This is a genomic window from Massilia cellulosiltytica, from assembly GCF_047325105.1.
In the GTDB taxonomy this organism is placed as follows: Bacteria; Pseudomonadota; Gammaproteobacteria; order Burkholderiales; family Burkholderiaceae_D; genus Telluria; species Telluria orientalis.
Genome location: NZ_CP168562.1, coordinates 5,659,487 through 5,717,157, shown reverse-complemented (window position 1 = coordinate 5,717,157; position 57,671 = coordinate 5,659,487). Strand labels below are relative to the sequence as shown.

Sequence of the window (57,671 nt, the reverse complement as noted above, 5' to 3'; positions counted from 1 at the left end):
CGAGGACGGCACACTGCAGGGCGCGCTGGAACTGCTGGGCATCCCGTACACGGGCAGCGGCGTGATGGCATCGAGCGTCGGCATGGACAAGGTCACGACCAAGATCGTGTGGCTGGCGGCCGGCGTGCCGACGCCGCGTTACGTCACCATCGCGGCCGGTGCGAACGTCGACACCGACGCCATCGTCGCCGAACTGGGCCTGCCGCTGATCGTCAAGCCGCCGCTGGAAGGTTCCACCATCGGCATCACCAAGGTGCTTGATGCGGCCGGCCTGCAGGCCGCCGTCGACCTGGCGCGCCAGTACGACAAGGTGGTGCTGGTCGAGCAGTTCATCCAGGGCCGCGAATTTTCCGTGCCGGTGCTGGGCGGCGGCCCGACCGCGCGCGCGCTGCCGATCGTGGAGATCGTCGCGCCCGAGGGCAATTACGACTACCAGAACAAGTACTTCACGGACGACACCAAGTACCACTGCCCGGCGCCGCTCGACGCGGCGACGACGGCCGCGATCCAGGCGCATGTGGTGAACGCGTACCGCGCGCTCGGCTGCGAAGGCTGGAGCCGCATCGACGTGCTGCTGCGCGCGTCGGACAATGCGCCGTTCCTGCTGGAGGTGAACACGTCGCCGGGCATGACGACGCACTCGCTCGTGCCGATGGCGGCGCGCGCCGAGGGCACGAGCTACGAAGACCTGTGCGTGGACATCCTGCGCTCCGCCAGCTTGAAAGCTGGTCAGGTGAAGAAGGGATAAGGAAGCAAAATGTGGCATGACGTGCGAGCTCTGAATGCAACCGCCAGCGCGCTCACCGCGCTGGTGGCGCTCGCGTGCGTGGCGTCGGGATTGTGGTGGCTGTCGCAGCGCCCGATGTTCACCTTGCGCGCGGTGCGGGTCGAGAGCATGTACGGGCTGGACCTGCAGCACGTGAACGAGCTGACGGTGCGTAACGGGGTGCTCGGGAAGATCAGCGGTAACTTCTTCACGACCGACCTCGAACAGGTACGCACCACCTTCGAGGCCGTGCCGTGGGTGCGCAAGGCCAGCGTACGCCGCGAGTGGCCGAACCAGTTGATCGTGCAGGTGGAAGAGCACGAGGCGCTCGGCACCTGGGGCGAGGACGGCAAGCTGTTGTCGGTGAAGGGCGATGTGTTCACGGCCAACCTGGGCGAGGCCGAGACCGACGAGGACCACGCACTGCCTGCGTTCGATGGTCCTCCCGGCAGCGAGAAGGAAGTGCTCACGCGCTTCGCGGAACTGCGCCGCTGGTTCGCGCCGATCCGCCTGGTGCCGGAGTCGATCAACCTGTCGAACCGTTACGCCTGGACCGTGAAGCTGAACAACGGCATGAGCGTGGAGCTGGGACGCGAGAAGGACAAGGACACGCTGCACGGGCGCGTGCAGCGGCTGGTGAGCATTTACCCCCAGCTGGTGGCTAGACTGCAGGAGGGGCGCATCGATACGATCGACATGCGTTATCCGAACGGTCTGGCGCTGTCCTCGGCGGCATTGACCGTGCCGGCGGATGCGACCAAGCCCGTGAAGGCGGCAGTGAAGAAAAAAACAAATACCAAAACTACAAAGCAGATCTAATTTAAGCAGGCGACAGCAAACATGACAAAAGACGCGAAGAACCTGATCGTCGGCCTCGACATCGGTACCTCGAAGGTAGTGGCGGTGGTGGCCGAGGTGATGGCCGACGGGCGCCACGAGGTGATCGGACTGGGCCAGCACGAGTCCAAGGGTTTGAAGAAGGGCGTTGTCGTCAACATCGAAGCGACCGTCGAATCCATCCAGCGCGCGCTCGAGGAAGCCGAGCTGATGGCCGACTGCAAGATCCGCAACGTGTATGCGGGGATCGCCGGCAGCCATATCCGCTCGTTCAACTCGAGCGGGATGGTCGCCATCAAGGACAAGGAAGTGACGGCCACGGACGTGGCGCGCGTGATCGAGACGGCGAAGGCCGTGAACATCCCGACCGACCAGCAGCTGCTGCACACGGTGCCGCAGGAATTCATCGTCGACAACCAGGAAGACGTGCGCGAGCCGATCGGCATGAGCGGCATCCGCCTCGAGGTGCGCGTGCACATCGTCACCGGTGCGGTGTCCGCGGTCCAGAATATTGTAAAGTGCGTGCGCCGCTGCGGCCTCGAGGTCTCGGACCTGATCCTGCAGCCGATGGCGTCGGCCGACTCCGTGCTGACGAACGACGAGAAGGAACTGGGCGTCGTGCTGATCGACATCGGCGGCGGCACCACCGACATCGCGGTGTTCAGCGACGGCGCGATCCGCCACACGGCCGTGCTGCCGATCGCCGGCGACCAGATCACGAGCGACATCGCGATGGCGCTGCGCACGCCGACGGGCGAGGCGGAAGAGATCAAGATCCGCTACGGCGTGGCCAAGCAGGTGCTGGCCGATCCGGGCGAGTCGCTGGAAGTGCCGGGCCTCGGCGACCGCGGTCCGCGTTCGCTGTCGCGCCAGGCGCTGGCTGCCGTGATCGAGCCGCGCGTGGAAGAACTGTTCGCGATGGTGCACCAGGTCGTGCGCGAGTCCGGCTACGAAGGCGTGCTCTCGTCGGGCATCGTGCTGACGGGCGGTTCGTCGATCATGCCGGGCATGATCGAAATGGCGGAAGACATCTTCCTGAAGCCGGCGCGCCTCGGCACGCCGGAATACCGCGGCCAACTGGCGGACGTCGTGCGCAGCCCGCGCTACGCGACTGTCCTCGGTCTGCTGCTGGAAGCGAAAAAACAGTACCTGCGCGGTCATATCGTCACCCGTCAGGACGGGTCGGTGAAGGCAGTGTGGCAACGAATGAAAGAGTGGTTCCTCGGGAATTTCTGAGGCGGCGGAGGACCGCAGCGCGCGTGAGCCAGGATGGGAACAACGTAAACGCAACGGGTGGCGGGTTTTTCGGAGTTGTTGTAACAGCTAGTAGCAGATTTGCTTGGTAACGGACACGAAACATTTTTAAAATAGTGGCGCGTTTCCAATCTCGAGCCCTGGCTTCTTGTGCGAGGATTCGGGCTTGGAAACGGCTCATCGAGATTAGGAGTTCATCATGGAGTTCGATATGGTCGATAACGCAGCATTGGGCACGGTCATCAAGGTCGTCGGCGTTGGCGGCGCGGGTGGCAATGCGGTCCAGCATATGATCAACAAGGGCGTCGCCGGCGTGGAGTTCATCGCGGCGAATACCGACGCCCAGGCGCTGGCCGCATCCAGCGCCCACAACATCATCCAGATCGGCGAGTCCGGCCTGGGTGCGGGCATGCGTCCGGAAATCGGCCGCCAGCTGGCCGAGCAATCGCGCATGCGCATCGAAGACGCGCTGCGCGGTGCGCACATGGTCTTCATCGCCGCCGGCATGGGCGGCGGCACGGGCACCGGCGCCGCGCCGATCGTCGCGGAAGTCGCCAAGAGCCTGGGCGCGCTGACCGTGGCCGTCGTCTCGAAGCCGTTCTCGTACGAAGGCCAGAAGTGCATGGACGTCGCGGAAAACGGCCTGAACGAACTGACCAAGCACGTCGACTCCCTGATCGTCATCCTGAACGAGAAGCTGGAAGACATCTATGAAGACGAATCGATGCTGGACTGGATGAAGCATGCGGACGATGTGCTGAACAACGCCGTCGCCGGTATCGCCGAGATCATCAACGTCCCGGGCCACATCAACGTCGACTTCAACGACGTGAAGACCATCATGAGCGAGCAGGGCAAGGCCATGATGGGCACCGCGACCGCGTCGGGCGTCGACCGCGCACGCATCGCCGCCGAACAGGCCGTCGCTTCGCCGCTGCTGGACGGTATCGACCTGTCGGGCGCGAAGGGCGTGCTGGTGAACGTCACCGCATCGCGCGGCCTGAAAGGCAAGGAGATCAAGGAAGTCATGGCCGCCGTGCGCGCCTTCGCTGCACCGGACGCCGCGATCGCACAAGGCATCGCCTACGACGACGAGATGGGCGACGAACTGCGCGTGACCGTCGTCGCGACGGGCCTGGGCAAGAACAAGGCCAACATCTCGCTGGTGCAGCCGCAGCAGGTGCTGCGCACCGGCACGTACGGCGCGCCGATGATGTCGGGCACCCCGGGCGTGACGGCCGGCGTGACCATGGGTACGGCGACCGCCGGCGCGATGGACGGCATGAAGCAGCCGGCCGTGTGGCGCCGCGAGCAGGCCTCCGAGCAGGTGCGCGCGATGCAGAACAACGGTGTCGAGACCTACGACATCCCGGCGTTCCTGCGCAAGCAGGCCGACTGAGTAGCAGACTCCAACGCCGGCTGACCACCGGCGCTCCATGATGCGGGGCCAGGCTGTTCCAAGCAGCCTGGCCTTTCGTTTTTGAGAACCGGGGTCAGAGCCCGATTTTTGGAAACAGCTCTCAGGCAGTTTCCAAAATAAGGGCTCTGACCCCGGTTTGGTCTGGATCAGGCATACTTGCGGGTTCTTGAAACTTGAAAGGAATACCACCATGACGATCCAGATCGGCGACCGCCTGCCGGAAGGCGCCCTGCAAGAATTCATCGACATCGAAACCGAAGGCTGCGCGCTCGGTCCGAACACGTTCAACGTGGCCGACCTGGTGAAGGGCAAGACCATCGCCATCTTCGGCCTGCCGGGCGCCTTCACCCCGACCTGCTCCGCGCAGCACCTGCCCGGCTACATCCAGCTGGCCGACCAGCTGAAAGCCAAGGGCGTCGACGAGATCTGGTGCATCTCGGTGAACGACGCGTTCGTGATGGGCGCCTGGGGCCGCGACCAGAAGGCCACCGGCATCGTCCGCATGATGGCCGACGGCAGCGCCACGTTCACCAAGGCGCTGGGCCTGGAATTCGACCTCGTCGCCAAGGGCTTCGGCGTGCGCTCCAAGCGCTACTCGATGCTGGTGCAGGACGGCGTCGTCAAGCAGCTGAACATCGAGAACGGCGGCTTCGATGTGTCGTCGGCCGAGACGCTCCTGAAGCAACTGGGCTGACCTTGATCGTCAACGCCGAAACGCCGGACCAGCCCGAGGTGCGCGACATGCTCGCGCGTCTCGACGCGTACTGCGCCGCGCTGTATCCGGCCGAGAGCAACCACCTGATGGACATCGCGTCGCTGATGCAGGGCGACGTGCTGTTCCTCGTCGCGCGCGACGTCGACGGCGCGGCGGTCGGGTGCGCGGCCCTCGTCAACAAGCAGGAGTATGGTGAGGTCAAGCGCATGTTCGTGGACGAGCGCAAGCGCGGCCTCGGGACGGGCCGCAAGCTGCTCGAGCACCTCGTGATGTTCGCGCGGATGTCCGGCCTCTCGGTGTTGCGCCTGGAGACGGGCATTCACCAGCCGGAAGCCATCGGTTTGTACGAGCGTCTCGGCTTCGAGCGCCGTGCGCCGTTCGGCGATTACCGGGAGGATCCGCTGTCGCTGTTCATGGAGATGCGCCTTTGAGTCGCCTCGCCGGCAATATGCGGAGCATCCGCGCGATGCTGGTCTGCGTCGCCATGTTCTCCATCATGGACATGACGATGAAGCTGCTGTCCGCGCACTTCCCGGCGCTGCAGGTGGCGGCGATCCGCGCGCTGTCCGCGCTGCCGCTCGTCGGTGCGTACCTGTTCTGGCGCGGCGGGCAGCGGTCGCTGCTGCGCATCCGCTGGCCGCTGCACCTGCTGCGCGGCGCCATCGGCATCGCGATGCTGGCGCTGTTCACGTACGGCCTCAAGACGCTGTCGCTGGCCGAGGCGTATTCCATCTTCTTCATCGGCCCGATCCTGATCACCGTGCTGTCCGTGTTCGTGCTGGGCGAGCGCGTGAACGGCGCGCGCTGGATCGCGATCGGCGTCGGCATGGCGGGCGTGCTCGTCGTGCTGCGGCCGACCGGCGCCGGCTTTTTCTCGATGGGCGGACTCGCCGTGCTGACCGCGGCCGTGTGCTATGCCGTGTCGGCCGTCGCCGGACGCGTGCTCGCGCGCACGGACCGGGGCGAGCACATGATGTTCTGGCTGATGGTGCTGATGGCCATCGGTGCAACGCCCATGGCCGCGCCCGCGTGGGTGCCCGTGCAGGCCGAGCACTGGCTGCTGATCCTGATGCTGGCCGTGAGCGGCTTTTTCGGCCAGCTGGCGCTGACGGAGGCGTTCAGCCACGGCGAGGCGTCGGTGGTGGCGCCGTTCGAGTACACGGCGCTGGCCTGGGGCGTGGCCATCGACTGGCTCATGTGGAAAACCTTGCCAGATGAATACACTTTATTGGGCGCCGCCATCATCGTCGGCAGTGGCCTGTACCTGATCCGCCACGAAACCATCCACGCGGAAGCCGAGCATCCTTGAAAACGTGGTGTTCCTGCCACCGGGGGCGGCGGTCCCCGGCAAGGCTGTAAACGCTACGATATAATCGAACGATGCTCAAACAACGAACCATCAAACAACTGGTGCGCACGACAGGTGTCGGTTTGCACTCCGGCACCAAGGTCGAGCTGACCCTGCGTCCGGCGGCCGCCGATACGGGTATCGTGTTCCGCCGCGTAGATCTCGAGCCCATCGTCGAGTTCCCGTCGAATGCCGATATCGTGGGCGATACCCGCATGGCGTCGGTGCTCACGCAGGGCGATGCGCGCGTCTCGACCGTCGAGCACCTGATGTCGGCCTGCGCCGGCCTCGGCATCGACAACCTGTACGTCGATGTCACGGCCGAAGAGATCCCGATCATGGACGGTTCCGCGTCGTCGTTCGTTTTCCTGCTGCAGCAGGCGGGCGTGCAGGAGCAGGCCGTACCCAAGAAATTCATCCGCGTGCTGAAACCCGTGGAAGTCCGCCAGGGCAGCGGTGCCAACGAGAAATGGGCGCGCCTGAGCCCGTACGACGGCTTCAAGCTCGACTTCTTCATCGAATTCAACCACCCGGCCGTGGACGGCACGACGCAGCGCGCGATCGTCGACTTCGGCAAGGTCTCGTACGTGCACGATGTGGCGCGCGCCCGCACGTTCGGCTTCATGCAGGACGTCGAAAGCCTGCGCGGCATGGGCTTGGCGCGCGGCGGCTCGCTGGAAAACGCGATCGTGATGGACGAGTACCGCATCCTGAATGCGGACGGCCTGCGCTACGACGACGAGTTCGTGCGCCATAAAATCCTCGATGCGATCGGCGACCTGTACCTCGTCGGCTCGCCGCTGCTGGCCAGCTACGAGGCGCACAAGTCGGGCCACGGCCTGAACAACCTGCTGCTGCGCGAGCTGCTGGCGCATCCGGATTCGTACGAGATCGTGACGTTCGATGCGCAGGAGCGGGCGCCGGTGTCTTACGGCGCGCAGATGGAAAGGGAGTGGGCGCTGACCTGACGGGCTGACTTACCCGCGGCGCCAAACAACGTCATTCCCGCGAAGGCGGGAATCCAAGTGCGTCAGCGCAGTGCTGGCGTAAATTGGGTTCCCGCCTGCGCGGGAACGACGGTCTTGGGGGTAACGACGGTGCTATTTCTTCCGTCTCTCCGCCAGCCTCCTGATCGCCGCGATCAGCGCCGCGTTCTGCGGCGTTTCCGGCAACGTCTCCCCCAACTGCTCGAACGCATCCACCGCCGTCGGCGGCAAGGTCAGCGAGGACGGCTTCAGCTCCTCGCGCACGGGCACGTTCGGCCGCATCTGGATCTTGATGCGCACGTTCTCCACCTGCCATCCCTTTTTCTGCAAACCCGCCTGCAGCTTGGGCAGCTGCTGCTTGAGCTTGGCCGCGACGGCGGAAGAGGGCACGGCGAGGGTCAGCACGGTATCCTGGAACGACAGCACGTCGCAGCCGGCGTACATCGGCGGCAGGATCACCTTGACGTCGCGCTGCAAATTGCCCACGCGCAGGGCGGTCGGCATCAGGGCGGCGAGGCGGTCGTTGGCGCGCAGGAAGTCGGTCGCCACGAACGACGTCTTGCGGTCGCGGGTGCCGTAGATGTGGAAGGGACGCTGGTTCGAAGAGGACTGCATGCTTGGAACATACCACAGCCGCGCCGCCTGTCGCGAAGAATCGTGTGCGCCTGTGTGAAATCGAATGCAGTTTGATAACATTTTTTGCCAGCCGCACTTGTGATCCGCCGGGCGACCCCCAAGTGTGGCCGGATCGCATGATAAAATCGGTGGCTTTTTGCCATTGGCGCTCTCGGTGAGATATGTTTTTGCTATCATCCTGGGCTCCTCGGACCTTTTTCGCGGCGTACTTTTGAAGAACACAGCATGTCATTCCTGACCAAGATTTTCGGCAGCCGTAACCAGCGTCTGCTCAAGCAATACCAAAAATCCGTACGCGAGATCAACGCGCTCGAGCCGCAGATGGAAGCGCTGTCCGATGCCGATCTCCAGGCAAAGACAAACGAATTCAAGCAACGCCTGGCCGGGGGCGCTACCCTGGACGACATCCTCGTGGAAGCCTTCGCCGTCTGCCGCGAAGCCGCCAAGCGCGTCATGAAGATGCGCCACTTCGACGTGCAGCTGATCGGCGGCATGGTCCTCCACTACGGCAAGATCGCCGAGATGGGCACCGGCGAGGGTAAAACGCTGATGGCGACCCTGCCCGTGTACCTGAACGCGCTGTCCGGCAAGGGCGTGCACGTCGTGACGGTCAACGATTACCTGGCCCAGCGCGACGCCGAGCAGATGGGCCGCCTGTACGGCTGGCTCGGTTTGACGACGGGCGTGAACCTGTCGCAGATGGATCACGACAGCAAGCAGAAAGCCTACGGTTCCGACATCACGTACGGCACCAACAACGAATACGGCTTCGACTACCTGCGCGACAACATGGTCTACGAGATGCGCGAGCGCGTGCAGCGTGGCCTGAACTTCGCCGTGGTCGACGAGGTGGACTCGATCCTGATCGACGAAGCGCGTACCCCGCTGATCATTTCCGGGCAGGCCGAGAACCACACGGAGCTGTACCACAAGATCAACGAAGTCCCGCCGCTGCTGACCCTGCAGATCGGCGAGGAGACCCCGGACGGCAAGGGCAACATCGAAGTCCCGGGCGACTACACGAAGGACGAGAAGGCGCACACCGTGCTGCTGACCGAGGCCGGCCACGAAAAGGCCGAGTCCATCCTGACGAAGATGGGCCTGCTGCCGGAAGGCGCGTCGCTGTACGACGCCGCCAACATCACGCTGATCCACCACCTGTACGCCGCCCTGCGCGCGCACGTGCTGTACCACAAGGACCAGCACTACGTCGTGCAGAACAACGAGGTCGTGATCGTCGACGAATTCACGGGCCGCCTGATGACGGGCCGCCGGTGGTCCGACGGCCTGCACCAGGCCGTGGAAGCGAAAGAGGGTGTGCGCATCCAGAACGAGAACCAGACGCTCGCGTCGATCACGTTCCAGAACTACTTCCGCATGTACAGCAAGCTGTCCGGCATGACCGGTACGGCGGACACGGAGGCGTACGAATTCCAGGAGATCTACGGCCTGGAAACCGTCGTCGTCCCGCCGAACCGTCCGTCGCAGCGCAAGGACCGCCAGGACCAGGTGTACAAGACGGCGCAGGAAAAATACCAGGCGATGGTGAACGACATCCGCGACTGCTACGAGCGCGGCCAGCCGGTCCTCGTCGGCACGACGTCGATCGAGAACTCGGAACTGCTGTCGGGTATCCTGGACCAGGCCAAGCTGCCGCACAACGTGCTGAACGCGAAACAGCACGCCCGCGAGGCGGAGATCATCGCGCAGGCCGGTCGTCCGAAGATGATCACGATCGCCACCAATATGGCGGGCCGCGGTACCGACATCGTCCTGGGCGGCAACGTCGAGAAGCAGATCCAGTTCATCGAAGCGGACGAATCGCTGTCGCCGGAACAGAAGGACGAGCAGTCGGCCAAGCTGCGCGAGGAATGGCAGTCGCTGCACGACCATGTCGTCGCGCAGGGCGGCCTGCATATCATCGGCACTGAGCGCCATGAATCGCGCCGCGTCGACAACCAGCTGCGCGGCCGTTCCGGTCGCCAGGGCGACCCGGGTTCGTCGCGCTTCTACCTGTCGCTGGACGACCCCCTGCTGCGCATCTTCGCGGGCGACCGCGTGCGCGCCGTGATGGACCGTCTCAAGATGCCGGAAGGCGAGCCGATCGAAGCGGGCATGGTCACGCGCTCGATCGAAGGCGCGCAGCGCAAGGTCGAGGCGCGCAACTTCGACATCCGCAAGCAGCTGCTGGAATACGACGACGTCGCCAACGACCAGCGCAAGGTGATCTACACCCAGCGTAACGAGTTGCTGGAAGCGGCCGACATCTCCGAGCTGATCGCCAGCCTGCGCATCGGCGTGTTCACCGACGTCGTGCGCACCCATGTGCCGGCGGAGTCGGTGGAAGAGCAGTGGGACATCCCGTCGCTGGAACGCGTGCTGGCCGACGAATGGGCCCTGCCGGTGCCGCTGGCGAAGATGCTGGAGGACGAACCGAACCTGAACGACGACGACATCCTCGAGCGCGTGCTGGCCGCTGCGGAAAGCTCGTACGAGGCGAAGGTCGGCATCGTCGGCAAGGAAGCGTTCGGCGGCTTCGAGCGCAACGTCATGCTGCAGAACATCGACACGCACTGGCGCGAGCACCTGGCCGCCCTGGACCACCTGCGCCAGGGCATCCACCTGCGCGGCTATGCGCAGAAGAACCCGAAGCAGGAATACAAGCGGGAAGCGTTCGAACTGTTCGGCGCCATGCTGGACCAGATCAAGAACGAAGTCATCCGCACCATCATGACCGTCCGCATCCAGACCCGCGAGGAAGTCGAGGCGGCGGAAGCGGCGATGCAGGCGGCGGCTGCGCACCTGGAAAACATCAACTACCAGCACGCCGACTTCGACCCGACCGCGGCGCCGGAAGAACTGATGGCGCCGCTCGCGGCGACCCCGGGCACGACGGCGATGGCGGACGATCCGGCCACCACCTACATGGGCGTGAAGGTCGGCCGCAACGACCCGTGCCCGTGCGGCAGCGGCAAGAAGTTCAAGGCTTGCCACGGCAAGCTGGCGTGATGCAGTAGCCCCAAACGAAAAGCACCCCGCGGGGTGCTTTTTTTGCGCCCTAAAATTCGGGGTCAGAGCACATTTTTCTTTGAATTCGGGGTCAGAGCACATTTACGATCAATGTCCGGTCGGGCATTGTTTTCGATGGCAGGCAGCGCCATGGCCGTGCGAACGCATAATCCCGCAGCGATCACGCGTTCGGGATTGCCCGAAAGATCGTGCTCGAAAAAGTGCTCTGACCCCGAATTTTGTCAAAAAAGGGGTCTGACCCCGAATTTGAGTAATTGCTTCAGGCGGTCAGCGCCTTGCGCAGCCAGGCCAGTGTCGCGTCGCCGATGCCCGGCCCCATGCGCAGCAGGGGTTCCGTCGCGGTGGCCTTGCGGAAGGCGTCGACGTCCTGCGGGTCGGTGCCGACCATGTCGTGGAACAGGGCCATCCACTGGCGTCCCAGGTCGCGTGCGCGCGGACCCGTCGCGTCCGGATCGGCCTTGATTTCGGCCTGCACCTGCGCGATCAGGGGCGTCCACTCCTCGCCACGCGCGGCGATGTGGCGGCGCATGCGGTCGAGGACTTCCGGCCGCAGATACTTCGCCCACGTGTCGAATTTCAGTTCGCCGACGGCCGCCTTCACGTAGCCGAAAATCTGCGCAGGCATGCCGACGGCGTCCTGTTCGCGTTCGACCATCGCGTTCAGCTTTGCCTGCAGCGCCGCGTCGCCTCCGGTGTCGCGGTCGAATGTCTGCAGCCAGCGCAGCGCAAAAGCCTTGGCGGCATCCGAGCCAGGGGGCACCTGCGATTCGATCAGGCCGCGCACCTGTTCGACCATCGCCTGCCATTGCGCCTGGGCGGCGTCGCTGCGGACCATCGGCAGCCGTTCCAGTTCCTCCTTGGTGAAATAGCGTTCATATACGTTCATCATGTCCATGGTGTTCTCCAGTGTGGTGAGCCACGTGGACAGGTCCGGCGCGCTGCCGCGCACGAGTTCTTCGCGCACGCGCAGCAGCTGGTCGCGCAGGCGCCTGGCTTCCGCCATGCGCGTTTCGAGCGCTTCCAGCTGGCGGTCGACGATCGCCAGCGGCGAGCCGGCCGGACTGTCCAGCGTGAGGGCGATGTCGGCGAGACTCAAACCGAACGCGCGCAGGGCCTGGATGCGGTGCAGGCGGGCCACGTCGTCGCGGTCGTAGAGCCGGTAGCCGGCATCGGAACGCGCGGAAGGACGGAGCAGGCCGATGCTGTCGTAGTGGTGCAGGGTGCGCACCGTCAGGTTGGCCAGCGCGGCCAGCTCTCCTACTTTCAGCATCGTTCGTCTCCGTTCTTCAGCGTGCGGCCAGTCTCGGGCCTCACGTTAGGTGAGGGTCAAGCGGTATGCGCCTCGCGCAACGCGCGCGCCTCATGCCACAGCGTGACGAACAAGGTCATCACGACAGGCCCGACGAACAGCCCGATGAGACCCAGTGTCTCGACGCCGCCGAGGATGCCCAGCAGGACGGCGACGAACGGCAGCTGCGTCGCATTGCCGATCATCGCCGGCCGCACGAAGTGATCCGCGATGAACAGGATGACGGCGCCCCAGGCGAGGATCGCGATCGCCGCGATCGTCGCGCCCTGGTACGCGAGCAGCGCGGCGGCGGCGCCGAAGGCGAGCGGGGCGCCGAACGGGATGATGGCGAGGATGCCCGTGGCGGCGGCCCACAGCACGGCCGACGGCAGGCCCGCGACCTGGTAGCCGATGCCCAGCAGGACGCCTTCCGCGAGGCCGACGAGCACGAGCCCGTTGACGGTGGCGCGCACCGCGACGGGCACCTTCAGCGAGAACAAGGTCCAGCGCCGCGTGCCGATCAGGTGGGCGCCGATGGCGTCCGTCTGGCGCTGCAATGCGGCGCCGTCCTTGTAGAAGAAGAACAGGCACAGGAAGGCGAACAGCATGTCGACGAGGCGGTGCATGACGCCGCTGCCGACGCGCTTGAGGACTTCGCTCGCGGTCTGCATGCGGCCGACGGAGCCGTCCTGCAGCAGGTGCGCAAGGCCGTGCGGCTGGCCGAGCGTGGCCAGCCACCAGTTGTAGATGGCGTCGCCGGCGAACGGGATGCGGTGCAGCCACTCGGGCGCGGCGAGGCCTTCCGTATTGGCGCTCGCGACCAGCTGCGCCAGTGCGGGCGCCTGGCGCGCTGCCGACGTGACGCCCAGCGCGAGGGGCGCGATGAACACGATGGCGACGATGAGGGTGACGAGGGCCGCCGCGGCGATCGTGCGCCCGCCCAGCGCCGTGCGGACGCGCGCGTACAGCGGCCACGTGGCGATGCACAGGATCGCGGCCCACAGCAGCGGCAGGATGAAGCGCTGCGTCACGAACAGGGCACACAGGACGATCGCCAGCGAAAAGCCGGCGCTCATTACATCGCGTTGGTTGTCGGTCATTGAACCTCCGGTGGATGGGCCATCTTACCAAAGCGTCAGCGCCGGGTAAGTAGTGTTGCCGATTATTAAGTGGTCAACTTAAGCGTGTATTAACAGCAGGCGTCCGTGAGCTCGGCGCATATGAACCGTCGCCCCCCGCGGAGGCGGGGGCCCAATTTTGCATGCACAGCGGCAGCGCATAGAAACTTGGATCCCCGCCTGCGCGGGGATGACGTATTCGGCGGCCGCGGACAGCAGGCTCGCGAACGTGCATGTCGTCTGCAGGCGTTACAATACCGGACCTTCTTTCCATCTTTTCATTAGAGAACGCCATGGCCGTCAATTCCCCCCTGCCCGTCGCCGCCGAGCTGAAACCCGTCGCCGGCATCGAACTCGGTTACGCCGAAGCCGGCATCAAGAAGCCGAACCGCAAGGATGTGCTGGTGATGAAGCTCGCCGAAGGGGCGACCGTCGCCGGCGTGTTCACGAAGAACCGCTTCTGCGCGGCGCCGGTCCAGGTCAGCAAGGCGAACCTCGAAGCAGTGAAGGGCGGCGGCAAAGCGATCCGCGCGCTGGTCGTCAACACGGGCAACGCGAACGCGGGTACCGGCGAGCCGGGCCTGCAGAACGCGCAGGCCACGTGCGCCGAAGTGGCGCGCCTGCTCGGCCTCGACGCGCAGCAGGTGCTGCCGTTTTCCACCGGCGTGATCCTGGAACCGCTGCCGGTGCAAAAGATCGTCGCGGGCCTGCCGGCCGCCATCGCGAACCTGAAGGCGGACAACTGGTTCAACGCGGCCGAAGCCATCATGACGACGGACACGCAGCCGAAAGCGGCGTCGCTGACGACGACCATCGGCGGCCATACGGTCACGATGACCGGCATCAGCAAGGGCGCCGGCATGATCAAGCCGAACATGGCGACGATGCTGGGCTATCTCGCCTTCGACGCGAAGGTCGCGCAACCCGTGCTGGACGAACTGGTGAAATACGCGGCCGACCGCTCGTTCAACAGCATCACGATCGACGGCGACACGTCGACCAACGACTCGTTCATCCTCGTCGCCACGGGCGCGGGTTCGCTCGTCGTCGATTCGACCGAGAGCCCGGACTACGCAGCGCTGCGCGACGCCGTCACCGGCATCTCGCGCCACCTGGCGCAGCAGATCATCCGCGACGGCGAGGGCGCCACCAAGTTCATCACGATCACCGTGGAGCAGGGCCGCGACATGGAAGAGTGCCGCAAGATCGCCTACGCCATCGCCCACTCGCCGCTCGTGAAGACCGCGTTCTTCGCATCGGACCCGAACCTGGGCCGCATCCTGGCCGCCATCGGCTACGCGGGCGTCGACGACCTCGATACGGCGAAGCTCGACCTGTACCTGGACGACGTCCTCGTCGCCAAGGCCGGCGGCCGCAATCCGGACTACAAGGAAGAGGATGGCCAGCGCGTGATGAAGAAGGCCGAGATCCTCGTGCGCGTCGTGCTCGCGCGCGGCGAGGCGGATGCCACCGTGTGGACCTGCGACCTGTCGCACGACTACGTCTCGATCAACGCCGACTACCGTTCCTGAATCGATGAACCAGCTGGAAAACTTCCTGCACCGCGCCGAAGCCCTGCTGGCGCGCGTGGAGGCTTTATTGCCGCCCGCGGCACCGCGCGATCCGGATTTCCGCCACGGTTACGCCTACCGCTGGCGCAAGCGCCCGGGTGCGGGCAACATCAAGTACCTGCAGGCCGTGGCGCACACGGCGAACATCCGCCTGGACGACCTGCAGCACATCGGTCCGCAGAAAGAGCAGATCGAGCAGAACACGCGCCAGTTCGTGACGAAGCGTCCCGCCAACAACGTGCTGCTGACGGGCGCGCGCGGCACCGGTAAATCGTCGCTGATCAAGGCGTGCCTGAACCAGTTCGCGCCGCAGGGCCTGCGCCTGATCGAAGTGGACAAGGCCGACCTGGCCGACCTGCCGGACATCGTCGACCTCGTCGCGGGCCGGCCGGAGCGCTTCGTGATCTTTTGCGACGACCTCAGTTTCGAGGAGGGCGAGGCGGGCTACAAGGCGCTGAAGGTGGCGCTGGACGGCAGCATCGCGGCGCAGTCGGACAATGTGCTGATCTACGCGACGTCGAACCGCCGTCACCTGATGCCGGAAAAATTCTCGGACAACGCCGGCTACAAGCACGTGGCCGACGACGACCTGCACCCGGCCGAGACGGTCGAGGAAAAGATCTCGCTGTCCGAGCGCTTCGGCCTGTGGCTGTCGTTCTATCCGTTCAAGCAGGACGACTACCTGGACATCGTCGGCCACTGGCTGGCGAGCTTCGGCTGCACGCCGGAGCAGATCGAAGGCGCGCGCGGCGACGCGCTGCGCTGGGCACTGGGCCGCGGTTCGCGCTCGGGCCGCGTGGCGTGGCAGTTCGCCAAGGACTACGCGGGCAAGCTGCCGCCCGCGCCGGTACAGGAACAGGTCGATGTCTGAAGCCGTGGACAAGCCGGTCGACGTGGCCGTGGGCGTGCTGATGCGCCCGAACGGCGACGTGCTGCTGGGCCAGCGTCCGGACGGCAAGCCGTACGCCGGCTACTGGGAATTCCCGGGCGGGAAGGTCGAGTCGGGCGAGGACATCTTCCACGCGCTGCAGCGCGAATTCGTCGAAGAACTGGGCGTGAAGGTGATCTCGGCCGAGCCCTGGTGCTGCGTCGAACACGTGTACGAGCATGCGCACGTGCGGCTCTACTTCTACATCAGCCGCGCGTGGGAAGGCGAGCCGCAAAGCCTGGAAGGGCAGGCGTTCGCGTGGCAGGGCGCGTATGCCGTCAGTCCTCTGCTGCCCGCGACGATTCCGTTGCTCGAGTGGCTGGATCAGGTGCGGTACGGCGAGCATCCAGGTCATTCCCGCTCGAGCGGGAATCCATACTGAGAATCCGCAGTCGGCTACTGAGCATACTCGGGTTCTTCCGAAGTACCGAATGCCGAAGTTCAGCATGGGTCCCCGCCTTCGCGGGGACGACGGTCGCGACCAGTGCTGACGGTGAGCGGTTATTCTTTCGAGACGGATTCGTCGTCGGCGTCCCCGGGCGGCGCGCCGGGAATCGTGTATTTCTCTTCGGCCCAGGCGCCCAGGTCGATTTGCTTGCAGCGTTCGGAACAGAATGGGCGGAATTTGTTTTCCGGCTTCCATTCGACCTTCTTGCCGCAGGTGGGGCAGGATACGACGGTCATGGTGTGCTTCTAAAAATTGCAGAGTGTGAGTTCGAACGGGACGTCTTCTTCCAGCGGCTTCGGTTTCAGGTCGCCGCCCTGGGTCGTGAAGCGTACCCACAGCATGTACTTGTTGGCGGAAATCTCCGGGATCGCGCCGAGCGATTCGTCCACCGACAGGCGCAGCATCTGGTACATCTTACCTTGCAACATCTGCTGGTAGCTGCCGGACGAGGCGATCATCTTGACGGGGCCGCCGGAATTGCGCAGCAGGCGCAGCACGAGGGCCAGGGCCTCGAACAGCGGGGCCAGCGGGGTGAACCACGCCATGATGTCGGCGTGGCGCTGTTCGGTCGGGCGCCGCTGCCACGCGTGGTAGGACGGCAGGTCGAATTCGCAGGCCCCGCCGGGAATGATCGTGCGGCCGCGGATGCTCATCAGCCATTCGTTGTCGCGCACGTTCTGGCCCGTCTTGCCCTGGGCGTTGACGAGGGCGTTGCTGACCGTGTCGAGCTCGGCCAGCACGGCGTCGAGCATGTCCCTGGCGACGGCGGGATTGCTGCGGTAGCCCAGCAGGCTCTGCTTCTGGCGTTCGAGTTCCTGCAGCAGGTCGGACTTGAGGTCCGCGCGGCCCGCCACTTCCAGCATGTCGAAGATCGTCGCGAGCGCGACATGGTGCTGCAGAGGATGTTCTTGGGCTACAAAGAATTTGAACTTCTCGTACAGGTCCTCCAGCCGCAACAACGTGCGAATCCGCTCGTTGAATGGGTATTCATAGACGATCAAAATGTCATTCCTCTCATTCCCCTGAATGTAGGCTGGCGAGTAACCTCGTGATTCTGAACCATGATGCACAAAATTACAAACGCTGGCTTGACGGCACTGTTAATCTTGCCGCTTCATCAAGATAAACGCGGTGCAAGCGTTCCACTTGTGGCAACAGGGCGTCGATGCCGGCGTCGTTCAGGATCACGTCGTCCGCTTCTTCCAGGCGGCGCGCCCGCGTCACCTGGGCCGCCATGATGGCGCGGACCTGGTCTTCCGTCAGGCCGTTGCGCGCCATCACGCGTGCGACCTGCGTCGCCTCGGAACAGTCGATCGCGAGCACGCGCCCGACGCGCTCGCGCCATGTGCCCGATTCGATCAGCAGCGGCACGACGAAGATCGTGTAAGGACCATCCGCGAGCAGGGCGGCGGCGGCCGTCGCTGCGCGGATGCGGGGATGCAGGATGCCCTCCAGGCGGGCGCGCGCGGACGGGTCGGAGAACACGAGCGCGCGCATCTTCGCGCGGTCGAGGGCGCCTTCCGGCGTGGCGTAGTCGGGACCGAATTCCGCGATCAGCGCGGGCATCGCGGCGCCGTGCGGGGCCGTGAGGCCGTGGGCGATCTGGTCGGTGTCGATGACGGCGGCGCCGCGCGCGGCGAACAGGTCGGCCACGGTCGTCTTGCCGCAGCCGATGCCACCGGTGAGCCCTACCGCAAAACGTGAAGCTGTCTCCATGCGATCCTCGGGCCCGGCGCGAGGCTAGACCAGGTAACCCTGCGCGTAGCGGGTGAGTGGTATTCCGTACAAGAGTGCGATCATACCAGCCGCGGCGAGATACGGTCCGAAGGGAATTGGATTATTGCGGTCGCGGCGCGCGAACACGATCAGCGAGATGCCGACGATGGCGCCGACGACGGACGACAGGATGATAATGGTCGGCAGCATCGCCCAGCCCATCCACGCGCCCAGCGCGGCGAGCAGCTTGAAGTCGCCGTAGCCCATGCCTTCCTTGCCGGTGGCGAGCTTGAACAGCCAGTACACGGCCCACAGCGCCAGGTAGCCGGCCATGGCGCCGATCACGGCGTCGCGCAGCGGGACGATGGTGCCGTCCAGGTTCACGAGCAGGCCCAGCCACAGGAGCGGGTACGTGAGGTCGTCCGGCAAGGTCTTCGTGTCGTAGTCGATCAACGTCATTGCGATCAGGAAGTACGCGAACGCGAGGCTCGCGAGGCCCAGCCAGCCGCTGCCGAAATGCCAGACCAGCACGGCCGACAGCAGGCCCGTCACGGCTTCCACGATCGGATAGCGGGGCGAGATCGGCGCCTTGCACGCGCTGCATTTGCCTCTTAGGGCCAGCCAGCTGACGATGGGGATGTTTTCCAGCGCCGTGATCTGGTGGCCGCAGTGCGGGCAGGCCGAGCGGGGCACCATCAGGTTGAAGCGGTCCGGGTGCGGCAGGTCCTTGCCCGCTTCGTGCGCGATGTAGTTGTCGAGTTCGCGCTGCGCCATCACGGGCAGGCGGTACACGACCACGTTCAGGAAGCTGCCGATCAACAGGCCGAACAAGGCGGCGGTGAGGGTCGCGGCGAGGGTCGCCGGGGCGGCGAAGAGCAGGGTTTCCATGAGTACGATGATCCGGTGGGTGGCTGATTCCGTGGATCAACTATTCTAGGGGTTTTCCCGCGCTTTGGGCAGCATGGTGAGGCGTCCCCGCCACGTGTGGCGTCCCCGGCCCTATCCATTCTGTGGTTTGACGCTGTACATACGGCCGCTAGACTGGGCTGGCATTGCCCTCCTGTCCACAACACGAAAGGAACATCATGAACACGAAGCACTGCCTGGGTCTTGCCTTTGCTGCTTTGCTGCCGTTCGGTGCGGCCCATGGCGCCGCCTCGACGCCCCAGAAGGAAGTCGTCGCGAGCAAGGACGCGCCGGCCGCGGTGGGACCGTACTCGCAGGCGATACGGTCCGGCGGCATGGTGTTTCTGGCGGGACAGATTCCCATCGATCCGAAGACGGGACAGACCAATACCGGCACGATCGAGGAGCAGACCGCGCAGGTGTTCGAGAACCTGAAGGCGGTGCTCGCCGCCGCCGGGATGACGCTCGATAACGTCGTCTCGACGACGGTCTACGTGAAGGACCTGAACGACTTCGCGAAGCTGAACGCGGTGTACGCGACGTATTTCAAGGACAAGCCGCCGGCCCGCGCCACCGTGCAGGTCCAGCGCCTGCCGAAGGATGCCGCGGTGGAGATCTCGGCCATCGCGGTGCACTGACGCTGCACGATCAGGCCGCCTGCGGCTGCGCGATCAGGTCGAACAGGCGCTCCAGCGGCACCGGCCGGCCCGGCAGCCAGCCCTGCACGAGGGGACAGCCGAACTGGCGCAGATAGCCCAGCTGGGCATCGGTCTCGACGCCTTCCGCGACCACCGTCAGCTTCATGTGCCGGCCGAGGTCGAGGAGCGAGCGCACGATGGCGCAATCGTTGCGGTCGTACGGCACGCCGGCCATGAACAGCCGGTCGATCTTGAGCGAGCCGATCGGCAGGTTCTTCAGCAGCGACAGCGACGAATAGCCCATGCCGAAGTCGTCCAGGCCGATGCCGAAGCCGCGCCGGCGCAGTTCGCGCATGATGGCGATCGATTTGTCGGCATGCTTCATCACGACGCCTTCCGTCAGTTCGAGGCAGATGCCGCGCGGATCGACGCCGGCCGCCGCGGCGATCGCCGTCAGCCGGTCCGGCAGCTCGGCATCGATGAATTCCGGCGCCGCCATGTTGACGTGCACGCGCACGCCGCCCAGCCCGGCCGCGCGCAGGCGCGCGAGGTCGTGGCACGCCTGGCGCACGACCCAGCGGCCGATGTCGACGATCAGGCGGCTCTGTTCCGCCAGCGGAATGAACACGTTCGGCGGGACGATTTCGCCGTTCGGCCGGCGCCAGCGGATCAGCGCCTCGACGGCGTCGATGTCCATGTCGGTGGTCGTGCGGATCGGCTGGTACTCGAGGAAGAATTCGCCGCGCCGGATCGCGCAATGCAGGTCGGTCAGCAAGCCGATGCGATGGCCGGCGTCGGCCGGCGCGCCGTCGCCGCTGAAGCGGCTGGCGAGGTTGCGGCCGTTCCGCTTGCTGGCGTACATGGCCGCATCGGCCGCGTGCAGCAGTTCGCGCGTGCAGCCGCCGTGGTCGGGATACGTGCTGATGCCGATGCTGGCCGACACCGCGAGCCGGTGCTCGCCGTAGACGAAGCGGCGCCGCGCGGCGTCCAGCACGGACTCGGCGACGCGTTCCAGTTCCTGCGGCGTGACGCCGGGTGCCGACAGCAGCGCGAACTCGTCGCCGCCCAGGCGGCCGATGCGCCAGCCGGGCGGCGCCAGCGCGCGCAGGCGTGACGCGAACGTCGTCAGCACGACGTTGCCGGCGTCGTGCCCGAATGCGTCGTTGATGGGCTTGAACTGGTCGAGGTCGACGAACAGCACGCCGAACGTCTGCCCGGCCCGCGCGTCGCGGCACTGGCGGTCGACCTGGTCGTAGAAATGGGCGCGGTTGGCCAGGCCCGTCATCTCGTCCGTCTGCGCGCGCACGCGGATGCGCTCCTGCTGCGTCATGCGCTCGACGGCCTGGGCGATCATCGCGGAGATCGATTTCGCCAGGCCCGGCAACTGCGCGTCCGGCTGGCGTTGCTGGACGCTGAAGAATTCGAGCACGCCGGGCCGCATCAGGCACGCGTCCGACGCGACGAACGTCACGGGGAAGAAGTACGCCGACTGCAGGCCGCACGCGCGCGCCGCCTCCGCCCGCAACAGGTCGGCCGTGCCGCTCGCGTCCTCGATCCAGCGGGCCTCGCCGCTGTCCCAGACGGTGCCGATCAGGCCTTCGCCGGGCGCCATCGCCAGGCGCGCGCTCGCGGCCCGGAACGGCGCCAGCGCCTGCCGCGGCGCCTGCCATGCGTACCGGCAGCGCAGCGTGCCGGTGCGGTCGTCGAGCGCCCAGAATGCGCCCCATTCCCAGCCCAGTTCCTCGCACACGAGTTGCAAAATGCCGGTGACGGCGTCGTCGATGCTGTCGGTGCCCACCAGGTATTGCGTGAGCGCGAAATTGAACCGCTCGCGCGCGGCAGCCTGCCTGGCGGCCGTCACGTCGACGAGGATGCCGGTGGCGGACGTGCCGGTCTGCTGCAGGCGCAGCCAGCGCAGGCCGAATCCGTCGGTGCGCACGCGGAATTCGCATTCGGCGCCGCCGTCGCCTTTCCTGATGCGGTCGAGGGTCGCATGCACGAGGGCGCGGTCGTCGGGCTCGATGCGTGCGAGGCAATCCGGATGCCGGCCGGTGCCGAAGAACGATGCGGCCACGGCCGACAACGTGATGCGGCCGTTCACGGGGTCGAGCCACCAGCGGCCGAGTCCGGCCAGGCGGTCGCCCGCGTCGTCGTGGAGGGGAGCGATGTCGATGTTCTGCATGTAATGTCAGGCGTGCACCAGAACCGGACGGGCGGTGTCGATTTGCACCGAAACGGGCTGGTTGCCATCGTAGTATTGGACTAACCCGTACAATGCAAGTTACATGCCGGTGTTCGATCCGGCCTATTGGAGCCACCATGAAACGTCATCTCGTCCTGCTGTTGACCGCACTCGCCGCCGCCACCGCATTCGCCCAGACCACCGTGCCGAACCCGCTGGCACCGGACAAGGGCGCGCCGACCGCGCCGGCGGCCAGCAAGCCCGCGCCGAAGAAAGAAGCGTCCGGCGGCGGCGCGGGCAAGGTGTGGGCGAACAGCGCCAGCAAGGTCTATCACTGCGAAGGCAGCAAGTACTACGGCAAGACCAAAAAGGGCGAGTACATGACGGAAGCGGACGCGAGGGCGAAGGGCTATCACGGCGTGGGCGGCAAGACCTGCGCCTGACGGGCCGCGGGCCGTGCCGATACGCCCACCGCCGCGAGCACGAACGCGATGCCGGCAAACTGCCGTGGTCCCACCGGCTCGTCCAGCAGCAGGGCCGCCAGCAGCAGCGCGGCCACGGGTGCCAGCGCCGTGAACAATGCAGCCTCCGTCCCGCCGACGCGGGCCGTGCCCGCATACCACAGCAGGAACCCGCCGACCGTCGGCAGCAGCGCATAGTAGCCGACGGCGAGCAGCGCCGCCGGCGTCACGGCCGCCATCGAACCGCGTTCAGCCAGCGCGAACGGTAGCGACGCGGCGAGGCCGATGGCGCTCATCAGCGTCGACAGGGCGAGCGGCGATATCGCGATCCGCACCCGTTTATTCAGCAGGATGAACAGCGCTTCGCACAGCACGGCGCCGAAGACGAGCGCATTCCCCGTCAACGACCCGGCGCCGCGGCCCGCCGGCTGCAGCACGAACAGGCCGGCGCCCGCGAGCAGCACGGTCGCCATCAGCGCGGGCCGCGGCCGCTCGCCTAGCACGAGCACGGCCACGACGGCCGACACGACGGGCAGGGTGCCGAGGATGACGCCGGCATCGAGCGCCGAGGTCGCGCGCAGCCCGGCCATCAACAGCGCCGTGTACCCGGCCGTGCCGGCCAGCCCCTGCACGACGAGGAGGGCGCCGTCGCGCCAGCCCGGCCGCGGCAGGCGCTCGCCGGATACATGCAGCAGCACCAGAAAACAGGGTAGCGCGAGCGCGAAGCGCAGGGCGGTGGCCGTGAACGGCGGCAGGCCGGCGGCGGCGATCTTGCTGGCCACGACGGTGCTGCCGACGAGCACCATGGCCAGCGTCAGGTACCAGTAACCCAGGGTCTTATCGGACACGGCGTTCTCCTCGTCATCGACATGGGAACGCAGGTTAGCGGCCGCCTTTGAATGGGTATTGAACGAAATTGCAGGCGTACGCGCCGGGCGTGATGCCATAGGTGCGGATGAACAGGCGCGTCATGTGGCTCTGGTCGGCGAAGCCGCTGGCCGCCGCGGCGTCCGCCAGTGCCGACCCGCGCGCCAGCAGCGCACGGGCCGTGTCGATGCGGCGCTGGATCAGGTAGGCGTGCGGCGTCAGCCCCGTCGCCCGCGCGAATTGCCGCACGAGCTGGAAGCGGCTGAGCCCACAGGCCGCCGCCAGGTCGGCGAGACTGGGCGCGGCGGCCGGCGCGTCGTCGATCATCGCCCGCGCCCGAGCGATCGCGGCCGTCGCCGATGCGGACCCGTTGCGCGGCGCATCGCCTTGCAGCCCATGCAGCAATTCGAGGAGCAATTGCTCGCGCAAGAGGGCGGTCGCGTCGCCCGTGACGGCCGCGTACAGCCGCCGGAAACAGTCGGCCAGCGCGGCATGGTGGGCGACCGGCTGGTGAAACGCGTAGTCGCGGCGGGCGCCTTCGCCCAGGTCGGCCGCGATGGCATCGGCGAGTTGCGGCGGCAGGTACAGCATGCGCCACGCGCGGGGCGCGCCGCCGAGCGGGGCGCCGTCGTGCACTTCGCCGGGATTCACCGTGATGATGTCGCCGGCCAGCGCCTCCACCTGGCCGCGCCCGCTGCTCGACGTCTGGCCGCCGGCCAGCATGAGGCCGACGCCGTACTGGTCATGGCTGTGGCGCGCGAAGACGTGGTCGCTGCGCGCTTCCACGGCCTGCACCCCCGGCACCGCGGCACGGACGATCCTGAAATCGGCGCTCTTCCTGGACTTGGGCATCCGCTCAGTGTACCAGCGGAGCGATGTCGATCGCCCCGGCCATGGCGCGGTAGCCCGCATCGCCCGGATGCAGATGATCGCCCGAGTCGAAGTCGGCCCGCAGGCGGCGCGGCCGGGCAGGGTCGCGCAGGACGGCGTCGAAGTCGACGACGGCATCGAACACGCCCGCCGTGCGGATCCAGTCGTTCAACTGCCGGCGCAGGCGTTCCTTGTCGGGACTGTAGTGGCCGGCGTACGGCGTGCCGGCGAGGGCGCCTTCGAACGGCGGCAATGTCGCCGCCGTCACGCGTACGCCGCGGACGTGGCTTGCTGCGACCAGTTGCCGGTACGCGGCCGTGAGTTCCTCCAGCGTGGCGGGGCGCTCGGCCGGCGCGAACGGACTGCCGGGCCAGCCGATGTCGTTAATGCCGAGCAGTACGATGACATCCGACACGCCGGGCTGGCTCAATACGTCCTGCTCGAGGCGTGCGAGGGCGCTCACGCCCATGCCATCGCGCGCCAGCCGTCCGCCCGAGATGCCGGCATTGGCGACGGCGACGCCGTGCGGCGTCAGTCGTTCGGCCAGGATGTCCGGCCAGCGGCGGTCCGCGTCCGGCGTCGAGCCGTTGCCGTCCGTGATCGAATCGCCGAGCGCGACGATGGTGCGGGCGGGTTGTGCCGACTCGACCAGGACGGCGCTCAGGAACAACCGGCCGCCGACATGGGCGCCGTCGATCTGCACGGTCTGCTGCGCGCCCCAGTGGAAGCTGGCGACGTTGGTCGGCGCGGGCAGCCGCGTCGTCACGGCCAGCCGGGACAGCGGCCGTACGGGGAGGGCGAGCGGATCGCTCGTCACCGTGGCGCCCGGCAGGATGGAAGCGCCCGGTTGTCCGGAAAACGTCAGCGCCTGGGCCGCGTGCGGGTCGTCGGCGGGGCCGACGCGCACGGCGCCGAGCCTGACCGGTTCATGGCCGTACCGGTTCGAGAACACGAGCCGGATGCGCTGCCCGCCCGCGCTCAGGCGGACGGTCTCGCGCAACGTCGCGTTGTCGAGCCTGGTGGGGACGTTCATCGGCAGCGTGAAACCGCCGTCCCAGGCGGGTTGCGGGGCCGCGTACCAGGACGTGGCCCAGTGCTCGCCCGCCGGCGCGTCAGGTGCGGCGAGCAGCAGCGAGAGGGTGAGTGCGGCGATCGGTTTGGACATGGTGGACTCCTTGGTTGAGGACTCCACGTTAGGTCATTCTGGAGTGGCGATGAAGATGGTAGGATCGAAGGTCACTCATTCCAATTTCGAATAAATGGATACGTTCCACGCGCTGCGCGTCTTCGTACGCACCCTCGAACTGGGCAGCCTGTCCGCGGCGGCCCGGGAATTCGGCACGACGCAGCCCACCGTCAGCAAATGGCTGGCCGGGCTGGAACGGCAGCTGCGCGTACGCCTGGTCGAACGCAGCACGCGCGGCCTGTCGCCGACGGAGCAGGGCCAGCGCTTCTACGCCGACGCCAAACGCATCGTCGAGCAATTCGACGCGGCCGTGGGCGACGTGCAGGGCATGACGGGCCAGGCGGCGGGGCTCGTGCGCATCAATGCGCCGGTCGCGCTGGGCCAGTTCCGCATCAATGCGATGGTCCAGCGCTTCCTGGCCGACCATCCGGCCATCGACGTCGAACTGATTCTCAACGACCGTTTCGTCGACCTCGTCGAGGAAAGCGTCGATGTCGCGTTCCGGCTGGGCGGCACGCTGCCGCCGGACGCCATCGGCCGGCACCTGGCGACCGTGCCGCGCTTCCTGGTGGCGGCACCCATGTATCTCGCGCGGCGGGGCGTGCCGTCGGTGCCGGACGACTTGGCGACGCACGACGTCGTCCGCTTCGCCTGGACGCCGGGTAGTACGGTGGAATTGTTCCGCGGCGAAGAGCAGGCACGGGTGCCGACGGCTAGCCGCTTTCGCGTGAACAACGCGTTGGCGATACGGGAGGCCCTCGTGCTGGGCGGCGGGATCGGCGTGTGCCCGGACTGGCTGGTCCGGGATCTGATGGACAGTGGGGAGCTGGTGCGGGTGCTGGACGAGTGGGCCGCGCGGCCGCAGGATTTAACCTTGCTGTATCCGTCGCGGCAGTTTCAGGCGCTGCGGACGCGGCTGTTCATCGACTTCGCGGTCGGACAATTCAGTGGGATTGCTGGCTTTGCAGGCGGGCAAGGATGAATCGCGCGGTCCGGCTCGATGCCTGGTGTTTTGCCGCCAGTGTCATGAGCTTGGGGAAGACGACGGAGCGTTCGCCGCAATCGCTGCACAGGATGTGCTTGCTGCTCCACAGGATACGCATGAGGGGCGTACGCGGAATCCGGCGTACGTAGGAAGAACCACATTCGGGGCAAGAGGCCATGAGCATACCGGTAAGTGTTGAAGAATCGTCAACTAAAATACCAGTCATGGATGAGCTGGACAGTGCGGTGGCTCACACATCCGCGGTCATGCATGGTGCGTTAGGCAGATCACGGTCGGCCATCGTTGCGCTTGCTAATCTGCAAACATGGCAATCCCGGTGTCCGATCGAAAACTCTATGCGATGAAACGCATGTCGCTCGCGCTGCAGCGTGCGGCGGCGGCGCGGCCGCTCGGGCCGTCCACCGACCGCGCGCTGCGCTGGGCCGCGGTCTGGGGCATCGTGGCCGGCATCCGGACCCGGCATACGCGAGTCCGGCTCCGGCGCACGACACTGGTCGGCACCGCCTTCAGACCACCGACCCCAGCTTGAAGATCGGCAGATACATGGCAATCACGAGACCGCCGATCAGCACCCCGAGCACGACCATGATCATCGGCTCCATCAGCGACGACAGCGTCTTGACGGCCTCGTCCACTTCTTCCTCGTAGAAGTCGGCCACCTTGCCCAGCATGCCGTCCAGCGCGCCGGATTCCTCGCCGATGGCGACCATTTGCGTGACCATGTTGGGGAATACATTGGCGTTCTGCATCGCGGCCGTCAGGCTCGTGCCCGTGCTGACTTCCGTCTGGATCTTTTTCGTGGCTTCCAGGTAGACGTTGTTGCCGGACGCGCCGCCCACGGAGTCCAGCGCTTCCACGAGCGGCACGCCGGCCGCGAACATCGTCGCCAGCGTGCGGGTCCAGCGGGCGATCGTCGCCTTGCGGATCACTTCGCCGAACACGGGGAGGCGCAGCAGCACGCGGTCCATGAACTGCTGCATTTTCAGCGACCGGCGCCAGGACTGGAAGAAGAAGTACAGCGCGCCGAAGATCGAGCCGAAGATGATGTACCACCATTTCACGACGAAATCCGAGATGCCCATCACGATCAGGGTCGGCGCCGGCAGGTTCGCGCCGAAGCTGGAAAACACGGATTTGAAGGCGGGCACCACCCAGATCATGATCACGGCCGTGACGATGAAGGCGATGGCGATGATCGCGCAGGGGTACATCAGCGCACCCTTGATCTTGCTCTTCAGCGCAAGCGTCTTTTCCTTGTAGATCGCCAGGCGCGTGAGCAGGTCCTCGAGGATACCGGCCTGCTCGCCGGCGCCGACCAGGTTGCAGAACAGCGGGTCGAAGTACAGCGGATACTTGCGGAACGCGTTGTTCAGGCTGGTGCCCGTCTCGATGTCGGCGCGCAAGTCCATGATCAGCTTGGACATCGACGGATTCGAATGGCCCTTGCCGACGATGTCGAACGATTGCAGCAGCGGCACGCCGGCTTTCATCATCGTGGCCAGCTGGCGCGTGAACAGCGTGAGGTCCTTGTCCTGGATCTTCTTGCCGCTGCGGTACACCTTCTTCTTGACCTTGGTCACCATGATGCCCTGGCGGCGCAGGGTCACGTTCACGATGGTCTCGCCGCCGGCGCGCATTTCGCCGCGCACGGTCTTGCCGGTCTTGTCCTTGCCTTCCCAGGCGAAGATGTGTTCCTTGACTTGCGCGCTGGGCGCGCGGCGTGCCGGGGCGGATGTCGTTGCCATGATGGGTCCTTATTCGTTCGTGCAGCCGAGCACTTCTTCGAGACTGGTGAGGCCTTGTTTCACTTTCAGCAGGCCGGAGCGGCGCAGCGAGTTCACGCCCTCGGCCTCGGCCTGGGCGGCGATCTGCATCGCGTTGCCGTGCCCAAGAATCAACGCTTCGATCGCGGGCGTGATCGGCATGATCTGGTAGATGCCCACGCGGCCCTTGTAGCCGGAGCCCAGGCAGCGCTCGCAGCCGACGGGGCCGTAGGGCTTCCAGTCGCCGTCGAAGTCGGTGTCGCGGAAGCCCGCGGCCTTCAGCGTGTCGCGGCCGATGTCGAGTGGCTGCTTGCACGTGCACAGGCGGCGCGCGAGGCGCTGCGCGGTGATCAGGATGACGGACGAGGCGATGTTGAACGGCGCCACGCCCATGTTCATCAGGCGCGTCAAGGTCGACGGCGCATCGTTCGTGTGCAGGGTGGAAAACACCATGTGGCCGGTCTGCGCCGCCTTGATGGCGATGTCGGCCGTTTCCAGGTCGCGGATCTCGCCGACCATGATGATGTCCGGATCCTGGCGCAGGAAGGCTTTCAGCGCGACGGGGAACGTGAGGCCCGCCCTTTCGTTGACGTTGACCTGGTTCACGCCGGGCAGGTTGATCTCGGCCGGGTCTTCCGCCGTGGAGATATTGATCCCCGGCTTGTTCAACAGGTTCAGGCAGCTGTACAGCGACACGGTTTTGCCCGAACCCGTCGGGCCCGTTACGAGCACCATGCCGTACGGGCGCGTGATGGCGTCGATCAGCAACGCTTTCTGGTCGGGGTCGTAGCCGAGCGCGTCGATGCCCATCTGGGCCTGCGTCGCGTCGAGGATACGCATGACCGTTTTTTCGCCGAACAGGGTCGGCAAGGTGCTGACGCGGAAATCGATCGTCTTCGTGGGCGACAGCACGAGGCGCATGCGGCCGTCCTGCGGCACGCGCTTTTCCGAGATGTCGAGCTTGGCCAGCACCTTGATGCGGGAGACGAGCTTGTCGCGGATCGACAGCGGCGGGGCGAGATGGTCGCGCAGTACGCCGTCCACGCGCAGGCGGATGCGGTACTGCTTTTCGTAGGGCTCGAAGTGGATGTCCGACGCGCCCAAGGTAATTGCATCCATCAACACCTTGTTGAGGAAGCGCACGATGGGCGCGTCCTCGACTTCCGCCGCGGCGGCTGCCGCTTCCGCCGCCTGCGTCTGCGGTTCTTCGTCGGCGAATTCGATGTCGCCTTCCTCGCCGGCCAGTTCGCTCAAGTCCTGTTCGGCGCTCTTGGCGATGTTCGCCAGCAGCGCCAGCAGGGTGTCGTGCGCGACGATCACCGGTTCGACGGTCGATTCGCTCTGGAACTTGATCTGGTCGAGGGCCTGCGTATTCGTCGGGTCGGACACCGCCACCGACAATTTGTTGCCCCTGCGTGCCAGCGCGACGACGCGCTGGGCCTGCATCAGCTTCGGGTCGATCGCGTTGACGGGCAGGGCGTCGTGGCTGAACGTGCCCAGGTCGAACAGGGGATAGCCGAAGGTCTCGGCGCAGAAAACTGCCAGGGATTTCGCATCGATGGAGCTGCTGCCGAGCAAGGTGTCGATGAAACCGGCCTTGTCGGCGGACGCCTTCTTTTGCAAGGTGTCCGCTTGAGGCAAGGTCAGCCGTCCGGCCTGCACCAGGGCACGCGCCAGCCCGGGCAACGCCGTGCCGGGGGTGGTGTTGGGAAGGACTGCTGCCATATGGTCAGGTTTGGAAGGACGACAGGAAGCCGGGCAGGATGGACGGCCCCGGCGGATCGTCTCGATGATGCCCGTAGGCATCAAAACGGTCAAGACTTTGTCGTAGTGAAAGATGCGTGCATACCACGTGGATGAAATGGCATGTAACCGGCCCGCAATGTCGTGTGAACAACATCGTTATTCCTCGTGCAAGAACAAGGGCTTACCGCCGGATCGTGCCCGGCGGCGCTCGGCCGGTGAAGCCCGATCAGGCTGCCAGCCAGCGTTTGACCGCGACCGGCCGCAACAGTTTCACGACCTTGATGGCCTGGTTCTGCACCTGCACGACTTCGATCACGCAGTTGCCGATCCTGAGGGCGATGGGGAATTCCGGAATCTCCTGCAACTGTTCCAGCAGCAGGCCGTTGACGGTCTTCGGGCCGTCGAGGGGCAGGTCGAGGCCCAGCTTCTTGTTGATGTCGCGCAGCGGCGTCGTGCCTTCCAGCAGGACCTCGCCCTGGGCATTCCACGCCATCGCATCGCTGCGGGCGGCGCCCGGCGTCGAGGTCGTGAAGTCGCCGATCATTTCCTCGATGATGTCTTCCAGTGTCACCAGGCCCTGGACCTCGCCATATTCGTCCACGATGATGCCCAGGCGCTCCTTGTTTTCCTGGAAATACTGGAGCTGCGTGAAGACGCCCGTGTCCTGCGGAATGAAATAGGGCTCCGTCAACAGTTCGCGGAAGTGCTCGATCGTGAGGTCGTCTTCTTCGTTCAGCAGCGCGACGGCCTTGCGCACGTGCAAGATGCCGACGATGCGGTTGATCTCGCCCTCGTACACGGGCAGCTTGTTGTGGTAGCAGGTGGTCAGCTCGGCCTTGAGGTCGTCGACCGGCAGCGCGAGGTTCAGCGCTTCGATCTGGCTGCGTGGCGTCATGATGTCTTCGACCGAGATCTTTTCCAGTTCGAACAGGTTCAGCAGGATGCTCTTGTGCTTTTGCGGAATGTAGCTGCCCGCTTCCAGCACGACGGAGCGCAATTCCTCCGGCGACAGTCTCTGCTGGGCATCCGCATGCCCCACGCCCACGCCGCGGATGCGCAGCACGCGCAGCAGGCCATTGACGAACAGGTTGACGAACCAGATCGCCGGCTTCGCGACCTTCATCAGCGCACGCAACACATAGCTGGACCCGAGCGAGATGCGCTCCGGGTACGTGGCGCCGATGATCTTCGGGGAGATCTCCGCGAACACGATCAGCAGGAACGCGACGACGGCCGTGGCGATCGTGATCACGCTTTCCTCGTGGCCGAAGAACAGGATGGCGATCGCGGTGACGAGCGCCGTCGCCATCGCATTGATCAGCGTGTTCGCGATGAGGACCAGGGACAGCAGCTTGTCCGTGCGGTCCAGCAGCCACAGCGTGGTGATGGCGGCGCGGTTGCCCCGCTTCGCGAGATGGCGCAGGCGATATTTGTTGGCCGCCATCAGGGCGGTTTCCGCCATCGCGAAGAAGGCCGAACAAAGGATCAGGAGGGCGAGTGCGAGAATGAGCACCCAAAGTGGTACGGTTTCCAAGGATCACCGTGAAGAATCGTCGGGAATCTGGCGAGGCCAGCGCAGAGGCCGATTCTAAGACAAGGGGAGGGGGCTTGCAAGTTTGGCTAGGGAGGCGCGGTGCCCGGGTTCAGGCTGTCGACCATCGAACTCGGGATCAGGATGGTGGCGCCCCGCTCCTTCGTCGTTTCATAGATGATGTTCATCGCCCGCAGTTGCAGGGCCGCCGGATGGCCGGCATACATGTCGGCCGCTTCCACGAATTTCCCGGCGATGGCGGCCTCGGCGGAACCGAGGATGACGCGGGCCTGCTTCTCGCGTTCCGCCTGGGCCTGGCGCGACATCGCATCCTGCAGCACGACGGGAATGGCGACGTCGCGGATCTCCACCGAACCGACGGAGATCCCCCACGGCGCCGTCTTCCGGCCGATCGATTCCTTCAGTTGCGCGTCCGCCTCCTTGCGCTCGGACAGCAGCGCCGTCAGCATCGACATGCCGATCATTTCCCGCAGCGACGTCTGCGCGACCCGGTCGATCGCCTCGCGGTAGTTGGTGATCGCCAGCGCGGCCTTCTCCGCATCATGCACGTGCCAGAAAATGATGGCGTCGACGTTGACCGGCACCGTATCCCTGGTCAGCGCCTGCTCGGCGTTGAAGGCCGTCGTCTGGATGCGCACGTCGATGACGGCGATCACGTTGTCGATGACCGGCACGATCGCGAACAGGCCGGCGCCCTTGACGCCATGGAGCTTCCCCAGCCTCAGGATGACGAATTTTTGCCACGTGTTCGCCATCTTCAGCGAGAACGCGATGATCACGGCCAGCGCGACGAACAGCAACCCGGGCAGCGGATTGACCCACCAGGTCAGGGCGATGCCGATGCCCAGGCTGACGGCGACCAGGAACGATGTGACCGGATTCATGATGTCAGTGATGCATCCGTTCCCAGCCATGGCGCATGGCCAGCTTGACCTTGTCCCAGGCGGACGCCTCGCTGCCGGCGTGCCGGTATTCCCACTCGCGCTTCAGCGCGGGCTCGACGTCCTCCCAGGCCTGGTCGGACTGCGGCGCCTGGGCGCCTGCAGGCGCGGCCCACGTGGCGTCTTCGTCCGGGTTGTCCCACCGCGCGATACTGCCCATCGTCTCCTTGAACGTGTTGCCGGCGGGCGGAGCGTCGGCGTCCTGGGTGCCGAAATAATGGCTGTCTTCGTGCGGATGGTGCTGCAGGGCGCCCGGCGCGGTGCCCGGCGGGTAGTCGCGGCGCGGCGCGACGGTCCCGGTCCAGGCGGCCGGATCGCCCTCGTCGGGGATGTCTTCGACGCCGGTCGGGCGGTACTGCCCCATGATGCCGGTGGCGCGCGCGGCTTCCGGATCGGTTCCTGTCGTGAGCGTGACGATGTGGCGTTCGCGCGTGTCGGCCGGCAGCGCGTGCCGGTGGTACAAGGTGCCGAGCAGCCGCGCGGCGGTATGCCGGAGCGAGGTGTCCGGTTCCGTCGTGCGCATGTTCGAGAGCGCCATGTCGGCGCGTGGGTAGCCCGATGCCAGCAATGCGTCCAGGGCGTGCTGGGCATCGCTGCGTTGGTCGAAGACGGCTTTCAAGGTGTGACGCATGATGATCTCCCCGTTGTTTCATGGAGAGCGTCGTGCCGGCGAGTGGCCGCCGCTGGCGGCCGGGTTCCGTGCGTTGCCGTTGATTCCGCGCGACCAGGTCGGTCACTGCATGCAGTACGGCGCTTGTGCTTACAGCATACGCCGAATCTGGACAGGATGTGCACTGTCCATCGCGAATTTCGCGTCGCCGTTCAGCCGCGCGCCAGCGCCAGCCGGGCCTGGCCCGTCGGCACCCCCAGCGCGTGCCCGGCCGCCAGCTTGAACTGCGCCAGCGCGCCCGACAACTGCTCGGTCTGCTCCGCCAGCGATTCCGCCGCGGCCGAGGCTTCCTCGACGAGCGCCGAGTTCTGCTGCGTCATCTGGTCCATGTCGTCGATCGCGCGGCCGATCTGTTCGATGCCTTCGGCCTGGCGCTGGCCCGCGACGCTGATCTCGGCCATGATGTCGTGCACCTTGCGCACGGAGGCGACGATCTGTTCCATCGTGGCGCCCGCTTCGTCGACGAGCGCGCTGCCCGCGTCGACCTTGGCGACGGAATCGCCGATCAATTGCTTGATTTCCTTGGCGGCGGCCGCCGAGCGCTGCGCCAGGTTGCGCACCTCGCCCGCGACGACGGCGAAGCCGCGGCCCTGTTCACCGGCACGGGCCGCTTCCACCGCGGCGTTCAGCGCGAGGATATTCGTCTGGAAGGCGATGCCGTCGATCACGGAAATGATCTCGACGATCTGCTTCGCGGACGCGTTGATGGCGCCCATGGTGGACACCACATTGCCGACCACTTCGCCGCCGCGGGTGGCGATGTCGGTGGCGGACACGACGAGCGCGTTCGCCTGGTTCGTGTTGGCCGCGTTCGTGCGGACCGTATCGGTCAGCGATTCGACGGCGCGCGTCGTGTGCTCCAGGCTGCCGGCCTGCGATTCCGTGCGGCTGGCCAGATCGGCGTTGCCGCTGGCGATCTCGGCGCTGGCTGTGGCGATGGTCTCGGCCGACGTCTTGATGCCGGACACCATCGTCGCCAGGCGCGTGCGCATTTCCTGCAGCGCGGCGAGCAGGCTGTGCTGGTCGCCGGCGTCGAGGCGGATGTCCATCGACAGGTCGCCGGCCGCAACAAGCCGCGTGATCTCGCGCGCGTACTCCGGCTCGCCGCCCAGTTGCTGCCAGATGGTGCGGATGACGAACCACGACACGCCGATCAGCGTGGCGATCACGATCAAGGCCGTGACGATGGTGACGGACAGCACGCGGCGCACGCTCGAGCTGCTGCGCGCGATGCCGTCCTTGAAATTCTGCTGGGCCTGGTCATTGAGCTTGGCGACATCGGCATTGAGCACGGTCAGCGCGCCCTGCATGCGCTGCACGGTCGCCTGCGGATCGCCCTGCTCGAGTTCGAGCATGATCTTGGCGGCGGAGACGGCCGGCGCATAGTAGTCCTCGAATTCCTTCGCGAGGCGCTTGCCGGTGGCATCCATGCCTGGGATCTTCGTCACGTCGGCCAGCTTGGCGCGGACCTTGTTGGCCTGGTCGCCGATCTGGGCGATGCGGGCCTTGTCGCCTTCGGAGACGGCATCGCGCAAGCCGTCGGTGATGCCCTGCAGGTCCGCCGTCAACGCCTTCGCCGTGCCCAGCGCCGGGTAATCCACCGCTTCGGTCGTGTGGATCGAGTCCAGGGCGCCGCTGGCGATACTGGCGGAGACCGCCACGCCGAGGCCGAAGATGATGGTCGAGATGACGGGGAGTGCCCAGATCTTGCGCTTGATGCTCATGCCGTTTCCTTAAGTTCAACAGCCCGCCGCCGGATCACACCGGGGGCGGGCGGTGGTAGTGGATGCTTACGGTGTGTAGATCACTTTGACCGAGGCATCGACCGCGCTCTTTTCGATGTAGCCGATGGCCTTCGGGTCGCTGGCCACCATCTTCTTGACGGCGGCGCTGTCGGCGGCTTCCTTCGGCATCGTGGCCTTGCCGGTGAACACCAGCTTGGACCACAAGGCCTTGACCTGGGAGCCGTCCTTGTCCGTCACCTTTTTATAGAACTCGGCGCGGACCGGGGCGCTTTCCGGCTGGTCGATCGGGCTCATCGCCCCCGATTTGCCAAGAAAATACTGCGCGACCTGGTCTTTCGTCATCGAGGCTTCGGCAGCCTTCGGGTTCACGACGACGACGACGTCGGCCATGGCGGGCAGGGCGAGGCACAGTGCGGCGGCGGCGAGGCCGGTCTTGATCGGATGTTTCATCGTCGTCTCCTTAGAACACGAAGTCGAGCGCGACGGCGCCGACGGTCACCGGACCCTTGAAGCCGGGCTGCGCATTGACCAGCAGGCCGGCGGCCTTGTTCGGACGCACGCGGTCGAACTGCACCTTCAGGGCTACGGAGGAACGGAAGTCCCAGCGCAGGCCGATCGTGTCGGTCTGCTGCTCGCCCTGGCTCACGCCGGTATGGCGCAGGTTCGACACGATGCCGTTCAGCGTGGCGAGGGTCGGGGTGCAGGCGGCCGGGTAGCCGGCCGGGCAGGCCGCCGGCATGCCGTTGCGGACGTTGCCGTCGATGGAGAGCTTGGCGTGGCTGTAGTACGGCAGGAATTTGCCGATGCGATAGCCGCCCATCACGTACCACGACGTGGTGTCGTTGATGTAGCTGTCCGTCTTGCGCTTCGCGTACTCGCTCTGCACGACGATGTCGTTCCAGTCGAGCGTCGCGCCGAGGGACGTGAACGAGGCCTTCTTGTCGCGCACGTCGATGTCCTTGGCGAGCTGGGCTGCCTGCGGGAACTTGTAGCCGGCAGCGACCGTGTTCAGCGTGTTCAGCAGCGTCGCCAGCGACGCCGAGCCATTCAGCGTCAGGTGGCCGTCCACGCGGCCGAAGCGCACCGTCAGCGGGCCGTGCTCGGCCACGAGGTTCAGCGCCGTCACGCGGCGGCCGTCCAGGCTTGGGCCGCCGGCGACGTCGGCCTTGGTCTTGCCCACGGCGAATTGTGCGGTGTACGTCGTGGCGGCATAGCTGTGCTGCCAGATGACGTCGGCGCCGTCGACCGTGTTGAACAGCATTTGCGAATACACTTCCGCCGGCGGACGCAGCATCGTGTTGGCGTAGCCCACGTTGCGGTAGTCCGAGATCATGAATGCCGGCAGGCCCATGCGGCCGACGCGGATCGAGACGTCGTCCGACACCTTCGCCTTGGCGAATGCCCATGCCAGTTCGGCGCCGAAATCGTCCTGCGCATCCTTGCGCACGAGGCCCTGGCCCGTCACGGACAGCCAGTTGTTGACGGCGTAGTCGGCCTGCACGCCGAAATTCGAATCGACACCGGTGGTGACGTCCTTCGTGGCGCCGCTGGCCTGGTTCGGGCGGCCGAACTCGGCCTTGTCGGTGTTGGTCCAGGTGAGGGCGCCGGTGCCGAAGCCGCTGATGCGGACGGCGTCCTGTGCGAATGCGCAAGGCGCGACAAAAGACAAGGCGAGCGCACTCGCGATGATGCGTTTTTTCATGGGGTTTACCTGCTGAAGACGGCGGGTGGAAGTTCTTGTTATAGAAACACTGTGACGGCGCGGGCTAGGCCGTGTAACGAATCTGTCGTGAATTGTAGAGTTGCAGCAAAAATTGCGACAAGGAAAAACTCACGAATAGTTTCTCTATTCAGTTGTGACCGCTATCTTTGTTGTGCAGATCAGACAGCGCGCCCTGTCAGAATTGGATGATGTATTTAATTCCACCAATGCGTCGCCGTGCCCGCTTCCGGCAGGCGCGCCTGCCGTGCCGCCTGGACGATGCCCGCCTCGACCGCCTGTTCGGCCGTGTAGATGCGGGCGCTGCCCGTCAGATAGGAGCGGATGTCGTGGGCGCCGGGTGCGCCGCGGGTGGCGTCTTCGTAGATGGCGGCATAGCGCTCGGCGTCGAAGTCGAGGCAGTCGCGCCATTCGGAGATGCGGGCGTGGTCCGCCGCGACGAGGTTGCCGAAGCCCCAGTGCAGCGGGTGAATGAGGAAACGCGTGCCGGGGCAGGCATAGCGTTGCTGCCCGGCCAGGAAGATGGCGACGCCGACGGACTCCACGCTGCCCACGTTCCACGTCGTGAGCGGCAGCGGCAACGATTTCAGGAAGTAGTACAAGGCGAAGCCGGCCGTCATGTTGCCGCCTTCGGTCGACATGTGCAGCTCGATCTCCGTCGCACCGCTTTGCAGTGCCTGCAAGCAAAGGTTGCGCACGGTACAGGCGGAATTTGCGTTGATCGGTCCGATGAAATGTACGATGTGCAAAGCCATGACGCCTCCATTGACGGCTCAAGCATAGCAAGTTTCACAAGCCGGCGTCGCGCTATTGAAAATATCTGATATTCAAAATCGGTATTCCAATATATCCAGCCTGACCCCCGGTGCTACTCTTGCATCCAGTTAGTCATAATTTTCACAAGATCCTTTCTGAGGCGATGATGTCCACACCGATCCGATTTTTCTACCGCGGCGCCGTCCATGAAGTGAACGACGTCGCGCCGACGCAGACCATCCTGCAGCACCTGCGCGAGGACCTGCACTGCACCGGCACCAAGGAAGGCTGCGCCGAGGGCGACTGCGGTGCCTGCACCGTCGTCGTCGGATCGCTGGAGAACGGCGAACTGCAGATGCGCTCCGTGAATTCCTGCATCCAGTTCACGCCCACCCTGGACGGCAAGGCCCTGTTCACCGTCGAAGACCTGGCGCAGCAGGATGGCAACCTGCACCCCGTGCAGCAGGCCCTCGTCGAATGCCACGGCTCGCAATGCGGCTTCTGCACGCCGGGTTTTGCGATGTCGCTGTGGGGCATGTACCTGAAACAGGAAGGCCGCGAGCCGAGCCGCTGCGAGATCGACGACGCCCTGTCCGGCAATCTGTGCCGCTGCACGGGCTACCGTCCCATCATCGACGCGGCCAAGCGCATGGTCACGCTGCCGCGCGTCGATTTCGACCGCGCCGCCGTCACCGGACAACTGCAGGCGCTGCAGCGCGACGCGGGCGCCACCTACGAGTACGACGGCCAGACCTTCCACGCCCCGCGCACCCTCGATGAACTGGTCGCGGTGCGCGCCGCGCATCCGAAGGCGACGATCCTCGCCGGCTCGACCGACGTCGGCCTGTGGGTCACGAAGCAGATGCGCGACCTGACGGACGTGATCTACCTGGGCCACGTGGCCGAACTGAAGACCGTGCGCGAGCAGGACGGTTTCATCGAGATCGGCGCCGGCGTTTCCCTCGAGGATGCATACGCCGCCATCTGCAAGCATTACGAGGCGCAGCTGGGCGAATTGTGGCAGCGCTTCGCGTCGCTCCCGATCCGCAACGCGGGCACGCTGGGCGGCAACGTGGCGAACGGCTCGCCGATCGGCGATTCGATGCCGTGGCTGATCGCCATCGGCAGCGAACTGGTGCTGCGCGGCCCGGATGGGGAGCGCACCATGCCGCTCGAGAACTTCTACCTCGGCTATCAGGTCAAGGACTGGCGCGACGGCGAGTTCGTGCAGGCCGTGCGCGTGCCGCTGCCGCGTCCGAATGTCGCGTTCCGCACCTATAAACTGGCCAAGCGCTTCGACCAGGACATCTCGGCCGTGTGCGCCGCCTTCGCTTTCACGCTGGAAGACGGCATCGTGGTCGAGGCCCGCATCGCCTACGGCGGCATGGCCGCGACACCGAAGCGCGCCGCGCAGGCGGAAAGCCTGCTGAACGGCCGCGCGTGGGACGAAGCCGCCGTGCTTGATGCGATGGCCGCGCTGGCGCAAGACTACGCACCGCTGTCCGACATGCGCGCATCGAGCGCCTACCGCATGAAGACGGCGCAGAACCTGCTGCGCCGCTACTGGCTCGAAACGCGCAAGGACAACCCCCTGCCGCCGAACGCGGTCAACCCGTTCGCGACCGCATTGGCTTGAGGAGACACACATGAACGACGCAGGATCCCCCGCACTGACCAAGGCCGAATGGAAGCAGGTCGGCCTCGGCAAAGCCCATGAATCGGCCCGGCTGCACGTGCTGGGCCAGGCCGACTACACCGACGATATCGCCGAAGTGCGCGGCACCTTGCACGCGGCGCTCGGCCTGTCGGGCAAGGCGCACGCCCGCATCCTCGACATCGATTTTACGGACGTCCTGGCCAGCCGCGGCGTACGCGCCGTGCTCACGGCAAAGGACATCCCGGGCACCAACGATTGCGGCCCGATCATCCACGACGACCCGATCCTCGCGGACGGCCTCGTGCAATACATCGGCCAGCCGATCTTCGTGGTCGTCGCCGACAGCCACGACCTGGCCCGCCGCGCCGCGAAGAAGGCGAAAGTCAGCTACGAGGAACTGCCGGCTATCCTGACGCCGCAGGCCGCGCGCGCCGCCGGCTCGTACGTGCTGCCGCCGATGCGCCTGACGCGCGGCGACGCCGAAACCGCATTCGAACGCGCCCCGCTGCGCGTGAAGGGCGAACTGTACGTCGGCGGCCAGGAGCAGTTCTACCTCGAAGGCCAGATCTCGTACGCGATCCCGCAGGAAAACGACGGCATGCTCGTGCTGTGCTCCACGCAGCACCCGAGCGAGATGCAGCACGTCGTGGCGCACGCGCTGGGCCTGCATTCGCACAACGTGGTGGTGGAGTGCCGCCGCATGGGCGGTGGTTTCGGCGGCAAGGAATCGCAGTCGGCGCTGTGGGCCGCCGCGGCCTCCATCGCGGCGAAACGCCTGGGCCGCGCCGTGAAGCTGCGCGCGGACCGCGACGACGACATGATGGTGACCGGCAAGCGCCACTGCTTCCACTACCTGTACGAGGTGGGCTACGACGACGCCGGCCGCATCCTCGCGGCGAAGGTCGACATGGTGAGCCGCGCGGGCTACTCGGCAGATCTCTCCGGCCCCGTGGCCACCCGCGCCATCTGCCACTTCGACAACACCTATTATTTGTCCGACTGCGACATCCGCGCGGCGGCCGGCAAGACGAACACGCAGTCGAATACGGCATTCCGCGGCTTCGGCGGTCCGCAGGGCGCCATCGCGATCGAGTACATCATCGACGAGATCGCGCGCAACCTCGGCAAGGATGCGCTCGACATCCGCAAGCTGAATTTCTACGACAAGATCGACCGCAACGTCACGCCGTACGGCCAGCCCGTCGTCGACAACGTGATCCACGAACTGGTGGGCGAGCTGGAACAGACGAGCGAATACCGCGCGCGCCGCCAGGCGATCCAGGCATACAACGCGACGAGCCCCGTGCTGAAGAAGGGCCTTGCGCTGACGCCCGTGAAATTCGGCATCGCGTTCAACGTGACGCACCTGAACCAGGCCGGCGCCCTCGTGCACGTGTACGTGGACGGCTCCATCCTCGTCAACCACGGCGGCACGGAGATGGGGCAGGGCGTCAACACGAAGGTGATGCAGGTCGTCGCGCACGAACTGGGCGTCGACCTGACCCGCGTACGCATCGCCGCGACGAACACGAGCAAGGTCGCCAACACGTCGGCGACGGCGGCATCGACGGGCGCGGACCTGAACGGCAAGGCGGCGCAGGATGCGGCGCGCCAGATCCGCGACCGCCTCGCCGCCTTCGCCGCGAAGCAGTACGGCGGCGCCGTGGAAGACGTGCGCTTCGTCGCCGACACCGTGTTCGCGAACGGCCACGAAATCCCGTTCGGCGAACTGGTCGCCAAGGCATACCTGTCGCGCGTGCAGCTGTGGTCGGACGGCTTCTATGCGACGCCGAACCTGCACTGGGATCCGAAGACGATGACGGGCAACCCGTTCTTCTACTTCGCGTACGGCGCGGCGGTGGCGGAAGTCGTCATCGACACGCTGACCGGTGAGTGGAAGCTGCTGCGCGCGGATGCGCTGTACGACGCCGGCAACTCGCTGAACCCCGCCATCGACATTGGCCAGGTGGAAGGCGCCTTCATCCAGGGCATGGGCTGGCTGACGACGGAAGAACTGTGGTGGAATGCGCAGGGCAAATTGATGACGCACGCGCCGTCCACGTACAAGATTCCGGGCGTGTCGGATTGCCCGGACGCGTTCACGGTGAAGCTCTTCAACAACCGCAACGTGGCCGATTCGATCCACCGCTCGAAGGCCGTCGGCGAACCGCCGCTGCTGCTGCCGTTCTCCGTGTTCCTCGCGCTCCGCGACGCCATCTCGGCCGTCGGCGACCACAAGGTCAACCCGCCGCTGCGCGCGCCGGCGACGAGCGAGGCGATCCTCGACGCCGTGTCCTTCGTCGAACAAGCCGTGCGGGAAAAGGCAGCCTGACATGGACGACTGGCTCATCCTCACCGCGCAACCGGCCGTGCTGATCACGGTCGCGAAGGTCGACGGTTCCGTACCCCGCGAACCGGGCGCGCGCATGCTCGTCGACGCCGGCGGGCAGTGGGGCACCGTCGGCGGCGGTCATCTGGAACTGCGCGGCATCGAGACGGCGCGCGCCATGCTGCAAAGCGGACAAGCGCGCCGGCTGGAACGCTTCCCGCTCGGCCCGAGCCTGGGCCAGTGCTGCGGCGGCGTCGTGCACCTCGCATTCGAACTGGTCGACCGCGACCAGTGCGCCGAGCTGGCCGTGCGCCGCCATGAAGACGTGTGGCGCGTCGTCGCGCTGGACGGCGCACCCGATCTCGCGCTCGTCGATGCGCTGGGCCACAACCTCCAGCGCAAGGGCGGCCGCTACCCGGATTTCGAACGCGGCGGCGGCACCCGCGTGCTGCTCGACGACGCGGGGCGGCGCTGGCTCGTCGACCACGTCCCGGCGCCGCGCGCGCACGTGATGCTGTTCGGCGCCGGCCACGTGGGCGCCGCCATCGTGCGCCTGCTGGCGGACCTGCCGTGCAAGGTGACGTGGGTGGATGAGCGGGAAGACTTGTTCCCGACCACCGTCGCCCCGAACGTCGTCGTGGAAGCGACCGACATGCCGGAAGCCCTCGTGCGCACGGCGCCCGCCGGCACGAGCTTCCTCGTCATGACGCACAATCATGCGCTGGACCAGCGCCTGACCGAAGCGATCCTCCGCAGGCCCGCGAACCTGGACTGGTTCGGCCTCATTGGATCGGAAACCAAACGCAAGCAGTTCGAGCACCGCCTGCGCGACCGCGGGATTTCGCGCGCGCGCCTGGACGACATGGTGTGCCCGATCGGCGTTCCCGGCATCAAGGGCAAGGAGCCCGCCGTGATCGCCGTCGCCGTCGTCGCGCAACTGCTGATGGTCTGGGAGGCGGCGGCCCGCGCCGCGCCCGCGACCGCAACCGAAGTCCCACTGGAACAAGACTGAGATGTCCAACGATACCCGTACCGTGCAGGCCTACCGAGCGAGCCTGCTGCACTTCCACGCCGATCCGGCCTTCGCCGAGAACGCCCACGCCTGGCACCGGGACGGCCTGCTCGTCGTCGAGAACGGCCGCGTGCTCGCCGCCGGCGACTACGACAAGCTGGCCGCCACGCTGCCCGAGGGCACCGACATCGTCGACTACCGCGGCCAGATCATCACGCCCGGCTTCATCGACACGCACCTGCACTTCCCGCAGACCGACATGATCGGCTCCCCGGCGCCGGACCTGCTGCCGTGGCTGGAGAACTACACGTTCCCGACCGAGCGCCAGTTCAAGGATCCGGTGCACGCGCGCACCGTCGCCGAATTCTTCCTCGATGAACTGCTGCGCAACGGCACGACGACGGCGCTCGTCTACTGCACGGTGCACAAGGAATCCGTCGACGCGTTCTTCGAGGCGAGCGCCGCGCGCAACCTGCGCATGGCCGGCGGCAAGGTACTGATGGACCGGAACTGTCCGGACTTCCTGCAGGACACGGCCGACCTGCGCGACAGCGAAGACCTGATCCGCCGCTGGCACGACCACGGCCGCGCCATGTACGCGATCACGCCGCGCTTCGCGCCGACGTCGACCCCGGCCCAGCTGGGCGCGGCGGGCGAACTGGCGCGCGCGTACCCGACCACCTACATCCAGACGCACGTGTCGGAAAGCCGCGACGAATGCGCGTGGGTGAAAAGCCTGTACCCGGACAACCGCAGCTACCTGCAGGTCTATGAACACTATGGCCTGATGCGCCCGCGCGCGATGTTTGGTCACTGCATCTGGCTGGACGACGTCGACTTCGCGCTGATGGCCGACACGGGCGCCGCGATTTCTCACTGCCCGACGTCGAACCTGTTCCTCGGCAGCGGCCTGTTCGACGTCGCGAAGGCGGACAGCGTGCGTGCCCACGTGTCGCTGGGGACGGACGTCGGCGCGGGCACGTCGTTCTCGATGTTGCAAACAATGAATGAAGCGTATAAAGTTGCGCGGTTAAAAGGCAGCTATCTCCCGGCCCTGCGCATGTTCTATCTCGCCACGCTGGGCGCCGCGCGCAGCATGCAGCTCGAAGGGACGATCGGCAATTTTGCCGCCGGCACCGAGGCAGACTTCATCGTCCTCGACCCGAAGGCGACGCCGCTGCTGGCGCGCCGCACGGCGAACGGCGACTCGCTCGAGGAAACCCTGTTCGCGCTGGCGCTGCTGGGCGACGACCGCGCGATCAGTGCCACGTATGCGGCGGGCAAGCGGGTGCACGAGCGGTCGCAGTAAGCGAAGAGCATGAAACCGAACGTGTGAGTAACGTGAGCTCATGAATCGTCGCCCCCGCGAAGGCGGGGGGCCCAAGTTTTGTTTGCATCTCGACTGCGCATACAAACTTGGATCCCCGCCTGCGCGGGGATGACGGTTTTGAGGTTTGCGGTCCTGTAGTTCGTGTTCTGCGACTCGGCGGCTGATGAGATACTGTCAACAACCACTCACCAGCCGAGACCGACATGACAAAAACCCTGAGCAGCAGCCTGCTGATCACCCTGGCGGCCCTCGCGGCCGCCGCTTCCGCGCGCACCCCGGCGTCCGGCCCCAACGAAGCGGCCACCGCGCGCCACTACGCGTCCCTGATCGCGGGCGCGCAGCCGAAGACGGCGGAGCTGGTCCTGTTCTTCTCGCAGATGCCCAAGGGCGGCGACCTGCACCACCACTACTCCGGCGCGATCTATGCCGAGACCTATGTCGACTGGCTCGACAAGCAGGGCTATTGCGTCAACAAGCTGACTTACAAGATCGAGACCGACAAGAGCGTCGTCGAGCACGAACGCGCGAAGCAGCCGAAGGACCGCGCCTGCCTGTCGTCGTCCGACGTGTATGCCGACGACGCCACGTGGCGCGAGCTGCTGCAGCGCTGGTCGAGCAAGGATTTCAATAACCACGGCGCCATCCAGCCGCCGCCGGACCGCCAGTTCTTCCAGACGTTCGGCTACTTCGGCCCCGTCTCCGACCGCAACTTCCACGACGGCCTCGTCGAGCTGAAGAACCGCGCGCTGGCCGAGAACGTGGCCTATATCGAGACGATGTTCAAGAGCCCGGACACGGTCTCGGATCCCGAATTCGACAAGCGCGCGTGGGACAGCGCGCGCGACGAGGCGAAATTCGCCCAGTTGCTGGAATCCGCGCGCCAGAAGCTGAACGCGACGCCGGCGTTCCGCACCTCGGTCGACACGTTCGTCCGCACCGTCAACGAAGCGGCGCTGGGCATCGACGACGAGAACTTCACCATGCGCTACCAGACCTACGTCGTGCGCCTGTTCTCGCCGTCGCGCGTGTTTTCCTCGATGCTGGCCGCGTTCGAATCGGCCGCGCGGGGCGGCAAGATCGTCGGCGTGAACATCGTGGGCCAGGAAAGCCAGATGGTCTCGATGCGCGACTACACCTTGCACATGCAGATGTTCCGCTACCTGAAGAAGGTGTACCCGAAGGTCAACGTCGCGCTGCACGCGGGCGAGCTGGCGCTGGGCGACGTGCCGCCGGAAGACTTGAAATACCACATCGACCAGGCGCTGAACGTGGCGGGCGCGCAGCGCATCGGCCACGGCATCGACCTCGCGCACGAGACGAACGCCGTCGGCATCATGAAGACGATGCGCGCGAAGGACATCCCGGTCGAGATCAACCTGACGTCGAACGCGTTCATCGAGGGCGTGCAGGGCGAGAACCACCCGATCACGCTGTACCGCAAATACGGCGTGCCGTACGTGATCTCGACGGACGACGCGGGCGTCACGCGCCACAACCTCGCCAACGAATACGTGCTGTTCGCCAGCCGCTACAAGCCGAGCTATGCGGAAGTGAAGAAGGCGTCGTACAACAGCATCCGCTACAGCTTCCTGCCGGAATCCGACAAGCAGCGCCTGACGCGCCTGCTCGATGCACGCTTCACACGCTTCGAGTCGGACATCGCCGCGCTCGAACGCACCGCCGTGAAGCATTAAGTATCGACCTCCCGCCGGCGGCGGTCCCGCCGCCGGCATCTTCCTCCGAACCGCGGTTGCCACCCGACCAGGTGGAACAGGTATATGCATATGCCGTCCCTGTGGCCAACTCGCTACAGAATGGATTAATTCTCACGTCGCTTGCTTAAAAACCAAGCTAAACAATTTCATTCGAGAACGCCCCATTTATCATCCCGCCGTGTCTGTTTCTGAGGGAAGAGGCAACCTACACGCGATCATCTGCTCACTTCTTAAGCAACTTATACGCGCAAGCTATAAATTCCCAAGTGAAAACGTATTTGTCTCGATAAACGGCTTCATGCCATATTGGCCTTTTATTAAGCCAACGTCCAAGAAAATGCGCGGTTTTGGGTGTAATAGCCAGGAAACAATTAACCGCTAGACTCGCGTGCGCTGCTTTTTGCTGGTGCATTGTCATCCGCATCCGCACCATCGAACAGCAGGCAGACAGAACAAGAGACCGGCCGTCATGAGCGACCGGTCCAGGATTGCAGTACTCAAGAGGGGGGAACTCCGTTCCCAACCATAACTATCAAGTCTATTTGGGGTTAATCCAATGATCTATCAAAAACGGATCCAGCTGACGAAGCTGGCGCTGGCTCTGTCGATTGCGCTCGCGGGGGCGCCGGCCCTGGCGCAGAACACGACGTCGGCTGTCGGCGGTCGTATCTCGAGCGCTGACGGCCGACCGGCCGCCGGCGCCGCAGTGCAAATCGTTCACACCGAATCCGGTTCGGTCAGCAATGTCGTCACCGATGCGGAAGGCCGCTATATCGCGCGCGGCCTGCGTACCGGCGGTCCGTACACGATCATCATCACCAAGGACGGCGTTACCGAAAAACGCGAAGGCATCTACCTGCAGCTGGCGGAAACCGCCACCGTCGACGCGACCGTCGGCGCACCGATGCAGACCGTGACCGTCGCCGGCAACCGCGCCCGCTCCGACATCTTCAGCCGCTCCAACATGGGCGCGGGCACCGCGATCAGCAACGCGCAGCTGCAGATCCAGGCGTCGGTCAACCGCAACCTGCAGGACTACGCCCGCGCCGACCCGCGCGTCTCGCAGACCGACAAGGAACGCGGCGAACTGTCCGTCGCCGGCCAGAACTCGCGCTACAACTCGATCACCATCGACGGCGTGAACGTGAACGACACGTTCGGCCTGGAAGCGAACGGCAGCCCGACCTCGCGCCAGCCGATCTCGATCGAAGCGATCCAGTCGACCCAGGTGAACGTCGCCAACTACGACGTCACGCAGAAGGGCTACACCGGCGGCAACATCAACGCCGTCACCAAGTCCGGCACGAACCAGTGGAAGGGCGGCGTGTACTACGTGTACCGCGACGACCGCCTGGCCGGCCAGCGCTACAACCCGGCCAACGACACCTATTCGGATCCGGTCCCGTTCAAGGAAACGACCAAGGGCGTGTGGGCGAGCGGCCCGCTCGTCGAGGACAAGCTGTTCCTGTACGCGCTGTCGGAAGAGACCAACTCGTCGCGTAGCGCGCCCGACTACGGTCCGGTCGGCTCGAACAACGGCACGACGGTCGCCGTGACCCCGGCGGAAATCGCCGCCGTGCAGAACATCATGAAGAACCAGTACGGCGTCAACGCCGGCGGCCTGGCGCAGGGTGGCGGCAACTTCGTGTCGCGCGAGCAGATGCTGAAGGTCGACTGGAACATCAGCGACAACCACCGCGCCAACATCCGCTACCAGCGCACGACGCAGGCCGAGCCGCAGTATTCGCTGTTCAGCGCCACCGGCCTGAGCCTGGATTCGGCGTACTACTCGCAGGGCAAGCAGATCGAGACGACCGTCGCCCAGCTGTTCTCGGACTGGACCCCGACGTTCTCGACCGAACTGAAGGCGTCGTCGCGCAACTACGACTCCGTCCCGACCAACAACACGCAGCTGCCGACCATCGGCGTGCAGTTCACCGGCGCGCTGCCGGCCGGCACGCCGAGCAACGTCACGACGGGTAGCCGCACGATCAACCTGGGCACCGACAACTCGCGTCACATGAACCTGCTGCGCACCCGCACGCAGGACTTCTACGCGGGCGCCAACTGGACGGTGGGCGACCACGAGATCAAGTTCGGTGCGGACTACCAGAAGAACAAGATCTACAACGCGTTCCTGCAGAACGTGTACGGCAACTACACCTTCGGTTGCGACAACAACCTGAGCTACTCGTTCGGCAGCATCAACTGCACGACCGCGTCCCAGGCGCAGGTCGAAGCCGCCGTGCTGGAAAACCTGCGCAGCGGCCGCTACACGTCGTACACGCTGCAGGTCGCCGCACCGGGCTTCACGCTGAACGACGCCGTCGCGCAGTTCAACATGACGAACACCGGCCTGTTCCTGCAGGACACCTGGAACGTCAACCGCCAGCTGACCCTGAACTACGGTTTCCGCGTGGACCAGGTGGGCGTCGGCGGCACGCCGGTCGCGAACACGAAAGTGGCCCAGGCTGCCGTGCTGAACCCGAACGCGCGCCAGACCGGCGGCTTCGGCTACAACAACCAGCAGACGATCGACGGCACCAAGCTGTTCCAGCCGCGCTTCGGCTTCAACTACAACTTCGACACCCCGCGCCGCATGCAGCTGCGCGGCGGCTTCGGCCTGTTCCAGGGCGCCGCGATGTCCGTCTGGCTCGCGAACCCGTTCCAGAACACCGGCATGACGACGCAGCAGATCACCTGCTCGGCCACGGGTAACACCAAGTGCCCGCCGGTCGCCGGCACGCCGAACGGCGCGTTCAGCACCGACATCAACAACCAGCCGAAGCTGGGCGGCTCGACCCCGCCGATCGCCAACGTCGACCTGATCGACCCGAACGTGAAGCAGCCGTCCGTGTGGAAAGCCAACCTGGCCTTCGAAACGGAACTGCCGTGGTACGGCCTCGTCGCCGGCGCCGAAGTGCTGTACGCGCACACCAAGGACGGTATCTTCTTCCAGAACCTGAACCTGGGCCAGCCGACCCGCATCGGCGTCGATGGCCGCCAGCTGTTCTGGAACGCGAACGGCCTGTCGCAGAACTGCTGGAGCGTGGGTAACAACGCCGTCAGCACCGCCAAGGGCTGCACCAACACGACCAAGTCGCTGTCGAATTCCGCGTTCGGCAACGTGATCAAGGTCACCGGCACGGACAAGGGCGAGAACCGCGTCTCGACGCTGTCGCTGTCGTACCCGATGACCAAGGGCTTCGGCTGGTCGGTCGCGGCAAGCCACACCTATGCGACGGAAGTCTCGAACCTGACGTCGTCGACGTCCGGCTCGAACTACGGCGCCCGTTCGGCCCTGAACCCGAACGACAACGTGGCCGCCAACTCGGCGTACCTGGTCAAGAACCGCATCAACGCGCTGCTGAACTTCGAGAAGGCGTTCTTCGGCAAGTACAAGACCCGCTTCGGCGTGTTCTACGAAGGCCGTACCGGCAAGCCGTACAGCTGGACCTTCAAGAACGACATGAACGGCGACGGCATCGGCAGCAACGACCTGATGTACATCCCGAAAGCCTTCGGTTCGGGTGAAGTCGTGTTCGCGGGCGATACGGCGACCAGCCACGCCAACGAGCAGCGTTTCTGGGACATCGTCAACGCCAACAAGGCCCTGCGCCAGGCAGCCGGCGGCACCGTGGCCCGCTACGGCGACTTCTCGCCGTGGACGAACAGCTTCGACCTGCGCATCAGCCAGGAAATCCCGGGCCTGTTCGCACGCAACAAGGCGTCGGTCTCGTTCGACATCCTGAACGTCGGCAACCTGCTGAACAAGAAGTGGGGCCAGATCTACGAAGCACCGTTCTTCTCGAACGGCGGCCAGACCCGCGGCTTCGTCGACTACGCCGGCATGGACAGCCAGGGCCGTTATGTCTACGCGGTCCGCTCGGCCGCCGATCCGCTGCAGATCCGCCAGGTGAAGGGCGAGTCGCAGTGGTCGGCACAGGTCACCGTCAAGTACGAGTTCTGATCCGGGCCTGACATGACGTAAATGAGACGGCCGGTGGCGACACCGGCCGTTTTTCTTCCCTTGTAAAGACCAGAAAGGCGAACGCGCGTGCCATAATCGATGGCTGCCGTTCGCATCACAAAAGATTTCATATGATCGTATCCCGTCCGTTCGCGCTGGCCCTGGGCGCCGCGTTGCTGCTGTCCGGCTGCGCCTCCGCGCCGGTCCGTCCGCTCGAGATCAATCTCGTCGCGCTGAACGACTTCCACGGCAATCTCGAGCCCAGCAAGTACACGTACACGCCGCCGGGTTCCACGCAGCCGCGCACGATCCAGGCGGGCGGCATCGACGTGCTGAAAGGCGCGCTGGACACGTTCCGCAAGGACGCCCCGGACCTGCTGTTCGTCGCGGCCGGTGACCTCGTCGGCGCGAGCCCCGCCGCGTCGTCGATGTTCGCGGACGAACCGAGCATTGAGGCGCTGAACCGCATGGGCCTCGTCGCCAGCTCGCTCGGCAACCACGAATTCGACCAGGGCCCGAAGGAACTGCTGCGCCAGCAGCACGGCGGCTGCGATTCGCCGCGGCCCGCGAAAGCATGCCGCCTCTCGCCCGATTTCAAGGGCGCCGGTTTTACCTACCTCGCCGCCAACGTCGTCGACGCGCAGACGGGCAAGACCCTCGTGCCGGGCTGGCGCATCGTCGACGTCAAGGGCGTCAAGGTGGGCCTGATCGGCGCCGTGCTGCACGACCTCGCCTCCGTGACGATCGCCTCGTCCATCAAAGGCCTGGCCATTGAGGATGAAGCGGCATCGATCAACGCCGTGCTGCCCGTCATGCGTGCGCAGGGCGCGCAGGTGTTCGTCGTGCTGATCCACGAAGGCGGTTTCGCCGACCAGCCGTACGACAAGGCCGATTGCGACACGCTGCATGGCCCGATCGTCGCCATCACGAAGCAACTCGACCCGGCCATCCGCCTCGTCATCAGCGGCCATTCGCACACGGGCTATCTGTGCAAGGTGGACGGCAAGGTCGTCACGCAGGCGGACGCGTACGGCCACCTGCTGTCGCGCATCCGGCTGACGCTCGATCCGGCCACGAAGGCCGTCCAGGACATCCAGGTGCGCAACGTCGTGATGGCGCCGGACGCATTCCCGCCCGACGCGAGCCTGTCCGCGTACCTCGCCGACGTGCGCGCGAAGAGCCGCGCGGCGCTCGCGAAACCGGTGGCGCGCGTGCAGGGCGGGTTGTCGCGCAAGGAGAATCCGGCCGGCGAATCGGTGCTGGGCGGCGTGATCGCCGACGCGGCCGTCGCCGCCACGCGCGACCAGGGCGCGCAGGTCGGTTTCATGAACCCGGGCGGCATCCGCAAGGACCTGGAAACGGGAGAAGGCGGCATCGTCAGCTTCGGCCAGGCGCAGGCCGTGCTCCCGTTCGGGAACACGCTCGTCGTGATGGACCTCACCGGTGCGCAACTGCGCCGCGTGCTCGAACAGCAGTGGGACCGGCCGGCATCGTCCGATCCTTCGATCCTCGCCGTGTCCAGCAGCCTGACGTACGACTGGGACGGCACGCAACCCGTCGGCCGCCGCACGGCGAACGTGAAGGTGGACGGCAAGGCGCTCGACGATAACAAGGTGTATCGCGTCGTGGCCAACAACTTCCTGGCCGAGGGCGGCGACAACATCCCGATGTTCGCCAAGGGCACGCGCCGCGTGGAGACGGGCCTGCGCGACCTCGATGCGCTGATCGCGTACCTGCAGAAGCATCCGGAAGCCGGCGGCATGAGCTTGACCGCACCACCGCGCATCCGCAAGGTCCGCTGACGATATAAACCGTATTGAGAGATAGCTCATGAAGAAAATCGCATGTGTCGTGGCGCTGGCCGGCGCCTTCGTGTCGCTGGATGCGGCCGCATGGGGCACGGACGGCCACCGCGCCGTGGGCGCCATCGCCGACAAGCTGATCAAGGGCACGCATGCCGAGGCGCAGGTGAAGGCGCTGCTGCTGCCGGGCGAATCGCTGGAAGCCGTGTCGACGTGGCCCGACTGCGTGAAGGGCAACTGGTGCGGTCCGCAGACGCCGGAAATGATCGAGTACGTGAACGCGAATCCGAAGCACAGCGAATACCACTACACGGACGTGCCGTTCCAGCTCGACCACTACCACGACGGCGCCGCCGGCACGGCCGACGACGACATCGTGCAGACCTTGAAGGAAGCCATCGCGGTCCTGCAGGGCAAGGACACGCCGGCGACCAATCCGCACAAGTTCACGAAGCGCCAGGCGCTGATCCTCGTGACCCACCTGGCGGGCGACATCGTCCAGCCGCTGCACGTGGGCGCCGCCTTCGTCGACAAGGACGGGAAGTTCATCGTGCCGAAGACGAAGGCAGAGATCGACGAGACCGTCGTCTTCGATTCGCGCGGCGGCAACAACTTCCTGATGGACGACGCGAAGATCGAGCAGATGTCCGCCAACCTGATCCCGCCGGGCGAGCCGAAGTCGGCCAAGCCGGGCGTGCCGCAGGCGCTGACGAAGCCGTTCCACTCGTACTGGGACAGCACGACGGTCGACTACGCGTTCCGCCGCATCCGCACGAAGACGCCGGAACAGTTCGCGCAAGCCGCCATCGACGGCAAGCCGAACGTGGCGCGGAACAGCGGCGATCCCGTCACGTGGCCGTACCAGTGGGCGGACGATACGCTGGCCGTCTCGAAGATCGCATTCGACGGCGTCACCGCGGGCAAGATCGTGCCGCAGGTGAGCAAGAAGGGCGAGACCTATTACACGTGGACCCTGGAAGTGCCGGCCGACTATCCGGTGCCCAGCTCCGCGCTCGCAAAGACACAGATGATCAAGGGCGGCTACAACCTGGCTGCGCTGCTGAAGGCGATCTGGCCGTAATCCCGGCGCCAGCCTTCCGCAAGCCGCCGCGCGCCCACAAGGCCGCGGCGGTTTTTTTTCGTGGGTTAGAATCGCGGCATTCATACGGACTCTCACCATGCCCACGATTCTTCGTTTCATCATCCCCGCATCCACACTGGTGGCACTCGTGCCCGCCGTGGCCGCCGAACCCAACCTGCCGCTGTGGGAAGCCGGCATCGGCGCCGCCGTGTTCAACACGCCCGCCTATCCGGGCGCGTCCGACCGCAGCAACCGCGGCCTCGTGCTGCCGTTCCTGCTCTATCGCGGCAAGGTGCTGCGCGCCGACCAACAGGGCGTCGGCGCGCGCCTGCTGGACACGGACAAGGTCGAATTCGACATCGGTTTCGCGGGCGCGCTGCCGTCCCGATCGGACGACGTCGAGGCGCGCCGCGGCATGCCCGACCTCGGCACGCTCGTCGAATTCGGCCCGCGCGTGAAGTATAAATTCGCCGACCTGGGCGAGGCAGGGCGCCTGCGTTTCGAACTGCCCGTGCGCGCCGTCATCGAAGCCCGCGGCGGCCTGCGCCGCCAGGGCTGGACGACGGAGCCGCGCTTCGTGTGGGAACGCCGCGGCGATAGGGGCCGCTGGACGATGGAGGCGCAGGTCGGCGCCGTGTTCGGCGACCGCCGCATCCACGGCTATTTCTTCGACGTCGCGCCGCAGTATGCGACGGCGGACCGCCCGGCGTACCGGGCCGGCAGCGGGTTGATGCTCGTGCGGACGGGCGTGTTCGGTACGGTCAAGGTCAATCCGGACGTGCGCGCGTTCGCGTTCGTGCGGCTCGACAGCTATGCGGGGAATGCGAACCGGGACAGTCCGCTGTTCAGGAAGGATGTCGGCGCGTCGGCCGGGGTGGGGCTGGCGTGGACGTTGGCGCGCTCGAGCAAGCGCGCCAACGAGTAATGCTTAACGCGACTTGACGAACGGCTTGCCGATGGCCTTCGGCGCGACCGACTTTGCCATCAGGCCGGCCAGCACGACCACGGTAACGATATACGGAATCGCCTGGATCAGGGACCCCGGCAGGCGGCCGACGACCGGCAGGTCGACGCCTTCGAGCTGGATCTGGATCGCGCCGAACAGGCCGAACATCAGGCAACCCAGCACCGTGTGCAGCGGGCGCCAGTTGCCGAAGACGAGCGCCGTCAGCGCCAGGTAGCCGGCGCCGGCCGACATGTCGCGCAGGAAGAAGCCGCTCTGGACCAGCGTCAGGTACGCACCCGAGAACGAGCACAGGACGCCCGCCACGAACATGGCGAGATAGCGCGTGCGCTCGACCGAGACGCCGGCCGCGTCGGCCGCATGCGGATTCTCGCCGCACGCGCGCAGGCGCAGGCCGAAGCGGCTGTGGTACACGACCCAGTGCACGACGGGCAGCAGCAGGAACGCGACGTAGACCAGCACCGACTGGCCGCCGATCAGGTGGCCGTACAGCCAGCCGATGACGGGAATGTGCTCGACGGCCGCCGTGCCCGGCAGGACGACGTCGAACAGGCGCGCGTTGCGCAGGTCCGGCGTGCGGCCGCCCTGCTGGAAGAAGAATTGCGCGAGCACGAACGTCAGGCCGCTCATCGCGATGTTGATGGCGATGCCGGCCACGAGCTGGTTGCCCTTCTGCGTGATCGACACGAATGCCTGCACCATCGCGAGGGCGACCGACACGCCCATGCCGGCCAGGATGCCGTACCACGGGTTCTGCGTGGTGTACGCAACAGCGGCCGATGCGAACGCGGATGCGAGGATCTTGCCTTCGAGGCCGATGTCGACGACGCCCGAGCGCTCGGCGAACAGGCCGGCCAGCGCGGCGAACATCAGCACGGGCGCATTGCGGACCGTGGAGACGATGATGCTGGCGAGTTGGAAGTCTTCCATTCAGATCCCCTTGTTGGTACGGGTGACGTTGAGCAGTTTCAGGATGGCCGGGGCGTAGAAGTTTTCCATCGCGCCGCAGAACAGGATGATCAGGCCCTGGATGAAAATGAACGTCTCCTGCGGGATGTTCGGCTTTTCCAGCGACAGGTCGAAGCCGCCCTGGATCAGCGCGCCGAACAGCACGGACGACAGGAAGATGCCGACCGGATGCTGGCGGCCCATCAGCGCGATCGCGATGCCGACGAAGCCCGCGCCGGCGGGGAAATTCAGCGACAGGTAGTGCGTCGATCCCATCACGGAGTTGACGGCACCCAGGCCGGCCAGGGCGCCCGACACGAGCATCGTCACGATGATCGTGCGGCTGATTTTTACGCCGGCGTAGTGCGCGGCGTGTGCGTTCAGGCCCGTGGCGCGCAGCTGGTAGCCCCACGACGAACGCCACACGACGACGCCGTAGACGACCAGTGCGAGGATCGCGAGAACGAAGCTGATGTTCAGCGGCGTATCGCCGAACACGGGCAGCACCTTGTTCAGCAGGGGCAGGGCGGCGCTGTCGGCGAACACGCGCGAGGCCGGGTTCTGCTGGCCTTCCGGGATCAGGTATTTGACGATCACGAAGTTCATCAGGCTCGCGGCGATGAAGTTGAACATGATCGTCGTGACGACGACGTGGCTGCCCCGTTTCGCCTGCAGATAGCCGGGAATGAACGCCCACAGCGCGCCGAAGACGGCCGCGCCGATCATCGCGAGCGGGATCATCAGGATGCCTGGCAGATGTGCGTCGAGCGCCAGCACGGCCCACGTCAGGCCCAGGCCGCCCACGTACATCTGGCCTTCCGCGCCGATGTTGAAGAGGCCCGCCTGCATCGCGATCGACACGGCGAGGCCCGCGAAGATGAAGGTGCTCGCGTAGAACAGCGTGTAGCCGAGGCCTTCCGGATCGAGGATCGCGCTGTCGACGAGGATGCGCAGGGATTCCGACGGGCTCTCGCCCAGCAGGTGGATCACGAGCCCCGCGACGAGCAGCGCCGACATCAGGTTCAGGATGGGCAGGACGAAACCGGTGGCCCAGCGTGGCAATTCAGTCTTTGGCATGGTGTCAGTGCTTGTGCATCCCGCCCATCAAGAGGCCGATGCGGGTGGTGTCGAATTCGTCGATGGGGAGGATGCCGGTGATGCGGCCGCCGGACATCACGATGATGCGGTCCGCGAGCGCGCGCACCTCTTCCAGTTCCACGGACGACAGCAGGATCGCCACGCCTTCGTCGCGCAGGCGCAGGAGCTGCGTGTGGATGCTTTCGATGGTGCCGATGTCCACGCCGCGCGTCGGCTGGCCGACCAGCATCAGCTTCGGCTTCGCGGCCACTTCGCGCGCGATGACGACCTTCTGCTGGTTGCCGCCCGAGAGCAGGCCGATACGCAGGTCCGGATTGTTCGGGCGGACGTCGAACGCCGTCATCAGGTGCGCGCAGCGCTGCGCGATCCTTTTGTAGTCGAACAGGCCCCAGCGGTTCGTCACCTTGTCCTGGTAGCCGAACACCGTGTTCTGCATCACGGAGAAATCCTTGATCACGCCGTCGCGCAGGCGGTCTTCCGGCACGTGGCCGATGCCCAGTTCGCGGAACTCTGCCGGCAGGCCGTCCGCGTTCGTGCGGCCGCCGTACGGCAGCGCGCGGCCATCGAATTCGACCTTGCCCGACGTCGGCAGGCGCATGCCGGACAGGATCTCCAGCAGCTCGCTCTGGCCATTGCCCGACACGCCCGCGATGGCGACGACTTCGCCCGCGCGCAACGTAAAATCGATGTCGGCGAGGAGGGCGACGCCGTTCGCATCCTGCAGCTGCAGGTCCGACACTTTCAGCACCTCGGCGCCCGGGTTGTACGGCGCGCGCGGCAGCTCGCTCTGGATCGGGCGGCCGACCATCATGTTGGCCAGTTCTTCACGCGACGTCTCCGCGGTCTTCACCGCGCCGACGACGCGGCCCGCGCGCATCACCGTCACCTCGTCCGTGATCTCCATGATTTCCTGGAGTTTGTGGGTGATCAGGATGATGGTCTTGCCCTGTTCCTTGAACAGCCGCAGGATCTCGAACAGCGACGCCGTCTCCTGCGCGGTCAGCACGGCCGTGGGCTCGTCGAGGATCAGGATGTTGGCGCTGCGGTAGATCTGCTTGAGGATCTCCACGCGCTGCTGCGCGCCGACGGATAAATCGTGGATCGTCGCGAGCGGATCGACGTCGAGGCGGTAGCGGTCGCAGATCTCGCGCAGCTTCGCTTCCACAGCGCCGCGTTTCGCGGCCAGCTTGAAGCCGCCCTCGTTGCCCAGCATGACGTTGTCGAGGACGGTCATGTTCTCGACGAGCATGAAGTGCTGGTGCACCATGCCGATGCCGAGCGCGATCGCCTCGTGACTGGTGCGGATGTCCTGGGGCTGGCCGTCGATGAGGACCTGGCCGCTGTCGGCGTTGTAGTAGCCGTACAGGATGCTCATCAGGGTCGACTTGCCGGCGCCGTTTTCGCCGATCACGCCATGGATCGAGCCCTTGGCGATGGCGAAGCTGACGTCGGCATTCGCCTGCACCGCCCCGAAGGCTTTGCTTATGTTGCGAAATTCTACGGCTGGCTGCATAGCGGTCTGTCCATTCATTTAAAAGCGCGCCGCGCCGGCATGGAAACCGGCGCGGCGCGCTTCACTGTCAAACTGTGTTCGATGCCGTGTTACTGCACTGGGCACGAATTGGCCGCGCGATAGTCGACCACCTTGATCTTGCCGGCGATGATGTCGGCCCGGGCGCCCGTCACGCGCTTTTCCATCTCGGGCGTGACGACCATGCGGTTGTCCTTGTCGAGCACCCAGTCCACGCCGCCTTCCTTCAGGCCTTCGTACGTGATGCCGGACGTGAACTGGCCGTTCTTCGCCTTCATGAACGCTTCGTACGCGGCATTGTCGACGCGCTTGACCATCGACGTCAGCATCGTGCCCGGGTACAGGTAGTTCTGGTTGGAGTCCACGCCGATCGCCAGCTTGCCCTTTTCCTTGGCCATCTGCAGCGCGCCCATGCCGGAGCCGCCCGCGACCGCGAAGACGACGTCGGAGCCGCGTTCGAATTGCGCGCGCGCCAGCTCGCCGCCCTTGGCCGGGTCGTTCCAGGCCGCGGCCGTCGTGCCGACCATGTTCTGCAAGACCTGCACCTTCGGATTGACCGCCCGCGCGCCCTGCACGTAGCCGCAGGCGAACGCGCGGATCAGCGGGATGTCCATGCCGCCGACGAAGCTGATCGTCTTCGTCTTCGACGCCATCGCCGCGGCGACGCCGACGAGGTACGAGCCTTCCTCTTCCTTGAACAGGACGGAGTTGACGTTCTTGCCCTGCGCATTGCCGTCGATGATGACGAAGTGCACGTTCGGGTATTCGGCCGCGATCTTTTGCACGGGCTGCGTCTGCGAGAAGCCGATCGAGACGATCAGTTTCAGCTTCTTGCGGGCGAGGGCGCGCAGGACCTGCTCGGCCTGGGTGTCATAGTTGGCCTGCGCTTCAAACACCTTGACGCCGGTTTCCTTCGTGAACCGCGCGACGCCTTCGGCGGCGGACTGGTTGAAGGATTTGTCGAACTTGCCGCCGGCATCGTAGACGATCGCCAGTTTCGCGCCCGCCATGTCGGCACTGGCGCTGGCGCTGATGGACAGCGCCGCGATCATCGTACAAAGTTGCTTGAATTTCATCGATTTGGGCTCCTGGATCCCGTATTTTACCGGCGCAACGGCTGTGCAGGGAGGGGGATTTTCGGAACTATGCATCAGCCAGTTTATT

At 65.8% G+C, this 57,671-nt stretch carries 48 protein-coding genes (1 of these 48 cut by a window edge); 24 read left to right on the top strand and 24 right to left on the bottom strand.

What is annotated here, in order from left to right:
- From ACEN9H_RS24945 to lpxC, 8 genes are all read left to right on the top strand, one after another.
- Positions 1-748, top strand: the 3' portion of a protein-coding gene (locus ACEN9H_RS24945) for a D-alanine--D-alanine ligase (RefSeq protein ID WP_413675634.1). The gene continues 230 nt to the left of window position 1, outside the view; 748 of the gene's 978 nt are visible here — the last part of the coding sequence; its start codon lies beyond the left edge, outside the window; it ends in the stop codon at positions 746-748.
- Between the two features lie 9 nt (positions 749-757).
- The gene (locus tag ACEN9H_RS24940; RefSeq protein ID WP_056122827.1) at positions 758-1,585 is read left to right on the top strand and encodes a cell division protein FtsQ/DivIB; all 828 of its coding nucleotides are present in this window, start codon (positions 758-760) and stop codon (positions 1,583-1,585) included.
- 21 nt (positions 1,586-1,606) lie between these two features.
- Complete coding sequence (gene ftsA / locus ACEN9H_RS24935; RefSeq protein WP_056122830.1) at positions 1,607-2,839, top strand: cell division protein FtsA; 1,233 nt, start codon at positions 1,607-1,609, stop codon at positions 2,837-2,839.
- A gap of 217 nt (positions 2,840-3,056) precedes the next feature.
- Complete coding sequence (ftsZ, locus tag ACEN9H_RS24930) at positions 3,057-4,256, top strand: cell division protein FtsZ (RefSeq protein ID WP_056122832.1); 1,200 nt, start codon at positions 3,057-3,059, stop codon at positions 4,254-4,256.
- A 211-nt stretch (positions 4,257-4,467) separates the two neighbouring features.
- Positions 4,468-4,971 (top strand): peroxiredoxin, encoded by a 504-nt coding sequence (locus ACEN9H_RS24925; RefSeq protein WP_413672464.1) that lies wholly within the window; start codon positions 4,468-4,470, stop codon positions 4,969-4,971.
- A 2-nt stretch (positions 4,972-4,973) separates the two neighbouring features.
- Complete coding sequence (locus ACEN9H_RS24920; RefSeq protein ID WP_413672463.1) at positions 4,974-5,423, top strand: GNAT family N-acetyltransferase; 450 nt, start codon at positions 4,974-4,976, stop codon at positions 5,421-5,423.
- A gap of 35 nt (positions 5,424-5,458) precedes the next feature.
- Complete coding sequence (locus tag ACEN9H_RS24915; RefSeq protein WP_413675633.1) at positions 5,459-6,301, top strand: DMT family transporter; 843 nt, start codon at positions 5,459-5,461, stop codon at positions 6,299-6,301.
- Positions 6,302-6,372: 71 nt separating this feature from the next.
- Positions 6,373-7,308, top strand: a complete 936-nt coding sequence (lpxC, locus tag ACEN9H_RS24910) for a UDP-3-O-acyl-N-acetylglucosamine deacetylase (RefSeq protein ID WP_413672462.1) — start codon at positions 6,373-6,375, stop codon at positions 7,306-7,308.
- A 132-nt stretch (positions 7,309-7,440) separates the two neighbouring features.
- On the opposite strand, the gene ACEN9H_RS24905 is transcribed toward lpxC, so the two are convergent.
- Positions 7,441-7,941 carry a DciA family protein gene (locus tag ACEN9H_RS24905; RefSeq protein WP_413672461.1) on the bottom strand — a complete coding sequence of 167 codons (501 nt, stop codon included), beginning with the start codon at positions 7,939-7,941 and terminating at the stop codon, positions 7,441-7,443.
- Positions 7,942-8,187: 246 nt separating this feature from the next.
- Between ACEN9H_RS24905 and secA the strand changes: the two genes are divergently transcribed.
- Positions 8,188-10,971 (top strand): preprotein translocase subunit SecA, encoded by a 2,784-nt coding sequence (gene secA, locus ACEN9H_RS24900; RefSeq protein WP_413672460.1) that lies wholly within the window; start codon positions 8,188-8,190, stop codon positions 10,969-10,971.
- 280 nt (positions 10,972-11,251) lie between these two features.
- Here secA and ACEN9H_RS24895 read toward each other — a convergent pair whose 3' ends face one another.
- Positions 11,252-12,262, bottom strand: coding sequence for a MerR family transcriptional regulator (locus tag ACEN9H_RS24895; RefSeq protein ID WP_413672459.1), 1,011 nt, complete (start codon positions 12,260-12,262; stop codon positions 11,252-11,254).
- Positions 12,263-12,318: 56 nt separating this feature from the next.
- Positions 12,319-13,380 carry an AI-2E family transporter gene (locus ACEN9H_RS24890; protein ID WP_056122856.1) on the bottom strand — a complete coding sequence of 354 codons (1,062 nt, stop codon included), beginning with the start codon at positions 13,378-13,380 and terminating at the stop codon, positions 12,319-12,321.
- Positions 13,381-13,691: 311 nt separating this feature from the next.
- Here ACEN9H_RS24890 and argJ point away from each other — a divergent pair, with 311 nt between their 5' ends.
- From argJ to ACEN9H_RS24875, 3 genes are read left to right on the top strand one after another with little or no spacing between them, the layout of a single operon-like run.
- Entirely contained in the window at positions 13,692-14,930 is a 1,239-nt protein-coding gene (gene argJ, locus ACEN9H_RS24885) for a bifunctional glutamate N-acetyltransferase/amino-acid acetyltransferase ArgJ (RefSeq protein ID WP_413672458.1), read from the top strand.
- Positions 14,931-14,934: 4 nt separating this feature from the next.
- Complete coding sequence (locus ACEN9H_RS24880) at positions 14,935-15,840, top strand: ATP-binding protein (protein ID WP_056122862.1); 906 nt, start codon at positions 14,935-14,937, stop codon at positions 15,838-15,840.
- Positions 15,833-16,279 (top strand): NUDIX domain-containing protein, encoded by a 447-nt coding sequence (locus tag ACEN9H_RS24875; RefSeq protein WP_413672457.1) that lies wholly within the window; start codon positions 15,833-15,835, stop codon positions 16,277-16,279. Before ACEN9H_RS24880 ends, ACEN9H_RS24875 begins: the two co-directional genes overlap by 8 nt.
- Before the next feature lie 119 nt (positions 16,280-16,398).
- Here ACEN9H_RS24875 and yacG read toward each other — a convergent pair whose 3' ends face one another.
- The 4 genes from yacG to ACEN9H_RS24855 all read right to left on the bottom strand — a co-directional run bounded on the left by yacG (position 16,399) and on the right by ACEN9H_RS24855 (position 18,949).
- Complete coding sequence (gene yacG / locus ACEN9H_RS24870; protein ID WP_371763541.1) at positions 16,399-16,581, bottom strand: DNA gyrase inhibitor YacG; 183 nt, start codon at positions 16,579-16,581, stop codon at positions 16,399-16,401.
- 9 nt (positions 16,582-16,590) lie between these two features.
- Positions 16,591-17,346 carry a cell division protein ZapD gene (zapD, locus tag ACEN9H_RS24865; protein ID WP_056122871.1) on the bottom strand — a complete coding sequence of 252 codons (756 nt, stop codon included), beginning with the start codon at positions 17,344-17,346 and terminating at the stop codon, positions 16,591-16,593.
- 73 nt (positions 17,347-17,419) lie between these two features.
- Positions 17,420-18,061 (bottom strand): dephospho-CoA kinase, encoded by a 642-nt coding sequence (coaE, locus tag ACEN9H_RS24860; RefSeq protein ID WP_413672456.1) that lies wholly within the window; start codon positions 18,059-18,061, stop codon positions 17,420-17,422.
- A gap of 24 nt (positions 18,062-18,085) precedes the next feature.
- Positions 18,086-18,949, bottom strand: a complete 864-nt coding sequence (locus ACEN9H_RS24855; protein WP_413672455.1) for a prepilin peptidase — start codon at positions 18,947-18,949, stop codon at positions 18,086-18,088.
- Between the two features lie 197 nt (positions 18,950-19,146).
- Between ACEN9H_RS24855 and ACEN9H_RS24850 the strand changes: the two genes are divergently transcribed.
- Positions 19,147-19,605, top strand: a complete 459-nt coding sequence (locus ACEN9H_RS24850; protein WP_413672454.1) for a RidA family protein — start codon at positions 19,147-19,149, stop codon at positions 19,603-19,605.
- A 10-nt stretch (positions 19,606-19,615) separates the two neighbouring features.
- Here ACEN9H_RS24850 and ACEN9H_RS24845 read toward each other — a convergent pair whose 3' ends face one another.
- Positions 19,616-21,787, bottom strand: a complete 2,172-nt coding sequence (locus tag ACEN9H_RS24845) for a putative bifunctional diguanylate cyclase/phosphodiesterase (protein ID WP_413672453.1) — start codon at positions 21,785-21,787, stop codon at positions 19,616-19,618.
- A gap of 137 nt (positions 21,788-21,924) precedes the next feature.
- Here ACEN9H_RS24845 and ACEN9H_RS24840 point away from each other — a divergent pair, with 137 nt between their 5' ends.
- Positions 21,925-22,230, top strand: a complete 306-nt coding sequence (locus ACEN9H_RS24840) for a hypothetical protein (RefSeq protein WP_371768675.1) — start codon at positions 21,925-21,927, stop codon at positions 22,228-22,230.
- Here the strand turns inward: ACEN9H_RS24840 and ACEN9H_RS24835 are convergent.
- Genes ACEN9H_RS24835 through ACEN9H_RS24825 form a run of 3 tightly spaced genes read right to left on the bottom strand, consistent with a single transcriptional unit; the run spans position 22,200 to position 25,150 of the window.
- Positions 22,200-23,096, bottom strand: a complete 897-nt coding sequence (locus ACEN9H_RS24835) for a DMT family transporter (protein ID WP_413672452.1) — start codon at positions 23,094-23,096, stop codon at positions 22,200-22,202. The two genes, ACEN9H_RS24840 and ACEN9H_RS24835, sit on opposite strands and share 31 nt — an antisense overlap.
- A 34-nt stretch (positions 23,097-23,130) precedes the next feature.
- Entirely contained in the window at positions 23,131-23,967 is an 837-nt protein-coding gene (locus ACEN9H_RS24830) for an AraC family transcriptional regulator (RefSeq protein ID WP_413672451.1), read from the bottom strand.
- 4 nt (positions 23,968-23,971) lie between these two features.
- Entirely contained in the window at positions 23,972-25,150 is a 1,179-nt protein-coding gene (locus tag ACEN9H_RS24825; protein ID WP_413672450.1) for an SGNH/GDSL hydrolase family protein, read from the bottom strand.
- Positions 25,151-25,244: 94 nt separating this feature from the next.
- Between ACEN9H_RS24825 and ACEN9H_RS24820 the strand changes: the two genes are divergently transcribed.
- Positions 25,245-26,153, top strand: a complete 909-nt coding sequence (locus ACEN9H_RS24820) for a LysR substrate-binding domain-containing protein (RefSeq protein ID WP_413672449.1) — start codon at positions 25,245-25,247, stop codon at positions 26,151-26,153.
- Positions 26,154-26,683: 530 nt separating this feature from the next.
- Here ACEN9H_RS24820 and ACEN9H_RS24815 read toward each other — a convergent pair.
- The 9 genes from ACEN9H_RS24815 to ACEN9H_RS24775 form a co-directional block, all read right to left on the bottom strand.
- On the bottom strand, positions 26,684-27,922 hold the full coding sequence (locus ACEN9H_RS24815) for a type II secretion system F family protein (RefSeq protein ID WP_056122892.1): 1,239 nt from the start codon (positions 27,920-27,922) through the stop codon (positions 26,684-26,686).
- 9 nt (positions 27,923-27,931) lie between these two features.
- A complete protein-coding gene (gene pilB / locus ACEN9H_RS24810) occupies positions 27,932-29,665 on the bottom strand; it encodes a type IV-A pilus assembly ATPase PilB (RefSeq protein WP_056122895.1) in 1,734 nt (577 codons plus the stop codon).
- 247 nt (positions 29,666-29,912) lie between these two features.
- On the bottom strand, positions 29,913-31,220 hold the full coding sequence (locus ACEN9H_RS24805) for an HlyC/CorC family transporter (RefSeq protein WP_413340974.1): 1,308 nt from the start codon (positions 31,218-31,220) through the stop codon (positions 29,913-29,915).
- Positions 31,221-31,306: 86 nt separating this feature from the next.
- Positions 31,307-32,122, bottom strand: a complete 816-nt coding sequence (locus ACEN9H_RS24800) for a slipin family protein (protein WP_413672448.1) — start codon at positions 32,120-32,122, stop codon at positions 31,307-31,309.
- Positions 32,123-32,126: 4 nt separating this feature from the next.
- Entirely contained in the window at positions 32,127-32,810 is a 684-nt protein-coding gene (locus ACEN9H_RS24795) for a hypothetical protein (protein WP_156403646.1), read from the bottom strand.
- A gap of 191 nt (positions 32,811-33,001) precedes the next feature.
- On the bottom strand, positions 33,002-34,573 hold the full coding sequence (locus ACEN9H_RS24790; protein ID WP_413672447.1) for a methyl-accepting chemotaxis protein: 1,572 nt from the start codon (positions 34,571-34,573) through the stop codon (positions 33,002-33,004).
- Between the two features lie 66 nt (positions 34,574-34,639).
- A complete protein-coding gene (locus ACEN9H_RS24785; RefSeq protein ID WP_371768663.1) occupies positions 34,640-35,044 on the bottom strand; it encodes a hypothetical protein in 405 nt (134 codons plus the stop codon).
- Positions 35,045-35,054: 10 nt separating this feature from the next.
- Complete coding sequence (locus ACEN9H_RS24780) at positions 35,055-36,296, bottom strand: hypothetical protein (RefSeq protein ID WP_413672446.1); 1,242 nt, start codon at positions 36,294-36,296, stop codon at positions 35,055-35,057.
- Between the two features lie 215 nt (positions 36,297-36,511).
- On the bottom strand, positions 36,512-37,069 hold the full coding sequence (locus tag ACEN9H_RS24775) for a ClpP family protease (RefSeq protein ID WP_413672445.1): 558 nt from the start codon (positions 37,067-37,069) through the stop codon (positions 36,512-36,514).
- Between the two features lie 167 nt (positions 37,070-37,236).
- On the opposite strand from ACEN9H_RS24775, the gene xdhA reads away from it, so the two are divergent.
- The 9 genes from xdhA to ACEN9H_RS24730 all read left to right on the top strand — a co-directional run bounded on the left by xdhA (position 37,237) and on the right by ACEN9H_RS24730 (position 52,891).
- Positions 37,237-38,706, top strand: a complete 1,470-nt coding sequence (gene xdhA / locus ACEN9H_RS24770; protein ID WP_413672444.1) for a xanthine dehydrogenase small subunit — start codon at positions 37,237-37,239, stop codon at positions 38,704-38,706.
- A 10-nt stretch (positions 38,707-38,716) separates the two neighbouring features.
- Positions 38,717-41,059: a xanthine dehydrogenase molybdopterin binding subunit gene (gene xdhB / locus ACEN9H_RS24765; protein WP_413672443.1), complete on the top strand. Its 2,343-nt coding sequence runs from the start codon at positions 38,717-38,719 to the stop codon at positions 41,057-41,059.
- A 1-nt stretch (position 41,060) separates the two neighbouring features.
- A complete protein-coding gene (gene xdhC / locus ACEN9H_RS24760; protein ID WP_413672442.1) occupies positions 41,061-42,068 on the top strand; it encodes a xanthine dehydrogenase accessory protein XdhC in 1,008 nt (335 codons plus the stop codon).
- Position 42,069: 1 nt separating this feature from the next.
- On the top strand, positions 42,070-43,377 hold the full coding sequence (guaD, locus tag ACEN9H_RS24755) for a guanine deaminase (protein ID WP_413672441.1): 1,308 nt from the start codon (positions 42,070-42,072) through the stop codon (positions 43,375-43,377).
- Positions 43,378-43,601: 224 nt separating this feature from the next.
- Positions 43,602-45,092 carry an adenosine deaminase family protein gene (locus ACEN9H_RS24750; protein WP_413672440.1) on the top strand — a complete coding sequence of 497 codons (1,491 nt, stop codon included), beginning with the start codon at positions 43,602-43,604 and terminating at the stop codon, positions 45,090-45,092.
- A 577-nt stretch (positions 45,093-45,669) separates the two neighbouring features.
- Positions 45,670-49,083, top strand: a complete 3,414-nt coding sequence (locus ACEN9H_RS24745; RefSeq protein WP_371768656.1) for a TonB-dependent receptor — start codon at positions 45,670-45,672, stop codon at positions 49,081-49,083.
- Between the two features lie 131 nt (positions 49,084-49,214).
- A complete protein-coding gene (locus ACEN9H_RS24740; protein WP_413672439.1) occupies positions 49,215-50,885 on the top strand; it encodes a bifunctional metallophosphatase/5'-nucleotidase in 1,671 nt (556 codons plus the stop codon).
- A gap of 28 nt (positions 50,886-50,913) precedes the next feature.
- On the top strand, positions 50,914-51,966 hold the full coding sequence (locus ACEN9H_RS24735) for a S1/P1 nuclease (RefSeq protein ID WP_413672438.1): 1,053 nt from the start codon (positions 50,914-50,916) through the stop codon (positions 51,964-51,966).
- Between the two features lie 97 nt (positions 51,967-52,063).
- A complete protein-coding gene (locus tag ACEN9H_RS24730; protein ID WP_413672437.1) occupies positions 52,064-52,891 on the top strand; it encodes a MipA/OmpV family protein in 828 nt (275 codons plus the stop codon).
- A gap of 3 nt (positions 52,892-52,894) precedes the next feature.
- Here ACEN9H_RS24730 and ACEN9H_RS24725 read toward each other — a convergent pair whose 3' ends face one another.
- The 4 genes from ACEN9H_RS24725 to ACEN9H_RS24710 all read right to left on the bottom strand — a co-directional run bounded on the left by ACEN9H_RS24725 (position 52,895) and on the right by ACEN9H_RS24710 (position 57,583).
- Positions 52,895-53,860 (bottom strand): ABC transporter permease, encoded by a 966-nt coding sequence (locus tag ACEN9H_RS24725; protein ID WP_056327947.1) that lies wholly within the window; start codon positions 53,858-53,860, stop codon positions 52,895-52,897.
- Positions 53,861-54,955 carry an ABC transporter permease gene (locus ACEN9H_RS24720; RefSeq protein WP_413672436.1) on the bottom strand — a complete coding sequence of 365 codons (1,095 nt, stop codon included), beginning with the start codon at positions 54,953-54,955 and terminating at the stop codon, positions 53,861-53,863.
- Between the two features lie 4 nt (positions 54,956-54,959).
- Positions 54,960-56,489: an ABC transporter ATP-binding protein gene (locus tag ACEN9H_RS24715; protein ID WP_413672435.1), complete on the bottom strand. Its 1,530-nt coding sequence runs from the start codon at positions 56,487-56,489 to the stop codon at positions 54,960-54,962.
- 89 nt (positions 56,490-56,578) lie between these two features.
- Positions 56,579-57,583: a BMP family lipoprotein gene (locus ACEN9H_RS24710; RefSeq protein ID WP_413672434.1), complete on the bottom strand. Its 1,005-nt coding sequence runs from the start codon at positions 57,581-57,583 to the stop codon at positions 56,579-56,581.
- Positions 57,584-57,671: the final 88 nt, after the last annotated feature.

Coding starts and splice junctions, on each gene's coding strand:
- guaD (WP_413672441.1), top strand. CDS start 42,070: ATGTCCAACGATACCCGTACCGTGCAGGCCTACCGAGCGAGCCTGCTG.
- ftsA (WP_056122830.1), top strand. CDS start 1,607: ATGACAAAAGACGCGAAGAACCTGATCGTCGGCCTCGACATCGGTACC.
- ACEN9H_RS24750 (WP_413672440.1), top strand. CDS start 43,602: ATGACAAAAACCCTGAGCAGCAGCCTGCTGATCACCCTGGCGGCCCTC.
- pilB (WP_056122895.1), bottom strand. CDS start 29,665: ATGGCAGCAGTCCTTCCCAACACCACCCCCGGCACGGCGTTGCCCGGG.
- ACEN9H_RS24820 (WP_413672449.1), top strand. CDS start 25,245: ATGGATACGTTCCACGCGCTGCGCGTCTTCGTACGCACCCTCGAACTG.
- ACEN9H_RS24745 (WP_371768656.1), top strand. CDS start 45,670: ATGATCTATCAAAAACGGATCCAGCTGACGAAGCTGGCGCTGGCTCTG.
- coaE (WP_413672456.1), bottom strand. CDS start 18,061: ATGGAGACAGCTTCACGTTTTGCGGTAGGGCTCACCGGTGGCATCGGC.
- ftsZ (WP_056122832.1), top strand. CDS start 3,057: ATGGAGTTCGATATGGTCGATAACGCAGCATTGGGCACGGTCATCAAG.
- ACEN9H_RS24730 (WP_413672437.1), top strand. CDS start 52,064: ATGCCCACGATTCTTCGTTTCATCATCCCCGCATCCACACTGGTGGCA.
- ACEN9H_RS24710 (WP_413672434.1), bottom strand. CDS start 57,583: ATGAAATTCAAGCAACTTTGTACGATGATCGCGGCGCTGTCCATCAGC.
- ACEN9H_RS24735 (WP_413672438.1), top strand. CDS start 50,914: ATGAAGAAAATCGCATGTGTCGTGGCGCTGGCCGGCGCCTTCGTGTCG.
- ACEN9H_RS24875 (WP_413672457.1), top strand. CDS start 15,833: ATGTCTGAAGCCGTGGACAAGCCGGTCGACGTGGCCGTGGGCGTGCTG.
- ACEN9H_RS24925 (WP_413672464.1), top strand. CDS start 4,468: ATGACGATCCAGATCGGCGACCGCCTGCCGGAAGGCGCCCTGCAAGAA.
- lpxC (WP_413672462.1), top strand. CDS start 6,373: ATGCTCAAACAACGAACCATCAAACAACTGGTGCGCACGACAGGTGTC.
- ACEN9H_RS24880 (WP_056122862.1), top strand. CDS start 14,935: ATGAACCAGCTGGAAAACTTCCTGCACCGCGCCGAAGCCCTGCTGGCG.
- xdhC (WP_413672442.1), top strand. CDS start 41,061: ATGGACGACTGGCTCATCCTCACCGCGCAACCGGCCGTGCTGATCACG.
- ACEN9H_RS24715 (WP_413672435.1), bottom strand. CDS start 56,489: ATGCAGCCAGCCGTAGAATTTCGCAACATAAGCAAAGCCTTCGGGGCG.
- ACEN9H_RS24800 (WP_413672448.1), bottom strand. CDS start 32,122: ATGAATCCGGTCACATCGTTCCTGGTCGCCGTCAGCCTGGGCATCGGC.
- ACEN9H_RS24780 (WP_413672446.1), bottom strand. CDS start 36,296: ATGAAAAAACGCATCATCGCGAGTGCGCTCGCCTTGTCTTTTGTCGCG.
- argJ (WP_413672458.1), top strand. CDS start 13,692: ATGGCCGTCAATTCCCCCCTGCCCGTCGCCGCCGAGCTGAAACCCGTC.
- xdhA (WP_413672444.1), top strand. CDS start 37,237: ATGTCCACACCGATCCGATTTTTCTACCGCGGCGCCGTCCATGAAGTG.
- ACEN9H_RS24855 (WP_413672455.1), bottom strand. CDS start 18,949: ATGGAAACCCTGCTCTTCGCCGCCCCGGCGACCCTCGCCGCGACCCTC.
- ACEN9H_RS24775 (WP_413672445.1), bottom strand. CDS start 37,069: ATGGCTTTGCACATCGTACATTTCATCGGACCGATCAACGCAAATTCC.
- ACEN9H_RS24785 (WP_371768663.1), bottom strand. CDS start 35,044: ATGAAACATCCGATCAAGACCGGCCTCGCCGCCGCCGCACTGTGCCTC.
- ACEN9H_RS24845 (WP_413672453.1), bottom strand. CDS start 21,787: ATGCAGAACATCGACATCGCTCCCCTCCACGACGACGCGGGCGACCGC.
- ACEN9H_RS24915 (WP_413675633.1), top strand. CDS start 5,459: ATGCTGGTCTGCGTCGCCATGTTCTCCATCATGGACATGACGATGAAG.
- ACEN9H_RS24895 (WP_413672459.1), bottom strand. CDS start 12,262: ATGCTGAAAGTAGGAGAGCTGGCCGCGCTGGCCAACCTGACGGTGCGC.
- secA (WP_413672460.1), top strand. CDS start 8,188: ATGTCATTCCTGACCAAGATTTTCGGCAGCCGTAACCAGCGTCTGCTC.
- ACEN9H_RS24720 (WP_413672436.1), bottom strand. CDS start 54,955: ATGCCAAAGACTGAATTGCCACGCTGGGCCACCGGTTTCGTCCTGCCC.
- ACEN9H_RS24940 (WP_056122827.1), top strand. CDS start 758: ATGTGGCATGACGTGCGAGCTCTGAATGCAACCGCCAGCGCGCTCACC.
- ACEN9H_RS24825 (WP_413672450.1), bottom strand. CDS start 25,150: ATGTCCAAACCGATCGCCGCACTCACCCTCTCGCTGCTGCTCGCCGCA.
- ACEN9H_RS24840 (WP_371768675.1), top strand. CDS start 21,925: ATGAAACGTCATCTCGTCCTGCTGTTGACCGCACTCGCCGCCGCCACC.
- ACEN9H_RS24890 (WP_056122856.1), bottom strand. CDS start 13,380: ATGACCGACAACCAACGCGATGTAATGAGCGCCGGCTTTTCGCTGGCG.
- ACEN9H_RS24850 (WP_413672454.1), top strand. CDS start 19,147: ATGAACACGAAGCACTGCCTGGGTCTTGCCTTTGCTGCTTTGCTGCCG.
- ACEN9H_RS24790 (WP_413672447.1), bottom strand. CDS start 34,573: ATGAGCATCAAGCGCAAGATCTGGGCACTCCCCGTCATCTCGACCATC.
- xdhB (WP_413672443.1), top strand. CDS start 38,717: ATGAACGACGCAGGATCCCCCGCACTGACCAAGGCCGAATGGAAGCAG.
- ACEN9H_RS24725 (WP_056327947.1), bottom strand. CDS start 53,860: ATGGAAGACTTCCAACTCGCCAGCATCATCGTCTCCACGGTCCGCAAT.
- yacG (WP_371763541.1), bottom strand. CDS start 16,581: ATGACCGTCGTATCCTGCCCCACCTGCGGCAAGAAGGTCGAATGGAAG.
- ACEN9H_RS24740 (WP_413672439.1), top strand. CDS start 49,215: ATGATCGTATCCCGTCCGTTCGCGCTGGCCCTGGGCGCCGCGTTGCTG.
- ACEN9H_RS24795 (WP_156403646.1), bottom strand. CDS start 32,810: ATGCGTCACACCTTGAAAGCCGTCTTCGACCAACGCAGCGATGCCCAG.
- ACEN9H_RS24830 (WP_413672451.1), bottom strand. CDS start 23,967: ATGCCCAAGTCCAGGAAGAGCGCCGATTTCAGGATCGTCCGTGCCGCG.
- ACEN9H_RS24815 (WP_056122892.1), bottom strand. CDS start 27,922: ATGGCAACGACATCCGCCCCGGCACGCCGCGCGCCCAGCGCGCAAGTC.
- ACEN9H_RS24905 (WP_413672461.1), bottom strand. CDS start 7,941: ATGCAGTCCTCTTCGAACCAGCGTCCCTTCCACATCTACGGCACCCGC.